Source organism: Streptomyces sp. IMTB 2501 (assembly GCF_001953885.1).
Lineage (GTDB): Bacteria > Actinomycetota > Actinomycetes > Streptomycetales > Streptomycetaceae > Streptomyces.
In genome coordinates, this window is record NZ_MQUS01000023.1 from 113,410 (window position 1) to 157,148 (window position 43,739).

At 69.4% G+C, this 43,739-nt stretch carries 48 protein-coding genes and 3 pseudogenes (1 of these 51 running past the window's edge); 29 read left to right on the forward strand and 22 right to left on the reverse strand.

Annotated features, from left to right (window positions below; translation table 11 throughout):
• Together AV521_RS32410 and AV521_RS32415 are read left to right on the forward strand one after the other, a co-directional pair.
• On the forward strand, window positions 1-310 hold the 3' portion of the coding sequence (locus AV521_RS32410; RefSeq protein ID WP_076093439.1) for an AbrB family transcriptional regulator. 77 nt of this gene lie to the left of the window's left edge; only the last 310 of its 387 coding nucleotides appear in the window; its start codon lies off the left edge, out of view; the stop codon is at window positions 308-310.
• A 297-nt stretch (window positions 311-607) separates the two neighbouring features.
• Window positions 608-2,566, forward strand: a complete 1,959-nt coding sequence (locus AV521_RS32415; RefSeq protein ID WP_076093441.1) for a nitrate- and nitrite sensing domain-containing protein — start codon at window positions 608-610, stop codon at window positions 2,564-2,566.
• A gap of 187 nt (window positions 2,567-2,753) precedes the next feature.
• Here AV521_RS32415 and AV521_RS32420 read toward each other — a convergent pair whose 3' ends face one another.
• Together AV521_RS32420 and AV521_RS32425 are read right to left on the reverse strand one after the other, a co-directional pair.
• Window positions 2,754-2,948 (reverse strand): hypothetical protein, encoded by a 195-nt coding sequence (locus AV521_RS32420; protein ID WP_076093443.1) that lies wholly within the window; start codon window positions 2,946-2,948, stop codon window positions 2,754-2,756.
• Between the two features lie 181 nt (window positions 2,949-3,129).
• Entirely contained in the window at window positions 3,130-3,885 is a 756-nt protein-coding gene (locus AV521_RS32425; protein ID WP_179023539.1) for a TetR/AcrR family transcriptional regulator, read from the reverse strand.
• Between the two features lie 121 nt (window positions 3,886-4,006).
• Here AV521_RS32425 and AV521_RS32430 point away from each other — a divergent pair, with 121 nt between their 5' ends.
• From AV521_RS32430 to AV521_RS52355, 3 genes are read left to right on the forward strand one after another with little or no spacing between them, the layout of a single operon-like run.
• Entirely contained in the window at window positions 4,007-4,363 is a 357-nt protein-coding gene (locus tag AV521_RS32430) for a darcynin family protein (protein WP_076093445.1), read from the forward strand.
• Window positions 4,356-4,775 carry a hypothetical protein gene (locus AV521_RS32435; protein ID WP_076093447.1) on the forward strand — a complete coding sequence of 140 codons (420 nt, stop codon included), beginning with the start codon at window positions 4,356-4,358 and terminating at the stop codon, window positions 4,773-4,775. Before AV521_RS32430 ends, AV521_RS32435 begins: the two co-directional genes overlap by 8 nt.
• A 23-nt stretch (window positions 4,776-4,798) precedes the next feature.
• Window positions 4,799-6,358, forward strand: a complete 1,560-nt coding sequence (locus AV521_RS52355) for a multicopper oxidase family protein (RefSeq protein WP_305965203.1) — start codon at window positions 4,799-4,801, stop codon at window positions 6,356-6,358.
• Here the strand turns inward: AV521_RS52355 and AV521_RS48805 are convergent.
• Window positions 6,343-6,597, reverse strand: a complete 255-nt coding sequence (locus AV521_RS48805; protein ID WP_143658694.1) for a hypothetical protein — start codon at window positions 6,595-6,597, stop codon at window positions 6,343-6,345. The two genes, AV521_RS52355 and AV521_RS48805, sit on opposite strands and share 16 nt — an antisense overlap.
• 820 nt (window positions 6,598-7,417) lie before the next feature.
• Between AV521_RS48805 and AV521_RS32450 the strand changes: the two genes are divergently transcribed.
• Entirely contained in the window at window positions 7,418-7,954 is a 537-nt protein-coding gene (locus AV521_RS32450; protein WP_076093454.1) for a hypothetical protein, read from the forward strand.
• 370 nt (window positions 7,955-8,324) lie between these two features.
• On the opposite strand, the gene AV521_RS32455 is transcribed toward AV521_RS32450, so the two are convergent.
• Entirely contained in the window at window positions 8,325-8,738 is a 414-nt protein-coding gene (locus AV521_RS32455) for a PepSY domain-containing protein (protein WP_079249508.1), read from the reverse strand.
• 448 nt (window positions 8,739-9,186) lie between these two features.
• Between AV521_RS32455 and AV521_RS49575 the strand changes: the two genes are divergently transcribed.
• The gene (locus tag AV521_RS49575; RefSeq protein ID WP_179023541.1) at window positions 9,187-9,336 is read left to right on the forward strand and encodes a hypothetical protein; all 150 of its coding nucleotides are present in this window, start codon (window positions 9,187-9,189) and stop codon (window positions 9,334-9,336) included.
• A 79-nt stretch (window positions 9,337-9,415) separates the two neighbouring features.
• Here AV521_RS49575 and AV521_RS32465 read toward each other — a convergent pair whose 3' ends face one another.
• Window positions 9,416-9,946 carry a hypothetical protein gene (locus tag AV521_RS32465; RefSeq protein WP_076093460.1) on the reverse strand — a complete coding sequence of 177 codons (531 nt, stop codon included), beginning with the start codon at window positions 9,944-9,946 and terminating at the stop codon, window positions 9,416-9,418.
• Between the two features lie 537 nt (window positions 9,947-10,483).
• On the opposite strand from AV521_RS32465, the gene AV521_RS32470 reads away from it, so the two are divergent.
• From AV521_RS32470 to AV521_RS49580, 5 genes are all read left to right on the forward strand, one after another.
• The gene (locus AV521_RS32470; RefSeq protein WP_076093462.1) at window positions 10,484-11,557 is read left to right on the forward strand and encodes an extracellular solute-binding protein; all 1,074 of its coding nucleotides are present in this window, start codon (window positions 10,484-10,486) and stop codon (window positions 11,555-11,557) included.
• Window positions 11,558-11,571: 14 nt separating this feature from the next.
• Window positions 11,572-13,095, forward strand: a complete 1,524-nt coding sequence (locus AV521_RS32475; RefSeq protein ID WP_107481089.1) for an iron ABC transporter permease — start codon at window positions 11,572-11,574, stop codon at window positions 13,093-13,095.
• A gap of 1 nt (window position 13,096) precedes the next feature.
• Window positions 13,097-14,173, forward strand: a complete 1,077-nt coding sequence (locus tag AV521_RS32480) for an ABC transporter ATP-binding protein (RefSeq protein WP_076093465.1) — start codon at window positions 13,097-13,099, stop codon at window positions 14,171-14,173.
• 174 nt (window positions 14,174-14,347) lie between these two features.
• Window positions 14,348-15,085, forward strand: a complete 738-nt coding sequence (locus AV521_RS32485; RefSeq protein ID WP_076093467.1) for a metalloregulator ArsR/SmtB family transcription factor — start codon at window positions 14,348-14,350, stop codon at window positions 15,083-15,085.
• A 79-nt stretch (window positions 15,086-15,164) separates the two neighbouring features.
• The gene (locus AV521_RS49580; protein ID WP_179023543.1) at window positions 15,165-15,743 is read left to right on the forward strand and encodes a hypothetical protein; all 579 of its coding nucleotides are present in this window, start codon (window positions 15,165-15,167) and stop codon (window positions 15,741-15,743) included.
• Window positions 15,744-15,971: 228 nt separating this feature from the next.
• On the opposite strand, the gene AV521_RS32495 is transcribed toward AV521_RS49580, so the two are convergent.
• Entirely contained in the window at window positions 15,972-16,526 is a 555-nt protein-coding gene (locus AV521_RS32495; RefSeq protein ID WP_076093471.1) for a DoxX family protein, read from the reverse strand.
• A gap of 229 nt (window positions 16,527-16,755) precedes the next feature.
• Here AV521_RS32495 and AV521_RS32500 point away from each other — a divergent pair, with 229 nt between their 5' ends.
• Both AV521_RS32500 and AV521_RS32505 read left to right on the forward strand, forming a co-directional pair.
• A complete protein-coding gene (locus AV521_RS32500) occupies window positions 16,756-17,298 on the forward strand; it encodes a DUF2231 domain-containing protein (RefSeq protein WP_076093474.1) in 543 nt (180 codons plus the stop codon).
• 58 nt (window positions 17,299-17,356) lie between these two features.
• Window positions 17,357-17,788: a hypothetical protein gene (locus AV521_RS32505; protein WP_076093475.1), complete on the forward strand. Its 432-nt coding sequence runs from the start codon at window positions 17,357-17,359 to the stop codon at window positions 17,786-17,788.
• A 268-nt stretch (window positions 17,789-18,056) separates the two neighbouring features.
• Here the strand turns inward: AV521_RS32505 and glpK are convergent, their stop codons facing one another.
• Both glpK and AV521_RS32515 read right to left on the reverse strand, forming a co-directional pair.
• Window positions 18,057-19,568, reverse strand: a complete 1,512-nt coding sequence (gene glpK / locus AV521_RS32510) for a glycerol kinase GlpK (protein WP_256725758.1) — start codon at window positions 19,566-19,568, stop codon at window positions 18,057-18,059.
• A 63-nt stretch (window positions 19,569-19,631) separates the two neighbouring features.
• Window positions 19,632-20,399: an IclR family transcriptional regulator gene (locus tag AV521_RS32515; protein WP_076093479.1), complete on the reverse strand. Its 768-nt coding sequence runs from the start codon at window positions 20,397-20,399 to the stop codon at window positions 19,632-19,634.
• A gap of 195 nt (window positions 20,400-20,594) precedes the next feature.
• Between AV521_RS32515 and AV521_RS32520 the strand changes: the two genes are divergently transcribed.
• Complete coding sequence (locus AV521_RS32520) at window positions 20,595-21,017, forward strand: ATP-binding protein (RefSeq protein ID WP_076093481.1); 423 nt, start codon at window positions 20,595-20,597, stop codon at window positions 21,015-21,017.
• Here the strand turns inward: AV521_RS32520 and AV521_RS32525 are convergent.
• The 3 genes and pseudogenes from AV521_RS32525 to AV521_RS32535 all read right to left on the reverse strand — a co-directional run.
• Window positions 21,014-22,186: a PP2C family protein-serine/threonine phosphatase gene (locus AV521_RS32525; protein WP_079249509.1), complete on the reverse strand. Its 1,173-nt coding sequence runs from the start codon at window positions 22,184-22,186 to the stop codon at window positions 21,014-21,016. The genes AV521_RS32520 and AV521_RS32525 overlap by 4 nt on opposite strands.
• Before the next feature lie 98 nt (window positions 22,187-22,284).
• On the reverse strand, window positions 22,285-23,043 hold the full coding sequence (locus AV521_RS32530) for an IclR family transcriptional regulator (protein ID WP_076093483.1): 759 nt from the start codon (window positions 23,041-23,043) through the stop codon (window positions 22,285-22,287).
• Window positions 23,044-23,311: 268 nt separating this feature from the next.
• Window positions 23,312-23,455 (reverse strand): annotated as a pseudogene (locus tag AV521_RS32535) (short-chain dehydrogenase); the annotation flags it as partial.
• A 330-nt stretch (window positions 23,456-23,785) separates the two neighbouring features.
• On the opposite strand from AV521_RS32535, the gene AV521_RS32540 reads away from it, so the two are divergent.
• From AV521_RS32540 to AV521_RS32550, 3 genes and pseudogenes are all read left to right on the forward strand, one after another.
• Window positions 23,786-24,157 (forward strand): hypothetical protein, encoded by a 372-nt coding sequence (locus tag AV521_RS32540; protein ID WP_218639387.1) that lies wholly within the window; start codon window positions 23,786-23,788, stop codon window positions 24,155-24,157.
• Window positions 24,158-24,388: 231 nt separating this feature from the next.
• Window positions 24,389-25,510 carry an NAD(P)/FAD-dependent oxidoreductase gene (locus AV521_RS32545; RefSeq protein ID WP_076093485.1) on the forward strand — a complete coding sequence of 374 codons (1,122 nt, stop codon included), beginning with the start codon at window positions 24,389-24,391 and terminating at the stop codon, window positions 25,508-25,510.
• A gap of 8 nt (window positions 25,511-25,518) precedes the next feature.
• A pseudogene (locus AV521_RS32550) lies at window positions 25,519-25,695 on the forward strand (nucleotidyltransferase family protein); the annotation flags it as partial.
• Between the two features lie 30 nt (window positions 25,696-25,725).
• On the opposite strand, the pseudogene AV521_RS32555 reads toward AV521_RS32550, so the two are convergent.
• From AV521_RS32555 to AV521_RS32565, 3 genes and pseudogenes are all read right to left on the reverse strand, one after another.
• Window positions 25,726-26,395 (reverse strand): annotated as a pseudogene (locus tag AV521_RS32555) (transposase).
• Between the two features lie 60 nt (window positions 26,396-26,455).
• On the reverse strand, window positions 26,456-27,373 hold the full coding sequence (locus AV521_RS32560) for a metallophosphoesterase (RefSeq protein ID WP_179023545.1): 918 nt from the start codon (window positions 27,371-27,373) through the stop codon (window positions 26,456-26,458).
• 68 nt (window positions 27,374-27,441) lie between these two features.
• Entirely contained in the window at window positions 27,442-27,702 is a 261-nt protein-coding gene (locus tag AV521_RS32565) for a plastocyanin/azurin family copper-binding protein (RefSeq protein ID WP_256725760.1), read from the reverse strand.
• Between the two features lie 615 nt (window positions 27,703-28,317).
• Between AV521_RS32565 and AV521_RS32570 the strand changes: the two genes are divergently transcribed.
• The 3 genes from AV521_RS32570 to AV521_RS46915 all read left to right on the forward strand — a co-directional run bounded on the left by AV521_RS32570 (window position 28,318) and on the right by AV521_RS46915 (window position 30,341).
• The gene (locus AV521_RS32570) at window positions 28,318-28,920 is read left to right on the forward strand and encodes a sigma-70 family RNA polymerase sigma factor (protein WP_079249510.1); all 603 of its coding nucleotides are present in this window, start codon (window positions 28,318-28,320) and stop codon (window positions 28,918-28,920) included.
• Between the two features lie 25 nt (window positions 28,921-28,945).
• A complete protein-coding gene (locus AV521_RS32575; RefSeq protein ID WP_076093561.1) occupies window positions 28,946-29,737 on the forward strand; it encodes an anti-sigma factor in 792 nt (263 codons plus the stop codon).
• Window positions 29,738-29,918: 181 nt separating this feature from the next.
• Complete coding sequence (locus AV521_RS46915; RefSeq protein ID WP_371917086.1) at window positions 29,919-30,341, forward strand: ATP-binding protein; 423 nt, start codon at window positions 29,919-29,921, stop codon at window positions 30,339-30,341.
• Window positions 30,342-30,736: 395 nt separating this feature from the next.
• Here AV521_RS46915 and AV521_RS49585 read toward each other — a convergent pair whose 3' ends face one another.
• A complete protein-coding gene (locus AV521_RS49585; protein WP_179023549.1) occupies window positions 30,737-31,123 on the reverse strand; it encodes a nuclear transport factor 2 family protein in 387 nt (128 codons plus the stop codon).
• A 196-nt stretch (window positions 31,124-31,319) separates the two neighbouring features.
• On the opposite strand from AV521_RS49585, the gene AV521_RS48045 reads away from it, so the two are divergent.
• From AV521_RS48045 to AV521_RS32610, 4 genes are all read left to right on the forward strand, one after another.
• Window positions 31,320-31,634, forward strand: a complete 315-nt coding sequence (locus tag AV521_RS48045; protein WP_076093496.1) for a flavin reductase family protein — start codon at window positions 31,320-31,322, stop codon at window positions 31,632-31,634.
• Complete coding sequence (locus AV521_RS48815; RefSeq protein ID WP_143658695.1) at window positions 31,631-32,368, forward strand: hypothetical protein; 738 nt, start codon at window positions 31,631-31,633, stop codon at window positions 32,366-32,368. The genes AV521_RS48045 and AV521_RS48815 overlap by 4 nt, the downstream gene beginning before the upstream one ends.
• Before the next feature lie 145 nt (window positions 32,369-32,513).
• Complete coding sequence (locus tag AV521_RS32600; protein ID WP_076093500.1) at window positions 32,514-32,819, forward strand: hypothetical protein; 306 nt, start codon at window positions 32,514-32,516, stop codon at window positions 32,817-32,819.
• A 223-nt stretch (window positions 32,820-33,042) separates the two neighbouring features.
• Window positions 33,043-33,828, forward strand: coding sequence for a Tn3 family transposase (locus AV521_RS32610; protein ID WP_076093504.1), 786 nt, complete (start codon window positions 33,043-33,045; stop codon window positions 33,826-33,828).
• Between the two features lie 96 nt (window positions 33,829-33,924).
• Here AV521_RS32610 and AV521_RS32615 read toward each other — a convergent pair whose 3' ends face one another.
• The 4 genes from AV521_RS32615 to AV521_RS32630 all read right to left on the reverse strand — a co-directional run bounded on the left by AV521_RS32615 (window position 33,925) and on the right by AV521_RS32630 (window position 36,629).
• A complete protein-coding gene (locus AV521_RS32615) occupies window positions 33,925-34,218 on the reverse strand; it encodes a DUF1330 domain-containing protein (RefSeq protein ID WP_076093506.1) in 294 nt (97 codons plus the stop codon).
• Window positions 34,219-34,260: 42 nt separating this feature from the next.
• On the reverse strand, window positions 34,261-35,694 hold the full coding sequence (locus AV521_RS32620) for an MFS transporter (protein ID WP_076093508.1): 1,434 nt from the start codon (window positions 35,692-35,694) through the stop codon (window positions 34,261-34,263).
• A complete protein-coding gene (locus tag AV521_RS32625; RefSeq protein WP_014173936.1) occupies window positions 35,691-36,053 on the reverse strand; it encodes a MarR family winged helix-turn-helix transcriptional regulator in 363 nt (120 codons plus the stop codon). Before AV521_RS32625 ends, AV521_RS32620 begins: the two co-directional genes overlap by 4 nt.
• Before the next feature lie 120 nt (window positions 36,054-36,173).
• A complete protein-coding gene (locus AV521_RS32630; RefSeq protein WP_076093509.1) occupies window positions 36,174-36,629 on the reverse strand; it encodes a transposase in 456 nt (151 codons plus the stop codon).
• 518 nt (window positions 36,630-37,147) lie between these two features.
• Between AV521_RS32630 and AV521_RS32640 the strand changes: the two genes are divergently transcribed.
• From AV521_RS32640 to AV521_RS32655, 4 genes are all read left to right on the forward strand, one after another.
• The gene (locus AV521_RS32640; protein WP_076093511.1) at window positions 37,148-37,915 is read left to right on the forward strand and encodes a dienelactone hydrolase family protein; all 768 of its coding nucleotides are present in this window, start codon (window positions 37,148-37,150) and stop codon (window positions 37,913-37,915) included.
• A gap of 205 nt (window positions 37,916-38,120) precedes the next feature.
• Window positions 38,121-39,032: a hypothetical protein gene (locus AV521_RS51360; RefSeq protein WP_256725762.1), complete on the forward strand. Its 912-nt coding sequence runs from the start codon at window positions 38,121-38,123 to the stop codon at window positions 39,030-39,032.
• Between the two features lie 31 nt (window positions 39,033-39,063).
• Window positions 39,064-39,186 (forward strand): PmrA, encoded by a 123-nt coding sequence (locus tag AV521_RS49590; RefSeq protein ID WP_076093513.1) that lies wholly within the window; start codon window positions 39,064-39,066, stop codon window positions 39,184-39,186.
• A 1,210-nt stretch (window positions 39,187-40,396) separates the two neighbouring features.
• Window positions 40,397-41,134 carry a hypothetical protein gene (locus tag AV521_RS32655; RefSeq protein WP_076093515.1) on the forward strand — a complete coding sequence of 246 codons (738 nt, stop codon included), beginning with the start codon at window positions 40,397-40,399 and terminating at the stop codon, window positions 41,132-41,134.
• Between the two features lie 58 nt (window positions 41,135-41,192).
• On the opposite strand, the gene AV521_RS32660 is transcribed toward AV521_RS32655, so the two are convergent.
• The 3 genes from AV521_RS32660 to AV521_RS32670 form a co-directional block, all read right to left on the reverse strand.
• Entirely contained in the window at window positions 41,193-41,525 is a 333-nt protein-coding gene (locus AV521_RS32660; protein ID WP_076093517.1) for a helix-turn-helix transcriptional regulator, read from the reverse strand.
• Window positions 41,526-41,743: 218 nt separating this feature from the next.
• Window positions 41,744-42,568, reverse strand: a complete 825-nt coding sequence (locus tag AV521_RS32665; protein WP_256725763.1) for a trans-aconitate 2-methyltransferase — start codon at window positions 42,566-42,568, stop codon at window positions 41,744-41,746.
• A gap of 377 nt (window positions 42,569-42,945) precedes the next feature.
• Window positions 42,946-43,647 (reverse strand): hypothetical protein, encoded by a 702-nt coding sequence (locus AV521_RS32670; RefSeq protein WP_076093519.1) that lies wholly within the window; start codon window positions 43,645-43,647, stop codon window positions 42,946-42,948.
• Between the last annotated feature and the right edge of the window lie 92 nt (window positions 43,648-43,739).

Genomic DNA, 43,739 nt, shown 5'->3' on the forward strand with positions numbered 1-43,739 from the left:
CGAATGGACCCGGCCACGCCTGCCACGCCTGCTCCGTGACCACAGCGGCCTGCTCGCCTGGGCGGTCACCGCCTTCACCCACATCACCCTCGGCAACCTCCACCTCGTCACCACACCCGGCGGCATCGACGCCGCCCCGGCCACCGCCAGCGCCTCCAATGCCAACGTCACCCTTGTCTTCGCTGTCCAGGCCCTGTGCCTCTTCCTCATGGTCCTGGCCGCCCCCGCTTTGATCCGCTGGATCCTCCACCGCCGCTCTACCGCCCGACCCGGAGCCGGTCCGATGCCGCCCCGCGCCGAGGACACGTAGCGGATGGCACGACGGCAGGGATCCCGGTGCCGGCCGAACGCTGAAACCACAGGACCGTTCTTCCGGTGTGCCGACCGGGGGTCTCTTGATCGCATCTGTGCTGACCTGCGGGGACGCCTCTCCGTAGGTCTCACCCAGGCGGTCCGCACCCGCAAGGTGTGCGCACCCGACGGCCGAGCCCGGTGCGCGCCGTCGCCCGTCTCACGCTTGCTGTGTGTGCCGGGTGAGCACCTGTGAATCGATGTCTTACGAGCTGGAAACGAGGGGCCTGCCGGGCCGTATCTAGCCTCAAGGGGTATGACGGGGAACCGAATCCGCAGACCTGACCAGTCCGTCCGCCTTCCCGGCTGGGGCTCCATCCGTGGCCGAGTGGCCGTCGTCCTTGCCGTACCCACCTGCCTGCTCCTCGCCCTGACCGGGCTGGCCGTCTCCGACCGTATCCACGACTGGTCCGCGGCTCGGGCCACAGAGTCCCAGGTCGGCGTCCTCCTACAGGTGCAGGACCTCATCCGTGAACTCCAGCGGGAACGCGGTCTCACCAACGGTCTGCTGGGCGGCGCCGAGGCGTACCGGGACGATGTCCACAGGCAGCGGGCGCGCACCGATGAGGCCCGCATGTCGTTGAGTGCGGCGTTCTCGGGGGAGAGTGGTGATCTGCCGGGGGCTGCGGCCTCTGCCCTCCGCCGGGCCCAGCTTCCCCTCTCCGGCCTCATCAGCACCCGTTCCGGCGTCGACACCGGCACCGCCGACCGCGCCGCCACCCTCCGCTTCTACACCCGGGCCATCAACGGCCTGATCGACGCCGAATCGGCCGGCGCGCCCGCCGTCGACCGCCGTATCGCCCAAGGCGTGCAGGCATTGCAGGCCCTCGCCCGCGCCACGGAGGCCGTCGCCCTCGAACGCGGCTCCCTGAACGGAGTGTTCGCGGCGCGACGCTTCCACTCCGGCGAGTACCTCGACTTCACCGATATCCGGGCCACGCGCGTCGCCGCGCTCGGCCAGTTCCGCCAACTCGCCGACAGCGCACAGGAGTCCGCACTCGAACAAGCCTTCAAGACGTCCGCCGCCGGCCGCGTCAGCGCTTACGAGGCCAAGGCCGAGTCGGGGGCCGACGGCTCGCGCCTCGATGTCGCCCCGGTCCGCTGGTGGGCCGACATGACGGTGCTCGTCGACGACCTGCACGGCGTGCAGAAACAGGTCGGCGACGACGTACGAGCACGCGCGGGCCAGGTGGGCGACGCGGCCACCCGGCAGCTCATCGGTTTCCTGACCCTGGGTTCACTGATCCTCGCCGTGGCCGGTGGGCTCGCGGTGCTCTCGGCTCGCTCCATCACTCGCCCTCTGGGTGCCCTGGCAGACGAGGCCGACGCGGTCGCCGGCACGAGGTTGCCGGACGTGGTCAAGTACATTCAGGAGGCCGACCCCGACACCCCACCACCCGCGGACCCCGACCCGGCCGAAGTACCCGGCACCGCAAGGGAGATCACCCGGCTGGCAGCCGCGCTGCGCAACGTCGAGCGCACCGCCGTCGGCCTCGCCGCCGAACAGGCCGTCCTGCGCCGCAACAGCACCGAGTCCCTGGCCGGCCTCGGCCTGCGCAACCAGGCGCTCCTCACTCGACAACTCGGCCTGATCACCATTCTGGAGAGCCAGGAGCTCGACCCGGACGCTCTCGCCGAGCTCTTCGAACTCGATCATCTGGCCACGCGCATGCGCCGTAACGCCGAGTCCCTGCTCATCCTCGCCGGCGAGGGGCCGCCGACGCGTCCATGGCCTGGCACGACCACCGTCGCCGAGGTGGTGCAGTCGGCCGTGTCCGAGGTCGAGCAATACCAGCGGGTCGCTCTCACCGGCGTCGAGCCGTGCCGTGTCCGAGGCCACTGTGTCGCAGAACTCTCGCATCTTCTGGCCGAGTTGGTGGAGAACGCCCTGATGTTCAGTCCGCCCACGCAGCGCGTCGAGGTCTGCGGCTGGCGGGACGGCGGCGAATACTGTCTTGCCGTGATCGACCAAGGAATAGGGATGACTGCCGAGCGGATGGCTCAGGCCAACGCCCTGCTGTCCGGCAAGGGCAGCTCACTGCTCGCGACACCCACCAGGTTCCTGGGCCACCACGTCGTCGGCGCGCTCGCGACCCGGCTCGGCGCCCAGGTCGAGCTGCGGCCCACAGAGGGTACAGGCGTCACGGCCTATGTCGCCCTGCCCGCCGCACTCGTCCAGCAGCCGGACATCTCAGCCGCGACAGCCACCACATGACGGCCCACCGACGTCCCACCGGCGGGCCGTCTGTGTTCAGCTGCGTCATGGTCGCGGATGCCCGCCATAGGTACACGGAAGCCGCGGACACCCTCGCGAGGGCCGCCATGCCGGGCCATGAGGCCCGTGGAAGCCGCCAAGCCGCCAAGCCGACATGGCGAGCGTGAGAACGTCGGTGACAGTGGCCTCAAGAGGGGGCGCGCCCTGGCTGCACGGCCCGGTGGTGGTACTCGTACAGACCATCGATGTGCGGGCCGGGCAGTTCCAGGGTCCGTTCGTGGTCGCGGATCAGGGACAGGCTGCGCAGGGCCACGTCCACGCCGGGCGCTTCGGGGGTGTCGTAGCGTTCGTCGTCGAGGGCGGCCTCGTGGACGAAATCCACCGCCGTCCGGATGCCTCGTTCTCCCGGCACAGCGCGGCCGACGCCAGCCGTCACAACCCGACGTAACCCGCGCCGCCAAAGATCTCCAGCGGAGGCGCAGCCCCCCGTTTCCCGCACCGCGGGACCCGCTCCTGGAGCCGTCGAAGCGCCGGCCGAGGCCCTGACCTCGGCGCGGTAGGGGCTACTGGTTGTCTTGCGGGTCGGCTTGCAGCAGTTCCAGGATGTCGCGGAGGTTGTGCTCGAACAGCGGCTCGGGATCGGTCAGGGCGAAGTTCAGGTGTCCGAACACCTCCACGGACACCACGCCGTACAGGCGGGACCAGGCGAGGACGAAGACGTACAGCGTTTCCAGGGGCGGCTGTTCGGAGCCCAGGTGCTCCCGCATCTCCTCCAGCTGGGGGAGCCAGTCCAGGTCGAGGGTGCCGGGCTCGGGTCGCGAGAGGATGCCCGTACGCCAGAATTCCGTCATCAGGTCGACGAAGACGCCGCCGAAGCGCCAACTGGCCGCGTGGCAGGGGTCGCCCGGTGCGCAGTCGGCGTCGGGCATCGGCTTGCTGAAGATGAGGGCGAACTCCGGCTTGTGGCTCAGCGCCCAGGTCCGTAGGGCTCGGGCCGTGCCGGCGAAGCGGCCTCGCGGGGACTGCTCGGGTGCCTGGTCGCAGGCATGCCGCAGGGTGGCGGCCAACTCGTCGTAGAGGGAGGCCGTGAGTGCCTGGACCAGCTCGCGGTGGTCGGCGTAGTAGCGGTACAGGCCCGGCGCGGTCATCCCCATCTCGCGCGCGATGGCGCGCAGGGAGACGGCGGCGGGGCCCTCGTCCACCAGCAACTGGCGTGCGTGGCCCAGGATCTCGGACTTCGTCTCGGCGCGCTGGCGCTCCCGCGCCTCTTCGCGTTGCCGCGCCCGGCGCGTCGACACTGGCGCGAACTCGCTGCTCACGGCTGTCTCTCTCCTGCTCTTCGGCGGCTCCGCCAACCGGCCCGTACTTGACAATGTTAACGCCGATCATTTGAAGTAAACGCCGTAAGCTTACAGCGTTTACGTACGGGGAGCAGCTGTCGTGAAAACCACGATCATCCTGACCTACACCTTCACCCCAGCCTGGCTGGCGCTGTCCCGCGAGGAGCGGAACGCGATGGCGGGAGCCCACATCCACCCTGTGTTCGCCAAGTACGCCGACCGCGTCTCGGCCCGCTTCTTCGACGCGGAGGCGTTCACCACGGACTTCTCCGACTTCGCCATGCTGGAGACCGACGACCTCAAGGCGTACTACTTCCTCGTCGAGGAGCTGCGTGACTCGCCGTTGATCTCCCAGGGCTACCTGGTCATGAACAACATCTTCATGGGCGTCGAGGCGGGGTTCCAGGCGTTCGAGGCGCACATCGCCACCGGTGAGGATGAAGCGACGCATGGCTGACACGTCCGGCATACCATCTGCGGAGCCGCCCCGTGCCTTGCCCCTCACGCTGCTGCGCGCTACCTCGCTGCTGTTCCTGTTCGACACCTTGCTCCAGGCGGCCCTGGCCGGTCTGTTCATCACGGGTGATGTGGGATTTCTCGACCTGCACGCGGCCAATGCGCAGGTGCTCGCAGCTCTCAGCCTGGTCGAAGCCGTGGCCGCCCTGCTGGTGTGGCGCTCGATGAGGGGACCGGCGTGGCCGTTCGCGCTCGCGCTCGGACTGATCGTGCTGGTCGGAGCCCAGATGGGGCTGGGGGCTGCCCGGATGCTGGGTGGCCATGTCCCGCTGGCACTCGGTGTGTTCGGGGTGGGCGTGGCCCTGGCCTGCTGGGCGTGCACTTACCAGCACGGGGAGGGGAAGCGCGGGTGACGTCGCGTCGACGATTCCTGGGGGTGACAGCCGGTGCCACAGCCGGGCTCGCCATACCCGCCGGAGCGGCGGCGTACGCGAAGTGGTCGGGCGAGCGCACGGGGACCGTCCTGGCCAGCAGGATCCGCCCGCCGCGCCAGTTCGCGGTGCCCCTGCCCGTACCGCCGCGCGCCCGCCCTTCGCGCACGACGGGTGGCACCGACTTCTACGACATCACCCAGCGCGAGGGATCCGTGGAGATCATCCCCGGGCTGAAGACGACTGTCTGGGGCTACGACGGCATCTTCCCCGGCCCTACCTTCACTGTCCGTTCCGGCCGCAGGACAGAGATACGGGTTCTGAACAAGCTGTCCGTGCCCACCTCCCTGCACCTGCACGGGGGTGTCACCCCGCCGCACTCCGACGGCTACCCGACCGATGTGCTCGTCCCCGCCCAGTGCGGCGCCGAGTTCAAGGCGCGGGGAGTGACACACGGCAAGGAAGGCATGGGGAGCATGCACGCTCCCGCGTCCGACTGGACGGTCTGGGAGGGCTACAAGACCTACACATACCCGATGGACCAGCGGGCCGCGACGCTCTGGTACCACGACCACCGCATGGACTTCAGCGCCCCGCAGGTCTGGCGGGGCCTGGCCGGTATGTTCCTGGTCCACGACCAGGAGGAGGACGCCCTCCCGTTCCCCGGCGGCGAGCGGGACATCCCGTTGCTTATCTGCGACCGCTCCTTCGAGGAGGACGGCTCCTTCCGCTACCCGGGCCACTCGCCGACCTGCACGGGCACCCCGGGCGTCCAGGACGCCTACATGGACGGTGTCCTCGGCGACGTACAGCTGGTGAACGGCGCGCCCTGGCCCGAGGCGGAGGTCTCCGCGACCCGCCATCGCCTCCGCCTGCTGAACGCCTCCAACGCCCGCCGCTACCACCTCGTCCTGAAACGCGAGGGCGGCGGCACGCTCCCCTTCACACACATCGGAAGCGACGGCGGCCTGCTGGCCTCACCCCAGTGCCTGGACCGAATCCCCATGGCACCGGCGGAACGCTTCGACGTGGTCGTGGACTTCACCGACTGCCCGGTGGGGACTGAGGTCACCCTGGTCAACACCCTGGCGGATGGCCGCATGCGCCAGGTGATGCGCTTCCGGGTCGCCCGTAAGGAGAGGAAGGACGCGAGCCACGTCCCAGCCCACCTCTCGCGTTATACGGCGCTGCGCCCGGCGTCCGCCGTCGTCACCCGGCACTTCGACTTCCGCCGTTCCGACGACGCGTGGACCATCAACGGCCGCCCCTTCAGCACCTCGGAGATCCTGGCCCGCCCGCGCCTGAACACTGTCGAACGCTGGCGTTTCACCAGCGACTTCCACCACCCCGTGCATCTGCACCTGGCCCACTTCCAGGTCCTGTCGCGAGGCGGCCGCGTGCCCGAGCCCACCGACGCCGGCTGGAAGGACACGGTGGATGTCCGCCCGTACGAGGTCGTGGACGCACTGGTCCGCTTCCGCGGCTACCGGGGCCGGTACCTGCTGCACTGCCACAACCTGGAGCACGAGGACATGGCGATGATGGCCAACTATGAGGTGGTGTAAGGAGTACGCACAGCACCGGGCCCAGGGCCGCCGGTGTCAGCGAGTTGGCCGCCGATGAGGCGGATGTCCCCGCCGCCGTCCGCACTTGTGCAGGCCAGGACGTCTCCTAGGACGGCGCACTTTACGGCGGGACGCGGGTCGGTCGTGGCGAGCATCGGGCTGCTGGACGGGAAGCGGTTGTTGGAGGGAGAGGAGAACTCGTCCTTCGGCTCCGTCTTGATGGAGATCCTGGTGGACATGAAGTGGGGGCGGCAGGGGCGTCGACGGCGGGGTGGACGACGGGGCGGTCGTCGCCGTGGGTCGGCCGGCGAGCAGCGGCGATCCCGCGATCGTCGTCCAGGCCAGAGCGGCGGCCGAGAGGATGAGCGCTGCGATCGGCAGAAGGTGGCTCCGCAGACCTCTCCTCGGTGCCGAGGGCGCAGGCGAGAGCGGGAGTTCGGGCTGCTTGGGGGACAGCCGGTGTGCCCCAATGCCTCGCCAGTCACGATGTCCCAGTTGCTCGCTGTTGGGTGGGGAAAGGCCCCTGTGGATGTCAGTGGCCGAACTCGTCGCTGACGCTTCACCCGTCCGAAGACGACCACCGGACATGGCGTCTGTCCAGGGTGAGCGGCGTGCGTAAGATCGCTGGCGTCAGAGCCAAGCCCGGGGGAGGGGTACGTGTCCAATTCCACGACCACGGTTTCGTCGTCCGACGTGACCGGCCGGATGCGTCACGGTCTTGGTACTGCCCGCTTCGGTGGGCCTCTACAGCCTGCTGAACAAGGCTGGTGTTCTTTCTCCTCGCCGTGGTGACGCTCCGGCGTGTCGACGGATCCGTCGTCGCCTGCACCGCCAGGCCCGACAAGTCCCGGAAGCCGTACGACGGGTTCGAGGCACGGTTCGAGGCACAGCTGCGCACGCACCGCCCGGTCCCCACGGTGATGCCGCATCAGCAATCTGCGCCGGCAGCCGCGCCGTACCAGTCCTCACATCCGGGGCCACCCCGCAGCTGACAACGATCGGCGTCACCGCGTGTGCCCGTCCCGTCCCCAACTCCCCGTCTCCGGAGCCGATACGACCATGTCCTTCTTCAACAGGCGCCGTACCGTCCGCCTCTCCCAGCACCGTACGGCCGACAGCCCGTTCGGGCCGATACGGATCAGCTACGACCGCTGGCCCTCCGTCATCGCGCTTGTGCAGGGGCCCGGCATGCCGCGCGTGCAGGTCCGCCCTGACCGTGTCCACGGCCGGATCAAGGTCGACGGGCAGATGATCCTCACGCGCCGGGGGAACGACAGCCGCTGGGCCCTGCGACGGAGGACGCGCACCCGCACGGCCATGGTGGGCGAGCGCACGTATGAACTGCGGCCCACCAGCTTGCGCCGGGCCCGGCTCCTGCGTAACGGCACGCCCATTGCCGAAGCGCACGGCACTCTGCGCTCGTACGTCTCCCTCCGTGGCATCCCTGGCATCGACGCCAGGCTGAACTGGTCCCAGGGCCTCGACCCCTACGATGTGGCGATCGGTCAGGCCATGGTGGTCGCCTTCGGCGCGGGCGCCCCCGGCGCACTGACCTCTCTGGTTTCCTTCAGCCTCGACTTGATCAGCTCCAGCTGACGCGCGACCTCGAAGCCGACCGTCATCGATGAAGAGGTGGTCGGGGTGGCGTCGGCGGAGCCGAAGGCCGGCAACAGGCCGAGGGAGGGCACAGCCGGGGCGAGCGGTCACAGGCGTGGCGGCGGAGCGGTCCTGAGGGCGGCAGACGTTCGGGGCCGCGCGCGGTGTCGGAGTCCATGACGGCGCGGTAGTACGCGACGTGGTCGCGGTGCCCGAGGCCCAGCCGGGTGTCCCGCGCGGCACAGGGAGGGATCCGCTCGGGGTGCCGTACGTCAGGTGGGGTCTCCCCGCGGCGCGGCGTGACCGGGCGGGGCGGGGGTGTCCGGCGGAGCGGTACCCGCCCGGTTCACAGTGCGCCGGTGCTCTGCCGTCAGTCCTCGTCGTGGTCGCCGGAGATGCTGTTGCTGTCGTCGTTCCTGTCGTCGTCGGTCTTGGCGGCCGTGACCTTTCCGTTGGCCGCGTCGACGGTGACCTCGTGGTCGGTGCCCTTGGTGTCCGTCACGTCGACGTGCCAGGCAGCAGTCCTGCCGTGGTCGCTCTCCAGGTCGGCCGAGGTCGCGGTGCCCTCGACCTCGGCGAGGGCGGCGTCCACGGCCACCTCCAGGTCGGTCTTGGTCGGCTTGGCGAGGGCGGCGTCGCCGCTGCGGTCGTCGGAGTCGTTGTCCCGGTCGGCCTTGGTCGCGGTGACGTTGCCGTCGGTGGCGTTGACCGTCACCTCGTGCTCGGTGCCCTTGGAGTCGGTGACGTCGGCCTTCCAGACCGGCTTGCCGTTCTCGACCTCCAGGTTGCTGACGGAGCGTCATGCCGGGCTGATCGACCGTACGGTGCTGGACGAGGCCGTCGAGCACCGCAGTCGGGCGCTTACCTGGTTGATGCAGGGGTGTCCACGGCGGCGGAGGTGCCGCTGCTGGCGCTTCTGGTCCGGGCCGCCACTGTTCTGGCCTGGCGCGGGCGGACCTGACGTCCGCTTGTCCTGGGCGGCGCCGCGGCCGGACTGTCCGTGCTGCCCACCACGCGGGTGAAGAACGTCTCGGCGCGGACCCGGCCTCCGGTGGCCACCGCGGTCGTCCACGAAAAGGGCTGCTCCCTCCCGTCCCGGCACACCACCGTGGCCGCCGCCCTCCTGTTCATCCTCGTATATCTCCTGGCACGGCACGGCACGGCACGGCACGGTCCGTTTCCGTCTCGCCGCCGAGGCGCTGTGAGCAGGTGCGGCGGGCCTGGTCTGGCTGGTGGCGGCCAGCAGGGTCTACCCCTGCGTGGACTGGGCCACCGGCGTCACCGCCGGCTTCGCCCTCGGCGCCGTCGCCGCGCTCGACTTGGTCACCCTCGACCAGGCCCGCCGCCTGCTCACTCGAACCCCGTCACGACTTGCGGAGTGACGCTGGAACCGGCATCACCACAGCCCCAGGAGTCGCGCCCGCGGCTGACTGTCGACCAACAGAGGTCCCGTCAGCGGGATCAGCTCAGGCCCACGGCCTGGAGCGCGGTGGTCCAGTCGGTGGCGATCGCCTGTTGCGCCGGAGCGAGCTGGATCGTTCCTGCGCAGACCGCCTTGTACAGCTTGTACTCGATGGTGTCCTTGTCGCTGGAGGTGTAGCCGCCCGCGTCGTAGCGGGGTTCGGGCCACAGGTTCTGCTCGCTGGTCGGGTTGCCCCCCAGCGACAGGGGTATCAGGTGGTCTTCCTCGTAGTCCGCGGTGGCGGTGTCGTCGTAGCCGTACTCGGCGATCTGCTTCACCTTCAGGGCGTTGGTGTAGCTGGTGGACGGGCGGATCGAGGAGCTGTAGCCCGGGACACAGATCGTGGAGTCGATCGTGGACTGGGTGACATCCGAGTTGAGCGCGCCGGGCTGGCAGGTGGGGTCCTGCAGAGGCAGGTAGGACTGCGAGCAGTCGGCGGCGTGTGCGGTGCCGGTGGTGGTGACGATCAGGCCGCCGGTGGCGAGGGCCAACGACGAGACGACTACGGCAAGTTGACGCATGCGGGACATGGGGACTCCCGGTGTGGGGAACTCACTCCGACGGGCGTCGAAGTGTCGCCGACATGACAACACCGGAATCATCTATGCGAGTAGACATCGGGAGTGAACAACTCATTGCCGACTGGTTACTTCAATCCTGAACGTCTTGCGAGAGGCCCCGAAAGCTCGCCAAGGGCGATCACGCCCTCAGAGGTCGCGGGATGCGACGTTGCCGGTGGACGTGTGAGGCCGGCTTGAGTGGGTCGTCACCCTTCGCGGTGCGGAGCACTCGCTGTCACGCTTGGGTAACCGTTGGTGCGGTCAGTGGTGATGGGGTCGTCATGAGGAAGCTATGGGCAAGCTATGAGACGGTCAAAAGAGTGCGGTCAAACTGAGGTAAACCATCCCTTTCAGGGTCTGCGGGTGGCCGAATAGCGACTTGTCGGTGCTTCAGGGATGTGTTTTCAGGCAAGGCTTACCTAAGTATGGTGAGCCTCGCTTTGTTGATGGCGGGCGTGTGCCGTGGGGGCGGCGTCGGCGGCCCGTGTGTGTCACTTCGGAGGTTCCATGTCTCGTGTCGTCCTGCGGTCCGCTCGACGGTCCGCCGTGCTGGCGGCGGTGTCGCTGTCTGCCCTGGCACTGGCGGGGTGCAGCGGTTCGAACGACTCCGGGGGCACGTCGTCGGACAGCGAGTCGGGCGGTTCGCTGAAGGGGCAGACGATCACGGTCTACAGCGGTCAGCACCAGCAGACGGTCAGCGCGCTGGTGAAGGACTTCCAGGCGCGGACCGGCATCAAGGCCAATGTCCGCTCGGGCGACGAGGCGGAGTTGGCCAACCAGATCCTCACCGAGGGGCCGGCCTCCCCGGCGGATGTGTTCTTCGCGGAGAATCCGCCCGCGCTCACCACCCTGGAGAACAAGGGCCTGCTGGCGAAGGTGAACGCCGCCACCCTGGCGGCGGTTCCGTCGGCTGACAGTTCGGCCAAGGGCGACTGGGTGGGTGTTTCCGCCCGTGAGGCGGCGTTCGTCTACAACACCGGCAAGCTCCAGGCGGGTCAAGTGCCTTCCACTGTGAAGGACTTGGCCGGTACGGCGTGGAAGGGGAAGCTGGGCATCGCGCCGGGCGAGACGGACTTCACCCCGGTCGTCACCAGGATGATCAAGACAGAGGGCGAGGCCGGTGCGAAGAGCTGGCTGGAGGGGCTGAAGGCAAACAGCAAGGTCTACGGCAGCAATGAGGACCTGGTCGCCGCTGTGAACCGGGGCGAGGTCGAGGGCGGCGTCATCGACCACTACTACTGGTACCGGCTGCGCGACGAACAGGGCGCCGCCCACATCCACAGCGCACTCGGCTACTTCAAGCAGGGCGACCCCGGCGCGCTGGTGGACGTCTCCGGCGCGGCCGTCCTCTCCCACGGCCAGCATCAGGCGGCCGCCCAGGCGTTCCTCGCCTACCTGACCAGCAAGCCCGCCCAGCAGATCATCGCCACCTCCGAGAGCTACGAGTATCCGCTCGCCGCCGGGGTGAAGAACACCAAGGTGAGCCGGGCGCTTACGGCTTCCGGACCGGTCGCGCAGGCCGGGGACCTCGGTGACGGCAAGGACGCACTGCAGCTCCTGCAGTCCGTCGGTCTGCTGTGAGGACACTCCGTACGGTGCCGGGCCCGCTGCCGCTGATGGCGGGTCTGGTGGCGCTGCTCGTCGCCTCGCCGCTGGTGTTCGTCGGGCTGCAGGCCGCGCAGGCGGGCGGGGACACCGCACACCGCCTGCTGGCCCGGCCCGTGGTCGGTACCCTGCTGTGGCACACCGTCGCCCTCACCACGGTCGTCACCGCCGGCACGCTCGTGCTCGGCTTCGCCGCCGCCTACCTGGTGGAACGCACCGACCTGCCCGGCCGACGGGCGTGGACCGTGGCGCTGGCGATGCCGCTCGCGGTGCCGGAGTTCGTCCACGGCTACTCCTGGGTCTCGCTGTTCCCGCAGGTGCAGGGGTACTGGGGTGCGGTGCTGGTGATGACGTCCTCGCTCTATCCGCTGGTGTTCCTGCCGGTGGCCGCCACGCTGCGGCACGCCGACGCCTCGGCCGAGGAGGTCGCGCGCAGCCTGGGCCGCGGCCGGTTCGCGACCCTGTGGCGCATCACACTGCCGCTCACCCGCCCCGCCCTGGCGGGCGGCGCGCTGCTCGTCTCGCTCTATCTCCTGGGCGAGTACGGGGCGTTCGCGATGCTGCGCTACACCACGTTCGCCACCGCGATCTACAACGAGTTCCAGACCAGCTTCGACATGGCCTCGGCCAGTCTGCTCACCCTTGCCCTGGTCGGTCTCGCCCTCCTCCTCGTCACTCTCGACGCGCGCGCCGCGCGGCGCGGCCGGGTGGTGCGTGAGGGCACCACCGGGCGGGGCTGTGCCCCGGTGGCCCTGGGCCGCTGGAAGCCGGTCGCCGCAGGCGCGTTGGCGGCGGTGGTGGGGGTGACGCTCGGGGTGCCGGTCTTCGCGCTCGTCCACTGGCTGGTGCGCGGAAGCTCCACCACGCTGCCGTCAGCCTCCATCGTCACCGAGACGGCGACGACCCTGGGGTACGCCCTTTCGTCGGCGGCCGTCGCCACCGTCGCCGCGGTGCCGGTGGCGCTCTACTCCTGGCGCCGCCCCAGCCGTCTGTCCCGCACCGTGGAACGCGCCGCCTACCTGACCAGGGCACTGCCCGGTATCGCCGTCGCCCTGTCGGTGGTGTTCTTCGCGATCCGGTATGCCCAGCCCCTCTATCAGCAGCCGTCGTTGCTGGTGGCCGGGTATGTGGTGCTGTTCTTCCCGCTCGCCCTGACCTCCGTGCGGGCCTCCCTCGCGCACGTGCCGCACGGAGTCGAGGATGTGGCGCGCTCGCTTGGCGTGCGCAGGATCGTGGTCCTGGCCCGGGTCACCCTGCCGCTGATCCTGCCCGGACTCGGCGCGGCCTTCGCGATGGTCACGCTCACCGCGAGCACCGAACTGACCGCCACGCTGCTGCTGCGCCCGACCGGCACCGAGACCCTCGCCACCCAGTTCTGGGTCTACACCACCGGCCTCTCCTACGGGGCGGCGGCGCCGTACGCCGCCGTGATGGTCGCCCTGTCCGTGCCCGCCGTCCTGATGCTCACCCGCCGCACCCTCGGCACTCGCGCAACCGCCCCAAGGGAGAACTGAGATGACCGGCCAGCCGGGCCTGTTGATCGAGCAGCTGGAGGCCGCGCACGGCCGCAGCCGGGTGCTCACCGGACTCGACCTCACCGTCGAGGACGGGGCGCTCGCCTGCGTCCTGGGCCCATCCGGCTGCGGCAAGAGCACCCTGCTCCGCATCGTCGCGGGCTTCCATCCCGCGGCCCGGGGCAGGGTCACCCTGCGCGGCCGCCTCCTCGACGACGGCCGCGCCAGGGTCCCCGCCGAGCGCCGGCGCATCGGGTACGTACCGCAGGACGGTGCGCTCTTCCCGCACTTGACCGTCGCCGCCAACATCGGCTTCGGCCTTCTCCGCGCCGGCCGCCGCGAGCGGGTGGGGGAGATGCTCGACCTCGTCGGGCTCGACGGCCTCGCCGACCGCCACCCGCACCAGCTCTCGGGCGGCCAGCAGCAACGCGTGGCTCTCGCCCGCGCCCTCGCGCCGAGGCCCCAACTGCTGCTGCTGGACGAGCCGTTCGCCGCCCTCGATGCCGCGCTGCGCACCGAACTGCGCACGGAGGTCGCCGCCACCCTGCGCCGCGCGGGCGCCACCGCGATCCTGGTCACCCACGACGTGGACGAGGCACTCGCCTTCGCCGACGCCATCGCCGTGATGCGGGACGGCCGCATCGTGCAGGCCGACACCCCCCACACTCTCTACCACCGGCCCGCCGATGTGAGTGTCGCAAGGTCCCTGGGCGAGGCCAACCTGCTGCACGCCAAGCCCGCCGACGGGTACGCCGTCACCGCGTTCGGCCCCCTGCCCCTCACCACCGACACCGAGCAGGACGGTGTCGTCATGCTCCGTCCCCACCAGCTTCGGATGACCTGCGAACCCGGGCCGCACTCCGTCCCGGCCCGGGTCACCGCCTGTCTCTTCCGGGGCCACGACCACCGCGTCGAGTTCTCCCCGGACCCCGGCCGGGACCTGCCCGAGCGCCTGGTCGTCTATACGGATGCCCCGCCGCCGGCGGTCGGCAGTGAGGTCCACCTCCGGGCCCAGGGCCCCGCTCATCCCCTCCACACCGAGGAACACCCGGCGGAGGCAGAAGCCGTCGCGTCGTAGCTTCGACCTCGGCAATGCCTTCAGCGAGGCTTGGGCAAGTCATGACGCGTGCCATGGCGTCAGGAAGCAATCCCGGCGAAGGTCGTTTCCGTATACATCACAAGAGGCAAAACCTCCTGCACAACAGCATCGCCGAAAAGTTTCGCCAACATCTGTGGTCGATATACTGACGCAGTGGGACTGGATCACGCCTCGCTGACCAGCTTGGCCGCCCTCGGCGACGCCACGCGCCGGCGCATGTTCGAACTCATCCGGCAGGAGCGGCGGCCGGTGACGCGCGAGGAGGTGGCCGACACCCTCGGCATCTCCCGCAAGCTGGCGGCCTTCCACCTGGACAAGCTCGTGGCGGCCGGCCTGCTCCAGGCGCGCGCCGAACCGCCCGCGGGCATCCGCAAGGTCGGCCGAAGGCCCAAGGTGTACGAGCCGGTGGACGAGGCCATCGCGGTGAACATTCCCGAGCGTCGCTACGGCATGCTGGCCGACGTCCTCACCGAGGCCGTGCTCACGGAGACGGACCGGGAATCGGCCCACGAGGCCGCGCTCCGCGTGGCATACACGCGCGGGGAAACCCTCGGCAGTGCCGAGCGTGAGCGACTGCGCCCCGGGCGCCTCGGTGCCGAGCGCGGACTGAGCGTGGCGGCCGACACGCTTGAGGAGTTCGGCTACGAGCCGGAGCGCACGGCGCCCACCCTGATCCGCCTGCGCAACTGTCCCTTCCATCCCTTGGCGGCCAAGGCCCCCGAACTGGTCTGCGCCGTCAACCAGGCATTCCTGGCCGGCTACCTGCATGGCCTGGGCAGCGACAAGACCACAGCGGTGCTCGCCCCGCGGCCCGGTTCATGCTGCGTCGAACTGCGCGGCGACGACACGACGGGCGGCAGGCCGGAGACGGGCAGCGCCTGCGAGCGGTGAACCGAGGCCGTGCCTGCCGCTCGTGGCCGCCGGTTCCCGGGCCGGTCTGCTCCCTTCCACATGAACGGCTGGAGTCACCATGAACTCCATCTCTGCCACCGACGTCACCCTGAGAGGAGTGGGAGCGTGCTGCGCCGTCGGCAACGCGGTGCTGCACGGGCTCCTCGTCCCTGATCATCTTGAGGAAGAGTTCCACATCGGGGTTCTGTTCGCCGTGAGCGGTGCGGTCATGCTGGTCGTTGCGGCGGCACTGATGACCTTGAAGCGCCCCATGGTCGCCTGGCTGACCGGAGCCCTCGTCAGCCTCGGCATGATCACCGGCTTCCTGGTCTCGCGCACCGTCGGTCTGCCCGACGGCTACTACGAGCCCGGCTGGGAGCTGCCGTACGGCCCCCTGTCCTTGCTCGTCGAGGGACTGTTCATCCTCGCCTTTCTCACCTGGCTGGGAGGGGCGCCGACGACCGGTGGCGCGCCGGCACCGCCACACGCGGCGGACCGTGAGGAGATGCCGAGCGCTGTGTCGCTCCACGGGGAGAGGCGCCCGCGCCGCACCGGGGTGTCCGGGCAGCAGCACGTAGAGCCGACCGTCATCCGCGCCACGTTCAGGCGCACGCCCAGCCATTGCACGGAATTGACGAACCGTGCAGAGGGCAGATAGATCGCCACCGCACAGACGATCAAGAGAACGAAGTGAATCACCGGTCTGCTCCGGCCTTACCGCACCGGCCCGGGCTTCGAGACGACCGCGGGGGATGGCGGAAGCTTCGACCCCGCCGACGCACATACGTCGTCGCGACAAAAGGCCGAAGGGCTCGCCCACCAGTACGCGGAAGGTATTGCGGGGCTACTCACCTACAGGGCAGGTCATGCCATGTCCCCATGAGCCTTACAGGCTCAGGGTGATCGCGGCGGCGATGCCCCCGAGGCCAAGGGCGGAAGCGGCTTCCGCCCAGCCGCCGTTGCCCCAGGGGAAGAACCGGTCGAGCGCCAGCCGGCCAGGGCCGACGGCGGCGACGGCGAGGGCGACGACGGCGATGCCGACGCTGTACTCCACACCACCGTCCGCCTCCCACAGGCCATGGGCGCCGGTGACGGTCGCCATGGCATTGATCATCACGCCGATCACGGCGGCCGCCGCGAGCGGCGTGAGCAGGCCGACGGCCAGGCCCAGGCCACCGAGGAACTCGGAGAGGCCGCCGATCACCGCGAAGACCTTCCCAGGGCGGTAGCCCAGAGACTCGAAACCCCTGCCGGTCGCCGTCAGGCCCGGGCCCCCAAAAAGTCCGAAGAGCTTCTGGGAACCGTGTCCGGCCATGAACAGTCCGAAGGTCAGCCTGAGGAGCAGCAGCCCACAGTCACCGGCGGCCCCCCGCTGTACAGGGGCCCGCTGCGCCGCCTGTTGCGTGAAGGCCGAAAGCCAGCCCGTGTCGCGCTTCCCCATGTGAAAACTCCGGTATCGCCCCTGCCGATGCTTCCGCAACAGCGCTGAGTTCGCATATCGAGGGGCTGCCCGCGCCGAGCCGACAAGACATGGAGACCAAGCGCACGCGGCGCGAGCGGGGTGTACGAGCCTCACCCCACGGGGTGACGCGCCCTTGACCCATGCCCGCAATAAGACCAACAATCGTTGGTGAAATAGCTGGACGGGCAGCTGACGGGCAAGGTGCCGTATGACGGTCAACCGTGATCTCAAGGACCTGCACCAGGCGAAGCAGCCGGTGAGCGCCGTGCTGGCGGGGCCGTACGGGCACCCGTTCCATCCGATCCTGGTGACCGTGCCGATCGGGGCCTGGGTGTCCAGCCTGGTCTTCGACATCGCCTCCCGGATCGTGCACCGGCCGGGTTTCCTGGCCCAAGGCTCGGCCTGGCTGATCGCCATCGGCGTACTGGGCGCGCTGGCGGCGGCCTGCGTCGGCTTCCTCGACCTGTTCGCCATCCCCACCGGCACACCGGCCTTCCGCACGGGAATGGTGCACATGGGGCTGAACCTGGCCGTGACCGCCGCGTACGCGACCGGTTTCGCCTGGCGGCAGGGCGGCGGACACCCGGAAGGACAAGGCGTCGGATACGGGCAGTTGGCGCTGTCGGCCGTCGCGCTCGCCGCGCTCGGCTTGTCCGGCCACCTCGGCGGCAAGCTCGCCTACCGCTACGGCGTGCGCGTCGCCGAGGAGTCCGTGCAGGCAGAGGGCTACCGCCACCGGCACCGCTCCTGACCGGCAGCCCAGCCGTACGGACCCGACAACACCGCACTTCGGAACCACTGGAGAACGCATGGACATCGCCGCTCTCGTCGCCTGGGTGGTCACCGCCGTCGGAGGATTCGTCCTCCTCGCCCGCTGGATCTCCCGCGGCGGCCTGCGCCAGCAGCAGACGAAGACGACCCACTTCCCGGCACCCCTGGTCTTCGGCCACTTCCTGCTCGCGGCGGCGGGACTGGTCGTCTGGATCGTCTACCTCGCCGCAGACAGGGCAGCCGTGGCGTGGGCGGCCTTCGGCATCCTCGTCGCCGTGGCGCTGCTCGGCTTCACGATGTTCGCCCGCTGGGTCGCCGTCCAGCGCACTGCCGTCCCGGCCACCGCCGGAGAAGAGACCACGCCTGCGGAACGGCACTTGCCCGTTCCCGTGGTGGCGGCCCACGGCCTGCTCGGCACCGCGACTCTGGTGCTTGTGCTGCTCGCCGCACTGCGAGTAGGCGGCAGCTGACGCGGGCGCGATGACGCGAAGATCCCTGTCAGCGCCGCCTTCCGCGCAGTCGGCTGCCTACTGCCGGGTCCGAGTGGCCAACGGCTCGCACAACAGCCGGTCCACTCGGGATGATCAGCGGTCGGGTGGTTGACGCTGACCTGTATGAGCAGGTCAGGCTGGCTGGTGACTCGGCGTGGGCCGGCAGCTCCGGGCCCGGCGGTCTGCGTAGGTGACGGCGGTGGCGGAGGGCGGGTGGCTGTGGCTTCCTTCCCCGGCAGCCGTCACCTCACGCCCGGCCGGGGTCGGCGGACCGCGGCGGTCTGGCCCACCCCAGGGACCGTTCGACGGCCCGCTGCCAGTTCTCGTACTCCGCCTCCCGCAGTTCGGGGTCCATGTCGGGGAGCCACTGCGCGGCCCGGTGCCAGTTGCGGCGCAGCACCTCGAGGTCCGCCCAGTAGCCGACGGCGAGCCCGGCCGCGTAGGCGGCGCCCAGGGAGACCGTCTCGGCGACCATGGGCCGTACGACGGGCACGTCGAGCACGTCGGCCACGAACTGCATGAGCAGGTTGTCCGCGGTCATCCCCCCGTCCACCTTGAGCTGCCGGAGGGAGACCGAGGAGTCGGCGTTCATGGCGTCGACGACCTCTCGTGTCTGCCATCCCGTGGCCTCCAGGACGGCACGCGCCAGGTGCCCCTTGGTGATGTACGAGGTGAGGCCGACGATGACCCCGCGCGCGTCGCTGCGCCAGCGAGGCGCGAACAGACCCGAGAAGGCGGGGACGATGTAGCAGCCGCCGTTGTCCTCGACCGTCCGCGCGAGGGTCTCGATCTCCGGTGCGCTGTTGATCAGGCCCAGACGGTCACGGAACCACTGGACGAGCGCTCCGGTGACGGCGATCGACCCTTCCAGCGCGTAGGCCGGCTGCTGGTCCCCGATCTTGTAGGCGACGGTGGTGAGGAGTCCGTGCCGGGACCGCACGATGTCGTTGCCGGTGTTGAGCAGCAGGAAGCTGCCGGTTCCGTATGTGCACTTCGCCTCGCCGGGTGAGAAGCAGGTCTGGCCGAAGAGCGCGGCCTGCTGGTCGCCGAGCGCGGCCGTGATGGCGACACCCGGGAGCAGCGAGCGGGCGTCGCCGTAGGACTCGGCGGAAGACCTGATCTCGGGGAGCATCGAGCACGGCACCCCGAAGAAGGCCAGCAACTCCTCGTCCCAGGTGAGCGTGCGGATGTTCATCAGCATGGTGCGGCTGGCGTTGGTGACGTCGGTGATGTGCAGGCCGCCGTCGGTCCCCCCGGTGAGGTTCCAGATCAGCCAGCTCTCCATCGTCCCGAACAGCACCTCACCGTCCATGGCGCGCTGCCGTAGACCCTTGACATGGTCGAACAGCCAGCGGATACGCAGCGCCGAGAAATAGGTCGAGGGCGGCAGACTGCACCGTTCCAGAAAGAAGTCCTCGCCGGGCTGCTGACGGAGTTCCTCGACCAGCGGCGCCGTGCGGGTGTCCTGCCAGACGATCGCCCGGCCCAGTGGGGCGCCGGTCCGCCGGTCCCAGAGCACCGTCGTCTCGCGCTGGTTGGCCACGCCGATGGCGGCGACCTGGCCCGGGTCGACTCCGGCCTCGGACAGGGCCTCCGGAACAACGCGCCGCAGGTTCTGCCAGATCTCGACGGCGTCGTGCTCGACCCAGCCGGGCTTGGGGAAGTGCTGCTGATGCTCCTTCTGCGCGACCGAGACCAGCCGCCCACGGTGGTCGAAGAGAATGCATCGGGTCGAGTTGGTGCCCTGATCGATGGACATTACATACCGTTCAGCCATGATCGGGTCTGCCTTCCCACGGGTCGAGGCGGCGGCCGGCCCGGCCTACCATCGGGTGGCTCCCAGGTCTCTGGAGATCGCCCGCGCGGCCTCACGGATCAGGGTGATCAGACTCGGCCGGGGGCGGCCCTGGCTGTCGCAGATCCGCTCGACCGGGCCGGACAGCCCGATGGCGCCGACGACGAGGCCACCGTGCCCGCGGATCGGCGCGGCGAGCCCGGCGTCGCCCATGCTCATCTCCTGGATCTCGGCAGCCCAGCCGAGTTCTCGGACCTCGGCGAGAGCCCGGGCGAGCTGCTCGCGATCGATCAGGGTGTGCCGGGTGTACGCCTCCAGCCCCGGATGCTGGGCGGGCTCGATCGTCGCGGTCCCGAAGGCCAGCAGCACCTTGCCGAGCGACGAGGCGTGCAGGGGCAGCAGCGAGCCCACATCAAGCGTCTGGAAGGTGTCGTCCGGCCGGAACACATGGTGGACGATGAGCACGCTGCCCTCCAGGGGCGTCCCCAGGCGAACCGCCTCCCCGCTCCGGGCGGCGAGAGCATCAGCCCAGTTGAGGGAGCGCGAGCGCAGCTCGTTCACGTCCAGGTAGCTGGTGCCGAGGTGCAGCAGAGCGGCTCCGAGCTGGTATTTCCCGGTCGCCGCGTCCTGCTCCACGAAGTCCACGTGCTGCAGGGTGCGCAGAATGCCGTGTGCGGTGCCCTTGGCCAATCCCAACGAGGCCGCCACCTCGCCGAGCCCCAGTCGGCGGGGCCCACCGGCGAGCAGGCGCAGGATCGCCGCCGCCCGTTCGATCGACTGGACTGGGCCGGCCATGAGGCGAGCCTATTACCGCCGCGGACGCTTCGCTTCACGGACGGACGGCCGCTGCGCAGCCGCGATGAAGATCCTCGTTCGGTAATGCCGACCGCCGTTCATTGACCTGCCTGATTTGTCTCCCTAACTTGCTGCGCAACCGGCATGCGCAGAGACAGGGCGCCGGACCGGTAGCACACACCACCGGGAGAGACCATGGCGGCACAGCTCAATACGGTGCTCCGGGCGACACAGGAACATATGTGTCTGGTGCCGCCCGTCGCCGGCGCCGTCTCGGTCGTACGCCGAAGCGTGGCGGCGGCACTCGCCGACTGGAACGTGTCCTCGCAGATCGCCGACGACACACTGCTCGTGGTCTCGGAGCTGGTCACCAACGCGATCGTGCACGCCCGCCCCCCTGCCGTACTGCGGCTGTCCTGGGAGCCCGGTGACGGCGTATGCACTCTGCGCGTCGAGGTCACCGACGCTGGACCTGCCGCGATGGGGCGGACCCTCGCCTGTATCGACCCGGACGAGCACGGCCGGGGCGAGACGATCGTCCACGCCCTGGCGACTCGCCATGGCATACGTGTCCATCCGGGCGGCGTCACCCGGTGGGCCGATCTCGTCGCGGTCTAGAGCGCGGCTTCCGCCCGAGACGGCACGGGTAGCGTCCTGTCCGTGGTCTGCCTGCGGAGAAGGAGCAGGGCGGCGTCGTCGTGCAGCCGGCCGCCCACATGCGCCAGCAGCTCGTCGTGGAGGGCGGTGAGCGTGCGTACCGGGTCGTCGGACACATGGCGGGGCATGCCTTCGGCCAGCGGATAGAACTCACCGGCGTGATCGCGAGCCTCGGTGACGCCGTCGGTGTAGAGCAGGAGCTGGTCTCCCGCCGTGAACGACAGATGCTGGAGGCGGGGCGCCTGTCCGGAGAGGGCTCGCAGACCGAGGGGCGGCGCGGGATGAGTGGGTTCCACCGGCCTGACGTCGCCTTCGGCGGATATCAGCAGCGGAGGCGCGTGCCCGCAGTTGACGATCTCCAAGTGTCCCGACGGGGGACATCCGGCGATCACGGCGGTGACGAAGTCGTCCGGGCCGAGGTTGCGGGACAGGCTCCGCTCGATCCTGTCGACGACGGCCAGCAGGTCGGGCTCGTCATAGGCGGCCTCGCGGAACACGCCGAGCACGAGTGCGGTGGTCCCCACGGCGGGCAGACCCTTGCCGCGCACATCGCCGACGATGAGCCTGACTCCGTACGGAGTGGGCACCAGGGCGTAGAGGTCCCCACCGATCCGGGCCTCGGCCGCCGCGGCGCTGTAGCGGACGGCCACCTGGAACGGGCCGACGGTCTCCGGAACGGGCAGCAGCAGTGCCTGCTGGGCGGCCTCGGCGACCGAGCGGACGGCTGCGAGGACCCGTTCACGACGGCCACGCAGAGCGCTGGCCAGACCGCTCGCCGCGGTGACGGCCAGCAGGGCGGACAGTACGGCCGCCATCTCGCTGGCGGGAACCCCGTGCTCGTAGCCCAGCGTCGCGCCCAGCGCGGCGGCGAGGAGCCCGACGCCCAGTACACCGCGCGGCCCGTTGGTGGCGGCGGCCAGCGCGGGTCCGGCCGCCAGCAGCGGAAGCCAGGCCCCTCCGACGATGTCGACGAATACCACGACGGCGACGACCACAACGGGCAGCACGCACGTTCCGGGGGCCAGGTGCCCGGCGGCACACTGGCGGACCGATTCCCGGGCCCCCGCCACACGGTCCCTGAACAACTCCATCCACGCGTGGTCGCCGCCGTGATGTCGAGCCTGGCTCATGCTGTGTCCGTAGTCCTCGCCTGCATGGGATTCACACCCGAAATGTCCGTTTCATCAAGCAAACGGGCTGGGTATGGGCAGCCACAAGGAGCGGAATTTCAGATAGTGAGCGAGAGACTTCTGGTCACGCGGCTCGCGACGGGAAGCATGCGCGCCCGGATCTCCTGCAGCTGGGCCTGCCGCTCCACCGGCAGAGACACTCCCAGCGAGCCGAGCGTGTCCCCGCTGTAGACCGGCACGGCAACGCACACGGTGCCGAGCGCGTACTCCTCCAGATCCGTGACGGCCGGTGCCAAGGGGGACGACTCGATCCTGCGCAGCAGTTCCGGAACGCTGGTGATCGTCCGTGGTGTGAGATCGGCCAGGTGGTGCCTGGACAGATAGTCCTGGCGGGAGTCCTGGTCCAGCTCGCGCAGTACGGACTTGCCCAGGGCGGTGGCATGCCCGGCGTCCTCGAACCCCACCCACAGATCCACCCGGGGTGTACGGGGGCCGTCGACGATCTCGGCGACCCGGATCTCGCCGTCCTCGTAGAAGGTGAGGTAGGTGGCGGTGGAGAGCTCGTCCCGGAGGGCCGCGAGCGCCGGGCGGACCCGGCTGAGCAGCGTCTGAGCGCGGCCCGCCGAACGCAGGGAATGCAGTTTGTCGCCCAGGACGAAGCCGCCGTCGTCCAGTTTCCTTACGTATCCGTCGTGCACCAGGGTGCGCAGCAGGTGATAGGCGGTGGCCAGGGGCAGCTCCGTCTCGCGTGCCAGCTGTTTCGCCGGCGCGCCGTTCTCGTGCGCGCTTACCGCCTCCAGCAACCGGCAGGCCCGCTGCACGGACGTGATGAGCGTGGGGCCGTCCTGAGCGCCCATAGGACCAGACTGCGCCGGGCGCGTTGCACGAGCAAGGCCATGGGGTTCCAGTAGAGGAACGGTAGTCCGTAGCGCTTGAGGTACGACATGTCCCGGCGTTCATGTGTCGAGTCGATGAGCACGGAACACCCTCGCGTCGTCGGGGTGGACCGGTGCGCGTGTCGTCCAGAGGCGTCTGATCGCCTTCGCATCCGCGGGGTGATGCGTCGAAGGGGCCAGGTGTCGGTCGGGAGAGTGCTGCTGGATCGTGTTTCGGCTGGTGAGGGGGTCAGCGAGTGGTGTAGCCGCCATTGATGAACAGGGTCTGGCCATTGGCCCACCAGCCGTCGGTGAGGAGGTGGCGTACCCATGGGACGATGTCGTTGATCTTGGTGAGGTCGCCGTTCATGGCTGAGGACTTGTGGTAGGCGATGGAGTCGTCGTCCTCGGCGGCCTGGTGCCGGCCGACGGCCGGGTGGGCGGCCGCCGTGCTCATCCGCTCGTGCAGCGGCGGCAAAACCTCATGGTGGCCTCCGCGGAAATCCATGGCGCGGTTGGGGCATCTGCGCCGGGCGCCGCGCTCGACGGCTTATGTGATCTGCGGGCCCGTCCCAGTGGGCTGGTGTCTCCCGCATGGGGCGCAGTCAGTACCCTCCCGCTGGAGCCCGTCACGGCCGGTGGGAAGGCTCGGACCGGATTTCGGCGGTAGCGATCAGCCGGCGGCGAGGCGCTGCGGAACACGCCGGGGCTCGGGGAACCGGCCTTGCCCGTTCCCGCACCGGTCGCCGCCTTGCTGCTGGAGTGCATCGCGAACCGGGACGACATGAACACAGCCACGACCCCGGCATCCCGCTGGCTCTTCCCCGGCTGCCGAGCCGGTCAGCCGTTCCGGCCCGACCACCTGTCCGCGCTCCTGAACAAGGTGGGGGTTTCCGCCACCGCTGCCCGAGGCGTCACCATCCGCCGGAAACTCCTCGAACTTCCTGCCCCTGCCGTCGCGGACGCTCTCGGCTGCCACGACAAGACCACCGCCCGGCTCCGCGACGAGACCGGTGAGACATGGAGCCGATACGCCCCGGGGGATCACGCAAGGTCACCAGCGGGCTGGGTTCCTCGGGCAACCGGCGACAGCTGAGTTACGGGAACCCACCAGCAGACCGGTGTCGGGCTTGATCCAGTGTCGGCGGGTTGTCGGCGGTGGTCGGTGATCTGTCGGCGACCTGTCGGTGGCTGCCGGGACATTGGAGCTGGTCGGCGTCGGCCATCGACGGCACCGGCATCGCATCGTCCCGACTTACGGGAACGGCGCTCCAGGCGTGACCTGCCGGGTGTCCGCCCAGCGGTCCACGATCAGGAAGGAAGCACCATGACCACTGACGTCATGATCATCGGCGCCGGGCTCGGCGGCCTCACGCTCGCCCGCGTTCTGCACGTCCACGGAATACCGGCCACGGTCTACGAGGCGGAGCCCTCCCCGGCTGCGCGTTCGCAGGGCGGGATGCTCGACATCCACGACTACAACGGGCAACTCGCCCTTGAAGCAGCCGACTTGATGGACCAGTTCCGTTGCCTCATCCTGGCGGGCCGCCAGGCAATGCGGGTCCTCGACCCGGACGGGACCGTCCTGTTCGACAAAGCCGACGACGGCACGGGCGGACGCCCCGAGGTGCAACGCGGCGAACTGCGACAGACACTGCTCGACTCACTCCCGACCGGCACCGTCCGGTGGGGGCGCAAAGCCAGCAGCACCCGTGCCCTCGGCGAGGGCCGCCACGAGGTGACCTTCTCCGACGGCACCACCGTGGCCACGAGCCTCCTGGTCGGCGCGGACGGCGCGTGGTCACGTGTCCGGCCACTGCTCTCCACCGCCACACCCGAGTACATCGGCAAGTCGGTCGTCGAGACCTACCTGTTCGACGCCGACACCCGGCACCCAGCCATCGCGAAAGCGGTCGGCGGCGGGTCGATGATCGCGCCCACGCCGGGCAGGGAGATCTTCGCCCACCGGGAAAGGGGCGACACCCTGCACGCCTACGTGGGGCTGTCCGAACCGTGGGACTGGTTCGACGCCATCGATTTCACCGATGCCGCCGCAGCCACCGCCCGAATCGCGGCAGAGTTCGACGGCTGGGCGCCGGAGCTGACCGCCCTGATCACCGACAGTGACGCAACACCGGTCCTGCGCCCCCTCTACGCCCTGCCGACCGGGCACCGATGGGACCGGGTGCCGGGGGTGACCCTGCTCGGCGACGCCGCCCACCTCGCGGCCCCGAACGGCGAGGGCGCCAACCTGGCCATGCTCGACGGCGCCGAACTCGGCAAGGCCCTCGCCGCGCACCCCGACGACATCGAGGCCGCGCTCACGGAGCACGAGCAGGCCATGTTCCGCCGCAGCACCGAGGCCGCCGAGGCCCACGGGATCGACTTCGACAACAACACAGCCCAGGGCCTGGCCACAGCGTTCACCCGACATGCGCAAGCCCAATAGCTGATCGTTGCAGGGGCGTGCGCTTGGAGCCGGGCGGGCGATGGCACGTCCATGCGCCGCACGGGCTCTCCGACGTGTTCAATCTCGTCGTGCGCCCCCATCCGGTGCTTGCCCCGCGCGAGGTGTACGAAGCCGGGACAGCTCGCTGGCGACAGGCGTGGCCCGAGCTGATCGTGCTCGGCTGACCTTCGGCGTCGACCATCCTGACGCCGTCTTCATCCTGATGTGCGGAGTCGACGCAGGCAGATGATGCTGCACGCGAGTTGGAGCAGCCCGGGGGCGGGGATGAAGTGGTGGATGGAGTCGGGAGAAAGCGCGCTCGACGACCCAGCGCACCTCGCCCAGTCCGGATCCGTGGGCGAGGCCGTGTCGGGCGATCATCGGCTTGATGGCGCGCTCCCCGGATTGGCCGGACCGTGTTCAGTAGCGGCAGGAGCTGGGTGACGTCATGGCGGTTGCCTCCGGTGAGCGTGACGGCGGGCGGAGTTCCGTGGCGGTCGGGACAAGCGCGGTCGATGGGTGCGGGGCCGACGTGGTCCCCGTTTGAGGGCCCGGACGTGGGACGCGTCCACGGCGCAATCGTCGGGGTCCAGCAGGTCCGAGCGGCGCAGCTCGATCAGTGGCGCAGCGTGCAGACGAGGACAGACACCAGCATCGGTCCAGTCCCGCAGCCGGCGCCACGCGGTTGCCCCGGAGCAGCCGACGGTCTCGGCGGGGACGTCACGCCGGGCGACACCCGTGCGCAGCACGCACATGATCCCCGCGAGAGCCGCCCGGTCCGAAACGCGCAAGCGCCCAGGTAACGGTGACGCCGCTCGGGAGCGGCCGGCAGCAGTGGAGCTGTGCGCTCCACAGTTCATCCGGCCCAATTCCCGCTCCGCTCATGGCTGGCGAGCGTGGCGCCGATCGCCGGCAATACGGATGCGGCGACGCGTCTTCCCTTGCTCATGCCAGCCTCGTGTCCTTGATCGCCAGCTCCCGGTCGCCCTGCCGGTAGCCCACGGTGCGAATGCCCAGCGCGGCCTTGAGCTGTCGGGCGGGCACGACCTGGGGAGTGGGGGCGGGGGCGCGGCTCGGCTTCGGCAGCGGGTAGGCCGTGGTGGTGGCAGAGTGGAAGGTGATGTTGCCCTCTGTCTTGGTGAACAGTTGGTGGACGTGCCCGTTGAGACAGGTCACCGATGAGAAACGGCGCAGGAGCGCAATCACCTTCAACGCGTCGTCCGTGCTCCAGCCCCACTGGGGGTACATGGCGAACAGCGGGATGTGACTGAAGACCACGACGGGGGTGTCCGATGACAGTCCCGCCAGGTCGTTGCGTACGAAGTCGATCTGCTCGGTGCCGAGGTGGCCCAGCTTTTCCAGGCTCAGCGTGTTGACCAGGGCGATGAAGTGCACTCCGTGAGTGTCGAAGCTGTACCAGCCGTCGCCGAGCGTGCCCTTGCCGAAGATGTGCCGGTACGCGCGGCCCGCATCGCCGATGGAGTCGTGCTCACCGGGCACGGTGAAGACGCGGTCCGTGCTCAGCCCGGTCAGCATCTGCCTGACCTGGTCGAACTGGTCCGCCGTGGACAGGTGTGTCAGGTCGCCGCTGTGCATGACGAAATCGGGCCGGAAGCCGAGTGCGTTGACCTGGCGGATCGCTTCGGTGAACGAGCCGACCACGTCCATGTTCGCCGGCCCGTGGAAGCCGATGTGGCTGTCGGAGACCTGCACGAACCGCAGCGAGCCGCTGGTTCCTGTGGCTGCCTCGGCGCTGGTGCCCCGGGAGTCAGCGATGTGGCTGATCACCTCTCCGCCGGCCACTGTCAGCACGACGGCCCCGCCGAACCATCCTGCGTGGCGGATGAGTTGACGCCGTGTCATGCCGTGTTCCCCGGTGGGCTGGTCGGCGGCGCCGCCCGGGACTGGACCCTGAGTGTCACGGTACCCGGTCATCGGGTCACCTCCACCTTGGCCGTCATGAAGGGATGGATGGTGCAGAGATAGGCGTAGGTGCCCGGCTTGGTGAACTGGTAGCTGTAGGCGGCGTGGGTGGCCAGAGCGGGCGAGTGCAGCGGCCCACCCGATCCGGCGCTGGTGACGGTGTGGGCGTCGGTGTCCTGGTTGGTCCAGGTCACCGTCGTGCCCACTTTGACCTTCAGCGTGGTCGGGGAGAACGCGAAGTTCTTGATCGCCACAGAGTCTCCGGTCACCGGCGCATCAGCTGTGCCCGTCTTCGTCGAGCTCATGGGCATGCTCATGCCGGGTATCGGCGAGGCGCCGGGCGCGGTGCTCGTCGCATGTCCTGGCGCGGAGGCACCGGGCATCCCGGCCACCTGCCGCTGACCAGGGCCGGGCGTGATGGCACCGGCTGCGGTGGAGTGTGGGGACTGGCCGCACGCGCTGAGGAGTCCCAGGGCGGCTGCCGTCACAGCTGCCATCCCGGCCGCGACGCGTGATCGCCGGCCGGCATGACCAAAGTTCGGGTACATGGTGTTTGTTCCTCGCCGGTCAGGAAGAGGGGGAAGGTGGCGGCCGAGTACTCGCGACCGTCCGAGGGACGCGGGATCCGCGTTGTGACGGCCGTGCGTCCCGCAACGGGCCCGGCGGGCGGGGGTGATGTCGCGGCGGCAGTGCATTGACGCCTGTCGGCGATTTGCCGTGTATCTCGGCTCTTGCCCGACTTCACGGGCAACGGTGCCGCTCGGTTCAACCGATACACGCCTTTATTCCACTTTCTTTGTGATCTCCTCAGGCTGGGTCGGTCGCTACAGGCGTCACATGGCACGCGGGACGACAAAAGAACGTATATGCGTAATGATCGATTTATGCCATGGAGTGCCCGCAAACGTGGCCAAACAACTGATACGGATCGTTCCGCGCGCCGTGTCTCTGATGCAGGGACCATTTCGGCCACGGACGAGGAACTGATCCGCGCTCTGTATGCCGAGCACGCGGGTCCCCTGTTCCACTACGTGCTGCGCCTGACGTCAGGAGACCGGCAGTGGGCCGAGGATGTCGTACAGGAGACGCTGCTGCGGGCGTGGCAGCACCCCACCGCGTTCGAACCCCGACGCGGTCCTGCCCGGGCCTGGCTGTTCACCGTCGCCCGGCACCTGGTCATCGACGCCCACCGAGCCCGGAGGGCCAGGCCGGCGGAGACTGGCGGCGAGGCCCTGGAGCGGGCCGCCGAGCAGACCGTGGGCGAGGACCAGATCGAGCAGGCACTGCAGAGCTGGGCGGTGGCCGACGCCCTCCGGACGCTGTCCCCGGAACACCGCGCCGTACTGGTCGAGACCTACTACCGGGGCCGGACCATGGCGGAGGCCGCGGGCGTGCTGGGCATCCCGCTGGGCACAGTCAAGTCGCGGACGTACTACGCCCTGCACGCCCTCCGGCTCGCGCTGCAGGAACGAGGCATCGAGCCATGACCGAGGCATGGAGGAGGTGCCGGCCGTGAACACGGACCACGACGCCGTGCGGATGGCGCTGGGAGGGTACGTCCTGGGCGCGCTGTCCCCGGCCGAAATGGAACAGGTGCGCGCCCACCTGGCGACATGTGACGCATGCCGGGCGGAGCACGAGCAGCTGGCCGGACTGCCGTCGTTGCTCGCGATGGTCACAGCGGCCGAAGCGGCAGGCCAGACGGCTCCCGCCGGCACCGAGGACCTGGCCGGACGTTTGGTGCGGCGGGCAGCCGAGAGCACGCAGGGGGCACCGCAGGCACCGTCCGGCATGTCCACGGCGCCGCGGGCTCCCGAGGCAGGGATGATCGACACGATGCTCCAGCAGGCCGCGGCCAGGCGCCGCAGGACCTGGCGGTTGCAACTGATGGGCGCGGCAGCCTCCCTGATGCTGGTCGCGGCGGCGGCAGTCGGCGGCACCTGGCTGGCGACCAGCACATCCGTGACAAGCGAGGGTAAACAGCCCGGACCTGCTGCACCGACTCCGTCGCGCACCTTCTCCGGAAACGATTCGACCACCGGCGTCACCGCCTTGGTGAAGGTCTTCCCCTCGGCCTGGGGCAGTGTCCTGCAGGTCTCGGCCCATGGCGCGCCGGCCGGCGTGATCTGCCGATTGCAGGCAATCGGGCCCGGCGGGACCAGGGCGGACGCAGCGACCTGGCGGGCTGGCGTGTACCCGACCGGAACGAAGATTCCAGGGGCGGTCCCCATGGCTCCGGGAGCCATCGAGCGCTTCGAGATCATCGCCGGGAACGGCCAGAAGCTGGTGACGATCCGGGCGTGAGGTGAGCCGGAAGGCGCCAAGTCGGGAAAAGGTGGGAATCAGTCGAACCGTATGCCACTCGCCGTGCGTATTACCGGATGAGCGCTCACATGCAGGTTCCGGCGTACCGACCGCCTCCACGTTCTTGGCGGTCCCCACCTTGATCCAAGCTTCCGCTGCCACACAGAAGAGCCAGAAGACCATGTTTGTGACCGATTCCGAGCGCACCAGCTCATGGCCCTGCTCCCGTCGGGCGACGCTGACCCTGCCCGCTCGGGAGGTGCATGTGTCCGCCGCGCGTCACCTCACGGCGGATCTGCTGGAGTGCTGGAGCGTTCCCCAGAGTGAGCGTGACTCCGCCGTTCTCATCGTCGACGAACTCACCGCCAATGCCGCCCAGTACGGCCGCGACTGCATGACGTTGGTACTCGTCCTCGACCACGGCGCCCTGTACATCGAGGTCAGTGACTCGGGAACCGCGGTGGAGCACAGTTCGTACGACGTCGCCCCGGACGAACACGGCCGCGGCACCGGTATCGTCAAGTACCTCGCGCAGTCGACCGAGATCCGCCAGACGCGCAGCGGCCGGGAAGTCCGCGCCTGCCTCAGGTGCTCGGCGGCATGACCGGTCCCGGGAGACTGCCGTCCAATCAGGCGCCGCACAGCAGCGCCAACACCGCGCCGAACTGGCCCAGCCCGAGTCGGGTCAGCTACCCGGCCAGGTGGTGGCCGACTGGTTGACCATCAGGACACGGCACACGTAGGACGTTTCCCCGATCGAGACACACGCCTGCGGGCAACTGACAGACGAGCCGCTGCGACCCGGCCAGGTCGTGCGCTCGATTCCCTGGAACTGGTTCTCGCCGGTAGTGGACTCCAGCTCACGAGCCCCTTGGGCAGGTGGCTGTCTTGTCCTCGATCCAGCAGGGCAGCGCTTTCGGCTGATCGCCCGCACGGCCCTCCGCAGGGCGCGCTTTGCGGGCGGGACGCACAGGCCCGTTCGTCCGGCCGTGGGACTTTTCAGTGTTCCAGGGCGCGGGCGATGGGCAGGGTGTCGCAGGTCTGCTGCAGGTGGACGATCCTGCTGTCCCGCAGGGTGAAGACGTGTGCGAACCGTGAGGTCACCGCGGTGCCGGAAGTGGTGATGCCTGCATATCGGCCCAGGACGATGACGTGGTCGCCGTCCTCGAAGAACTCCTCGCTGACGACCTGGAACTCGGCGAAGTGGGCCAGGAAGCCGAAGAAGTCGCCCAGGATGCTGTCCAGGCCGCGGTACACGCCCCCGTTGGGGAAGCCTTCGACCACATCCCACTCGGCGTCGGGTGCGACGACGGACCGGATGACCTGCGGATCGCCCTTGGCGCTGTAGTAGCGGCGGACGACGTCGATCTGCGATGAGTCCGGCACGGCTGCTCCTCCCATTGGTGCCCCAGGCACGGGGCATCCTTCAGTCTCCTCGGTGGTCCGTGAGCACGGCCAGTACGCGCCCGGCCGAGTGGCGGAAGCCGTGCGCGGACCTGCGCGGTCGTCGGTGTCCGGCGTCGGTTTCTCAGGCACGGCTGCCGTACCGAGGGGCTTCGGGGATTCCCAGGTGGATACCCCGATGGGTGCCCAGGTCCGATTGAGGCCCTCGGCCCCCTCCCAGCCGACTGAGCAGGAAATCCGCATCATCTTCGGACCCCTCGGTCCTTCGGGGAAGCTGCGAGCCACTCCTGGCACCCCGACCCCGCCCCACACAGAGGCGCTCCCCGTCCTCCTCGACGCCGTCGCCTACTTCGACTGCGCCGTGCACTGTGCCGAGCCGGCGGGCGACCACACCTTCCTTGCCGGCCGCGTCGAGTCCTTCGGTGCGCTCAACGGCGCGACCGTGCCCCTGTTCGCCGACAACAGGTTCACCCCGCGGAAGGAGCTGCCGTGACCCGCGTATACATGTTCTGCGAGCAGGGCTCGCGTCGTGTCGGCACGGACGGCGCCGCTCTCTTCGACCTCTTCCCGGATCAGGTGGCCGAGGCTGACGAGACCCTCGGCTACTGGATCCGCGAACTCTGCCTCACCGATCCCGAAGGATGCCTCGGGCACACCGAGTTCACCCAGCCCGCCGTCTACGTCGCCGACGCCCTCGCCCACGCATGCGCCTCGCCCACGCCGCGACCCTCGCGGACGGCCGGCCCGTCCCCGACGCCACCATCGGCCACAGCCTTCGGAGTACGCCGCCCGGCACGCCGCCGGTGTGTTCGGTCCAGCCGCCGGACTGTGCCTGGTCGCCGCCCGCGCCCGCGCCATGGCACGCGTCACCGGCGGCACCATGGCCGCCGTCATCGGCGTGGACGAGGCTGTGGCCCGGGGCTGTTGCTGCGCCGGGCCGGATGTGAGGCCGTCGAGGTGGCCATCAACCTCAACACCGTCAGCCACAGCATCGTGGGCGGATCCGTCGCCGAGGCCGAGGCCGCCACAGCCCGCCTGAAGGAGTCCGGCGGCACTGCCGCACGCTGGCTGAACGCCCCCGGCCACTTCCGCGCCAGGCACATGAGGACGGTGGCACGGGAGTATGCCGCGTCCCTCGCCTCTGTCCCCTGGCCGGGTCGGCCTCACCCGTATACGCCGAGCGCACGGCCCAGCCGCACACCACGACCGACCTGCCCTGACCACTGACCGAGCAGATCGACCACCCCATGCTCTGGCGGGAGACTGTCGAGCCCCTCCTCGACACCGACCCGGACACCGAGTTCGAGGAGAGAGGCAACAGCACCGTGCTCACCCGCTTGCTTCGTGCCCTACCCACAGAGAGGACCCGCTGATGACCACCGCCCTCTCCGCCGTCGTCCGCCCGCGCCCCGTCGACGACCCGGCCCTCAGACTCTTGGTCCTGCACCACGCGGTCGGCTCCCGCCTCGCCCGCACGAGACGTGTGCCGCACTTCCCCGACGACGCAGACGGCTGCCTTGTCGAGACGCCCGGCCGGGACCCAATGAGCACGATGCCCGTCCCCGGCAACGCCACCGACCTCGGCGCCCAGCTCCTCACGGCCTGCGTCCTCTGCTGGACGCGCCATTCGTCCTGTTGGGGTGTGACCGAGATACGCGCCAAAGGGGCAACGGGATGATCTTGAAGCCCTGAGCACCCGTCGGCCTTCACCCATTCGGCTCAGTGTCGTTGGTGGTGATGTTGAACGTCGTCTGGGGCCTGGGGTGGGTTGTGACATCGATTGAACGGACCGCGTATCCGCGGTTCAAGCGGCTGATCACCGCGCATGAGCTGCATCTGTTCTTCTCCCCGAGTCGCGATGAGCTGGAGACTGCGATGAGCATCTGCTGGCGCTGCTGCTGATGCTGAAGTCGTACCGGCGTATGAGGTGTTTCCCGGCGCTGGAGGACGTCCCGGAGATGGTGGTGGACCTCGTCCGGTGTGCGGTGGAGCTGCCGGAGGGCACGCTGCCGGCGTACCGGGCGGAGCGGACCGCCAAGCACCACCGGGGCTTGGTCCGCAAGCAGGCCGGAGTGACGTACGACCAGGCCAAGGCCCGCGGGATCGTCGAGCAGTCGATCCGCAAGGATGCCGCGGCGAAGAACCGTCCGGCGGACCTCATTAACATCGCACTGCTCAAGCGCCTGCGCTCGGGGTCGAGGAAGAACGCCACCTACGCCGCCTTCCGCGAGGTCGGCCGCGTGATCCGCACCGTACAGCTCCTGTGCTACTTCGCGGACGCGCCGCTTCACCGACGGGTGACCGCGGCGACCAACAAGGTCGAGTCGTTCAACCGGTTCTCCCAGTGGATTGGCTTCGGCAACCGCGGTGTCATTGCCGACGACGACCCCATCGAGCAGGAAAAGGGGATGAAGTTCAACGCCCTGCTCACGAACGCGGTGATCTTCCACAATGCCCTGGACATCGCGGAGATCGTCCGCCGGCTGCTGGAAGAGGGATGGGAGATCGACCCGGAAGACCTGGCGCACATCTCGCCGTACCTGACCGAACACATCAACCGGTTCGGCGAGTACAGCACCCACGAACTCGGCATCCAGCCCGAGGCGTACGACCCGAGACTCGACGTCGACTTCACCCCGCTGCGCGAGCAGGACCTGACCGCCGCCGGTCTCGGCCATACTGCCTGAGCCGTGAGGGAACTAGCTGGTGACGCCCTTAACGGGAGCGGGCCGGTATACCCCAGAATCCTGCTGCTCTTCAGTGAAGATCCCACTGGACCTCGGTCAGTCGATGCCTTCGACGATGCGGAAATCGCGCTCGACGCCGTCGGAGAGGGCGACCAGCGCCTCCTGGTAGGCCGCACTCTCGCGTGCCGCGACGGCCTGCTCGAAGCTGTCGAACTCGACCAGGATGGTGCGCTCGGCGATTCCGGCGTCGTACGCCACGACCCGACCGCCGCGGACGATGGTCCGACCGCCCCCGGCCGCGACGGCCGGAGCGGCCAGCTTGTTGTAAGCAGCCAGCTTCTCAGGGTCTGAAATGGTGCGGTAGACGCTGACCCAGTAGCCCTTGGGCATGGCACCTCCAGTGTTGTAATGGTTGTAATTAGTGTATCTAGCTTACGAGTTGGCCTCGGACGAGCGTCGGCGGGCGAGAGCGAGGCTTGTCAGCGTCGTGATCGCGATAGCGCCGATGCCGACCAGCGCCGCGGTGGTGTAGGCGCTGTCGTCGGGGAAGAGGTGGCCGGGGCCGGTGCCCGCGGCGAGGATCAGGCCGCCGATGGCGCTGCCCAGGGAGTACCCGACGCTGCGGACGACGTAGTTGATGCTCATGGCGCTCGACGTCTCGCTCTTGGGGGTGACGGCCAGGATGACGCCGGGCATCGCGGCCGAGAAGCCGCCGACGCCGAAGCCGAGCACGCCCATCGCCGCGAACAGTTCGGCCAGGTCCGACCGGGCCGCCGCGAACAGGGCGAACCCGCCGCCGACCACGATGGCGCTGCCGGCCAGGAGCAGGGGGTCGGTGATCCGAGTCCGGACCCGCGGCGTGAGCTTGCCGGCGACGAACCCCAGCACCGAGAACGGGATGAGGACCAGCCCGGCGACGAAGGTCGTCAGCCCGAAGCCGTAGCCGGCGCCGTGCGGCGTCTGCGCGTACCGGGTGATGAGCGTGAGCAGGAGGTACATGCCGATCCCGCCGACGAACATGGCGAGGTTCGCCCCGGCGACCGCCGGGTGCCGCACCGCCCGCACATCGACCAGGGGCGTCGTGCTGCGCAGCTCGATGACGGCCCAGACGCAGAGCAGCACCACCGCGACGACGGCGAGGCCCGCCGCCACGGCGAGGTGCCGGCTCCACAGATTCCGTTCGCCGGCGAGGAACAGCACCAGGAGCAGCGCAGCGGCCAGGACGACCGCGCCTGCCACGTCCACGTGGGCGGAGCGGCCTTCGGGGGCTTCGGGCATGGAGCGCCACGCGGTCAGGAGGGCGGCAGCGGTGACGACCAGCCCGAGGCCGTAGGCGGCCCGTACTCCGCCGAGCTCGGCGAGCAGTGCGGCCAGCGGGTAGCCGACGCCGGCCCCGATGATCGAGACCACCGAGATCAGGGCGATCACGGCCGCGCTGCGCTCCTCGGGGAGGTGGTCCCGGGCCACGCCCATCATCAGCGCCGTCAGTCCGAGCCCGACGCCCTGGGCCGCCCTGCCGGCCAGCAGCCATGCGAACGGCAGCGGCAGCACGGTGAGCGCGCTGCCGGCGACGACGACCGCCAGCGTGGCGAGGATCGTGGCCCGCCGGTGCGGGCCGGCTCCGAGCCGGCCCAGGACCGGCGTGGCGACGGCGCCGCTGAGCAGCGCGACGGTCAGCGTCCACTGCGCGCTGCCGAGCGAGACGTGGAACGAGGTCGCCACGCTGGTGATGAGCGGCGTCCCGAGGCTGGCGACCGCCGCCACGACCAGAGCGATGAACATCAGGGCGGGGACCAGCAGCCGCGCCTCGGAACGCGCCACCGGGAACGCCTTCACCGCGACCCCGCCGACCCGCTGCCCGGTCACTGCTTCGGCCCTTCGCGGTCCTGACTTTCGAGCTCTGCCAGATGCTTCAGCGCCGGAAGGGCCGCCACCAGCGCCTCGACCTCGTCGCCGGTGAGCTCGCCGATCAACCGCTCGAACGCGTGGACGCCCGCCTGGCGCCGCGTCCGGACATAGGAGGCGCCGGCCTCGGTCAGGCACACCAGCGTGACCCGCTTGTCGGACGCGTCGCCCCGCCGCTCGACCAGGCCGGACTCCTCCATCACCCGGACCAGGGCGGTCATCGCGGGCTGGGTGACGCCCTCGACCGCGGCCAGATCGGTGATGCGCCGCGGGCCGGTCCGGTCCAGGGTGGCCAGGGTGGCGGCGGACGTCAGGCTCATGTCCCGGGGCAGGCGTCTCGCGGCCCTGGTGGCCAGGCCGTAGAGGGCTGCCCCGATGGCGGCGGACGCGCCAGGAGCGGTGTCTTGACGACTCATGCTCGAAGCATAGCATTTTTATATTCATAGTTTATGGAAATGGTGACTGGTGCGGGCGGCACGCCCCTTGAGCAGGCCGGTCCGCCGGATCCGGGTCAGTGCCAGGTCCAGCAGCCGGTCGGCGCGGTCGCCCTCGGCGAGCCGGTCGCGGAAGTCGGACAGCAGGCTGTGGTGGAAGCCGGGGTCTGCCAGCTCCGGGCCGAGGGCGTACTTGAAGTCGATGCGGCAGCGCACTGCCTCGGCGGCCTGGCGGTCCGACAGGTTCAGTGCGTACTGCAGCACGCAGACGGTGGCCGGCTGCGCGGGCGAGAGCCCGGGGCGGCCGTCGCGCGGGTACCAGGCGGTGAAGTCCTCGTCGCTGAACAGGCCGTCGAGGCGGTCGCGGATCCACATCGCAGTGGTGCCGTGGGGGTTGCTGACCCGGGCGACCCGCACGGTCAGCGCCGGGATCTCGGCTCCGGGACGGGGCTGGAGGGACATGTCAGGCTCCTGGGGGACATGGGCAGAACGCGCCCACAAGCCTGACGCAACGTCACGATCGTTGACTGTCCGTCCTCAAGATTCCCGACGGAGTCCGACCCGGAAGACCTGGCGCACATCTCGCCGTACCTGACGGAACACATCAACCGGTTCGGCGAGTACAGCACCCACGAACTCGGCATCCAGCCCGAGGCGTACGACCCGAAACTCGACGTCGACTTCACCCCGCTGCGCGAGCAGGACCTGACCGCCGCCGGTCTCGGCCAGGCTGCCTGAGCCGTGAGGGAACTAGCTGGTGACACCCTTCACGGGAGCGGGCCGGTATACCCCAGAATCCTGCTGCGAGGGTCAGCCTCCAGCACCGTGGCCCGGCAGGTGATCCGATAGCGCTGCCGTGGGGGCGGGGTTCGTGACGGTTCTTGTGGGCCCTCGCCGTATTTCAGAGGCATACCCGCGCTGTTCTGCCAGCGGCAGAACACCGGCCGGACCGGGCTCGACGATCACTACAGTCCAGTCTCGTGACGACGATTACGACGCGTACGGTCGAGTACCCGGCCGACGGTTTGACGATGATCGGGCACCTCGCGCTCCCGGCCGGTGTCGACCGCCGGCCCGCGGTGCTGCTCGGACCAGAGGGCACGGGGCTCAGCGACGTCGAGCGCCGCCGGGCCGATGCTCTCGCCGAGCTGGGATACATAGCGCTGGCCTTCGACCTTCACGGCGGGCGCTATTTGGGCGACCCCGAGGAGATGCTGGCCCGTTGCATGCCACTGCTCGCTGATCCCGACCGGATGCGAGGCATCGGCCATGCGGCGCTCGACGTGTTGCGCACCGAACCGCGGACCGACCCCGACCGAATCGCCGCCGTCGGCTATGGCACGGGGGGCGCCATCGGGCTGGAACTCGGGCGCGACGGCGTCAGCCTGCGCGCGATCGGGACAGTCAACGCACTGACCACGGGCCGACCGGGCGAGGCGGCGCGCATCCGCTGCCCGGTGTGGGCCGGGGTCGGGTCGGAAGACCCGATCATGCCGCCCTCGCAACGTAACGCGTTCACCGCTGAGATGCAGGCCGCGGGCGTCGACTGGCGCCTCACGGTCTACGGCGGCGCCTTGCACGCCTTCCACCACCCGCCGGTTGACCACACCGTGCGCCCCGGCGTCGGCTACCACCCACGGCACGCGCAGCGCGCCTGGCGCGACGTCGTCGACCTGCTCGCCGAGTGCCTGCCCGTGACGGAGGGGCTGGGGCATGGCCCAGGTAAGCATGCTGGCCCCGGGCACTGACAGTCCACGCCCCTCAAGTCCGCACAGCAGAAACGCATTCGGGCGGTTACTCGATCGCGGAGACGTATTCACAACTACCGCAGTAAATACCGAATTTACTGCGGCAAAGCCCCTACCGTGATCACCGCGACCTGCGGCGGGCCATTCCGGCCGCCGGGGCGAGGTGTACGCATTTGCTGCGGCAGTACCGGAGGGGCGGGACGGCGTGACGATCGAACCGGTGACCGAACTCGGGAGCGGAGGCGCACTTCGGTTGCCGCGCGCCCGGGTCGTACCTCTGTCCGCTCCGCCGTCGTCGTACACCGCGGCGGTCGAGCGCTACCTCACCGGCGCGGGCATCGCGAAGTCCTCCGCGCGGATCTACCGGATCTCCCTCACGACGTGGGGATGGATGCTCGCCGGTGAACCGCCGCCGACCGGACCCGCCCGCCGAGGCGCGAAACAGCCCGTCTTCCCCGTCGCCGCGATCGACGACCCGGCACTGCCGGAGATGCTGGCTGAGCTGGCGGCGGTGCGGGCGGACGAGATGGACGCCGACACCGCCAACCGGGAGCTGTCCATCGCGCGCAAGGCGATCGGCTGGTGGCAGCGCCAAGGCTGGATCGAGTGCGATCCGACGATCGGCATCGAGCGGCGGCCGGCGCCGCCGGACCGCGCCAAGGCTCTCGCGGAGAACCAGATCGCCACCCTGTGGCGCCTCGACGTCGCGCTGCGGGAGAAGACGCAGTGGAAGATGCTCTACGAGTCCGCCGCACGGGCCGACGAGTGCTGTGCCTCAACGTGGAAGACCTGTACCCGCAGGGCAAGCGCGGCAGGATCACCGCCAAGGGCGGGGCGACCGAGTGGATCCACTGGCAGTCCGGCACCGCCCAGCTCCTGCCCCGCCTCATCGCCCGCCGTACCCGCGGCCCGGTGTTCCTCACCGACCGCAAGGCGCCGGCCGGAACACCCACGCTCGACGTGTGCCCGGAGACCGGCCGGGCCCGGCTCTCCTACCGCCGCGCTGAGGAGATCTTCGAGGAGAACACCCGGCTGCTGGCAAACCCACTCGCCTCGCCCGACGACATCGAGGACCTGGACGGCTGGACGCTTCACCGGCTACGTCACAGTGCCCTGACGCACGACGTGGAGGACGGCACCTCCCCCCGATGCTGCTGGCCCGCTCCCGCCACGCCTCCGTCCGGTCCCTGGAGCGCTACGCCCGCCCCGGCGTCGACTCGGCCGCCCGGCATGTCGCCGAACGCGACCCCGCTGCACGTCGCCGCATGTAAATCCGAGCGGATCGGTGTTTCAAGATCATCCCGTTGCCCCTTTGGCGCGTATCTCGGTCACACCCCCTGTTCAGCCACACCGTGGGCGCCCTCGCCGCGTACGAGATGACCTCCAGTTTGTCGAACAGGGCGTGGAGCGGCCCGCGTGGCTCGGCTTCTCCGCCTGCGAGGCGCCTTTCGCCGAGCAGCCCGCCTTCGGCATCCTGCACACCACCCTCCCCTCGGACGGCCTGTGCTCCGTCCTCGCGGCCATGCGCGGCCTGCCAGGGCGATCTTTGAGGACGACGACATCTGGGCGGTGTATGAGCCGCGCGCCTGCGTGCGGACTTCCGCCTGGTGCAGAGCCGGCGGCCTCGCCCCGCAGAGCGCGCCCGCATACCCATACCCTGGTTGCTCTCCGGCGGCGAGACGACCACGGGGTCAGCCGCGGCCGGCTCCTTGCCTGGGCCCGGGTCGTCGACGAACTACTCGGCAGCATCCTTCCTGGGCGCGGACTTCTACGGCGACGGGCAGATCCCGGCGGTCGCCGCGAGGCATCGAGTCTCAGCCCGACGGCGCCGGCCTGATCCGCCACCTTTCAGGGATCGCTTTCAGCACCGGTCTCCACCCTTGCTACGGCACGTGCGCTCGCTCACTCAGAGTATTCGCCAATGTTTACGCACGGCCCGCCGTGACCTCTGTCCGGGCACGGGCGGGTCCGGAGGGTGGGGCGGACGAGCAAGGAATTCCGCCCTTCTGAAACGGCCTGCGGCCACCAGGCGGAAAATGCTCCCGCAGCCCGGTGGCCGGCTCCCGCGGGGCCAGAACCTCGCGCATTCCGCTCTGGGGCCCAGTCCGCGCGTTGAGGAAGTTCCCGGCCCTGTGTTACGGCGCGTCCCCGATACGGCTGCGGTGTAATAGTGCGACGGGTTTCCGCGGCCCTGGGCCGTTGGCTTTGCGTGAGTTCTGGGAGAGGCCGGACACGCTGGCCAATTGTTGCTGAAAGTAACGGCGTGGTCTCGTGCTGGCTGACATCATCGGCTCTACTCGCGGCAGTTCTCGAAAATTGGTCTGCAGCGAGAGGACTGTGCGCTGATGTGACGTGCTGGGAGGGAGCTCTGCTTGGCTTGCGCACGCTGATGACGGTCCGGCCTGTCCGCGCAACGTTTTGGGGGCACCGTCGATGAGTTGGCATCATGCCTGGCTAGCTGACTATGTGCTACCGGCTGCTGTGAGCGCGGTCATCGCGTGGGTCGGTCTCGCGCGCGAGTTCTCCGGCAAAGGTCGGCTGCTGGGCAGTTGGGCGTCGTCTGGTCTGATGCTGCTCGTGCTGGCGTTGATGGGTGCGGTGGCGGCCGGCGCGGTGGTGCTGCTGCCGCACGCGGCGTCAATTCCTCCGGTGGTTGCGGGTGCTGCGACGGGGGCCACAGCGCTGCCCCGACGGAAACAGGACGAGACAGCGCAGCCGTACGTCAAGTTCATGACACTGGGCATCGCCCTGGCCAGGGAGCGGCTGGTGCAGCGCGTGCACCTCGACGCGTGTACCTGGTCAGACCGCTTTCTTCGAGGTATCGAAACGTCTGCCCAGCTCAGGGTGTTCGTCCACGATCTCAAGCTGTACCTGTTGGAGCGGCATCCTCTCACCACCGAGTCCAAGACGATCATCGCCATCTACACGGACGTGGAGAGAGCGATCGACGTGGCGCTGGACGTACAGACTGGGATCGACGAGGCATGCCGTCAGGCCGACCGTGAACCCACGAGTGATGAACTCATCGCCCGGCGCCAGGCGTTCGGCACTGCCCTCGCGCAGTGCGGACACCTGCTGCGCTTCGCGTACGTTCACGGTCGCCGGAGCGGGAACGAAGAGCTTAAGAACTTGCGCGCGAAGGCGATGTCCGACGACGCGTTCCACAGTCCGGTTCTGCCACCGCAGCGTCGTTGGTTCGACCGCTGGCTGACCCGCTGAAAGAAGGCGGGGCAGCCGAGAACGAGATGACCTCGGGACACAAGCACCGTTCCTGGGCTCAGTGACGGGCCGAGAGCCCACTGCTCCTGACGGGCGACGAGTCCGCACTGCCGCAGGCTTTGGCGTCCGTCGACTGCCCCCGGGCACAGAATGTGATCTGGACGTCGGCATCCAGTGCCTCCGCCACGGCGGCGAGCGTCCGCACTGTCAGGTTCGCATCGCCGGACATGATCTGGCTGACGCGGCCCGGGCTGACGCCCATTGCCGCGGCCAGATCTGAGCGGGTCTTGCCCTGCCCGGCCAGCAGGCCGGCCAGGGAAGCTGTCGCCTGCCGCGCTATCCGGGAAGCCGCTAGGGTGGTCCGGTTCTCGTCACGGGCAAAAATGCCCATGATTCACCCCCAACTCATGGAGAGACAACACTCGTTGCCGCTCCATCAGCATGCCACCTTTAGCTATGACTAAAAACTCGGTTGGTGAAAAATCTACACCCGTCACTCCCCGTCCAGGGCGCTGGCCTGTAGCTGTCCGCCGTGAATCTGACGCAAAGTCACCCTTTTGGGCCAGTGATCGGAGCCGCTAAGGACAGAAGGACAGGCGGTGGTCACATTCATGTGCGGCGAGCGAGGTGGTCTTCGGGCGTCGCCGGGATCGGGATGTCCGACGCGCGGCGACCCCAAGCTGCGATGGTCATTTGAGGGATGTCGATGAACGCCGGGTCCTTCAGCAGTTCGTCGAATTCGGTGAGGTCTGCGCCGGTGATGAGCCCGCTGGCCAGGAGCGCGGGGGCCACCCGGTTGATGAGCGGGCGCCAGCGGTCCTTCTCGAGTCCGCCCATGCAGCCGAGGTTCCCTGAGTAGGCCACCTCGGTCAGCGCGTTGCGGGCGAGGAGGGCGGGCAGGCTGCGGGCCCAGGTCATGTCGGCCCCGTTTTGCCGGTAGGTGTGCTGGTAGGCGGTGAGGATGCGCTGGACCAGGGGGTAGGGGGAGGTGATGGCCGGCAGGTCGTAGGGCTCTTCGACGACGAGCCAGCCGCCGGGGGAGAGCCAGCTGGCGGCCCGTGCGATCATCTCGTCCCGGCCGGGGAGGTGGCAGAACAGGTAGCGGGCGTGGATGAGGTCGAAGGTGCCGGGCGCGTAGTCCTCACGCGTGATGTCGGCTTCCTCGATCTCCAGATTGCTGGCCTGCCCGGTATCGAGGTGGCGGGTGTCGAGGTCGACGGCGACCACGCGTCCGTCCGGGCAGCGGGTGGCGAGCCAGTGGGCGATGGAGCCGGCGCCTGCGCCGAGCTCCAGGCAGTTCCAGGACGTCCGTACGGGAAGGCCGTCGAGGATGTTGGTGGTGAACGTGTCGACGCTACGCTGGATGGACTCCAGACGGTCACGCTCGCGGAGGGCGTCATCGCTCAGCATGCCGGTGCTGTAGGGAGTGGTCACGGGGCGCTGTGTCACAGGTATCGCCAGTTCGTAGGGAGCAGTGTGCGGGGACGGAGGACGGCGATCAGGAAGTCGGCCTCGCTGCGCAGGCAGCTGGCCGTCTGGGTGGTTTGAACTACACCTGCACCGCCCGGGGTGTCTCCAATGGCAAGTGTCCAGCACCGTCAACGGCAGAGCCGTATCTTCGGCCACACCAGCAATACAAGGAGAGTGGGGGGCCGGCCGCAGGCGCGCGCGACGGGGCCGGCCCGGTCACCAACCCCGCTGCGGTCCTGCGTGTGCCGTGAACATGGCGAGGCCCGGTGTGCTTGAGCCTGTAATCCTTATCGTCGGCAACGGCTGTGCCGGTCAAGGCGGGCGCTCACGCTGACCGGTCGTCACTCGTCGGCCGAGTTCTCCTTCCGCCAACTCCACCGCCGGAGCTCGTCGGCTCGATGCTCGTACTCGAAGCCGTCACCGAGACGCCCCACCCGCTCGATCGCGTCGGCGGTGCGCGGGTCGTCGCGCAGGGCGAAATCGTTGGCGGCGTTCAGGCGTACGAGTTGGTTCTCCTCGCCGAGCAGCGCCGCCAGGACGTCGGCGACGGCGAGCGTACGGTCCTGGGAGTTGACCAGGGCTGCCGCGGCCGCGCCCCGCAGGGCGGCATCCGGTGCCCTCGGCCAGCGACAGCAGTGCCCGGGTGATTTCCGGGAGCAGGTCCCCGTCGCGCATGCTCGCCGTGCACGCCCTGAGCCGCACCTCGGCGTCCGGGTCGCGCATGAGGGTGAGCAGGGCGGCCGGCCCTGGCTTCGGGGGGCGCCGGGAACGCGGTTCGTGGAGAGGGTGTGGGGCACCTCGCGGAGTATGCGCGGGTCGTGATGGCCAGCGTGGCGAAGGCCGATGGTCTCCTGGTCTGGATGGTCGGGCTCGGTGAAGGTGTGGAGCACCTTCGCGAGCATCTCGCCGTCCATTTCCTCGGCCGCCCAGGCGGCCAGGAGTTCGCTCTCCGCCTTCTCGTAGTAGGGGCCGGCATCAAGGAGCGCCCGCCCGCATCCGCAGACAATCCACCACGAACCGGTGGCGCGCCCGATCAGAGTCATGACGATTGGCCATCACAGCGGACCAGGTCTCGAAGCTGCGGCACTGAGTGAGCTTCTTCAGCGGTGACTCTCCAGGGTGAGGACGGCCTTGG

Excerpts from the sequence above, each read along its gene's own strand:
- AV521_RS49580 (WP_179023543.1), top strand. The coding sequence starts at position 15,165 with ATGAACTCCATCTCTGCCACCGACGTCACCCTGAGAGGAGTGGGAGCG.
- AV521_RS32660 (WP_076093517.1), bottom strand. The coding sequence starts at position 41,525 with ATGGGCATTTTTGCCCGTGACGAGAACCGGACCACCCTAGCGGCTTCC.
- AV521_RS32495 (WP_076093471.1), bottom strand. The coding sequence starts at position 16,526 with ATGGGGAAGCGCGACACGGGCTGGCTTTCGGCCTTCACGCAACAGGCG.
- AV521_RS32515 (WP_076093479.1), bottom strand. The coding sequence starts at position 20,399 with ATGGCCGGCCCAGTCCAGTCGATCGAACGGGCGGCGGCGATCCTGCGC.
- AV521_RS32465 (WP_076093460.1), bottom strand. The coding sequence starts at position 9,946 with ATGTCCCGCATGCGTCAACTTGCCGTAGTCGTCTCGTCGTTGGCCCTC.
- AV521_RS32560 (WP_179023545.1), bottom strand. The coding sequence starts at position 27,373 with ATGACACGGCGTCAACTCATCCGCCACGCAGGATGGTTCGGCGGGGCC.
- AV521_RS32600 (WP_076093500.1), top strand. The coding sequence starts at position 32,514 with ATGACCACCGCCCTCTCCGCCGTCGTCCGCCCGCGCCCCGTCGACGAC.
- AV521_RS32610 (WP_076093504.1), top strand. The coding sequence starts at position 33,043 with ATGCTGAAGTCGTACCGGCGTATGAGGTGTTTCCCGGCGCTGGAGGAC.
- AV521_RS32520 (WP_076093481.1), top strand. The coding sequence starts at position 20,595 with ATGGCGGCACAGCTCAATACGGTGCTCCGGGCGACACAGGAACATATG.
- AV521_RS32505 (WP_076093475.1), top strand. The coding sequence starts at position 17,357 with ATGGACATCGCCGCTCTCGTCGCCTGGGTGGTCACCGCCGTCGGAGGA.
- AV521_RS32545 (WP_076093485.1), top strand. The coding sequence starts at position 24,389 with ATGACCACTGACGTCATGATCATCGGCGCCGGGCTCGGCGGCCTCACG.
- AV521_RS32670 (WP_076093519.1), bottom strand. The coding sequence starts at position 43,647 with ATGACTCTGATCGGGCGCGCCACCGGTTCGTGGTGGATTGTCTGCGGA.
- AV521_RS32470 (WP_076093462.1), top strand. The coding sequence starts at position 10,484 with ATGTCTCGTGTCGTCCTGCGGTCCGCTCGACGGTCCGCCGTGCTGGCG.
- AV521_RS32480 (WP_076093465.1), top strand. The coding sequence starts at position 13,097 with ATGACCGGCCAGCCGGGCCTGTTGATCGAGCAGCTGGAGGCCGCGCAC.
- AV521_RS49590 (WP_076093513.1), top strand. The coding sequence starts at position 39,064 with ATGCTGCTGGCCCGCTCCCGCCACGCCTCCGTCCGGTCCCTGGAGCGC.
- AV521_RS48805 (WP_143658694.1), bottom strand. The coding sequence starts at position 6,597 with ATGTCCACCAGGATCTCCATCAAGACGGAGCCGAAGGACGAGTTCTCC.
- AV521_RS32450 (WP_076093454.1), top strand. The coding sequence starts at position 7,418 with ATGTCCTTCTTCAACAGGCGCCGTACCGTCCGCCTCTCCCAGCACCGT.
- AV521_RS32630 (WP_076093509.1), bottom strand. The coding sequence starts at position 36,629 with ATGTCCCTCCAGCCCCGTCCCGGAGCCGAGATCCCGGCGCTGACCGTG.
- AV521_RS32525 (WP_079249509.1), bottom strand. The coding sequence starts at position 22,186 with ATGAGCCAGGCTCGACATCACGGCGGCGACCACGCGTGGATGGAGTTG.
- AV521_RS32570 (WP_079249510.1), top strand. The coding sequence starts at position 28,318 with ATGCCATGGAGTGCCCGCAAACGTGGCCAAACAACTGATACGGATCGT.
- glpK (WP_256725758.1), bottom strand. The coding sequence starts at position 19,568 with ATGTCCATCGATCAGGGCACCAACTCGACCCGATGCATTCTCTTCGAC.
- AV521_RS32615 (WP_076093506.1), bottom strand. The coding sequence starts at position 34,218 with ATGCCCAAGGGCTACTGGGTCAGCGTCTACCGCACCATTTCAGACCCT.
- AV521_RS32500 (WP_076093474.1), top strand. The coding sequence starts at position 16,756 with ATGACGGTCAACCGTGATCTCAAGGACCTGCACCAGGCGAAGCAGCCG.
- AV521_RS48045 (WP_076093496.1), top strand. The coding sequence starts at position 31,320 with ATGGGTGCCCAGGTCCGATTGAGGCCCTCGGCCCCCTCCCAGCCGACT.
- AV521_RS32435 (WP_076093447.1), top strand. The coding sequence starts at position 4,356 with ATGGCTGACACGTCCGGCATACCATCTGCGGAGCCGCCCCGTGCCTTG.
- AV521_RS32415 (WP_076093441.1), top strand. The coding sequence starts at position 608 with ATGACGGGGAACCGAATCCGCAGACCTGACCAGTCCGTCCGCCTTCCC.
- AV521_RS32625 (WP_014173936.1), bottom strand. The coding sequence starts at position 36,053 with ATGAGCCTGACGTCCGCCGCCACCCTGGCCACCCTGGACCGGACCGGC.
- AV521_RS46915 (WP_371917086.1), top strand. The coding sequence starts at position 29,919 with ATGTTTGTGACCGATTCCGAGCGCACCAGCTCATGGCCCTGCTCCCGT.
- AV521_RS32530 (WP_076093483.1), bottom strand. The coding sequence starts at position 23,043 with ATGGGCGCTCAGGACGGCCCCACGCTCATCACGTCCGTGCAGCGGGCC.